The 57671-nt window shown below is 65.4% G+C and carries 48 protein-coding genes (1 of these 48 running past the window's edge); 27 read left to right on the top strand and 21 right to left on the bottom strand.

The genetic code is table 11. The features are described 5' to 3' along the window. The 4 genes from EG850_RS10205 to EG850_RS10190 form a co-directional block, all read left to right on the top strand. Positions 1-71: the end of a phosphatidate cytidylyltransferase gene (locus EG850_RS10205; RefSeq protein ID WP_124973116.1), read on the top strand. It extends 979 nt beyond the left edge of the window; 71 of the gene's 1050 nt are visible here — the last part of the coding sequence; its start codon lies beyond the left edge, outside the window; it ends in the stop codon at positions 69-71. A 28-nt stretch (positions 72-99) separates the two neighbouring features. Beyond that, complete coding sequence (locus EG850_RS10200) at positions 100-663, top strand: DivIVA domain-containing protein (RefSeq protein ID WP_235829289.1); 564 nt, start codon at positions 100-102, stop codon at positions 661-663. A gap of 163 nt (positions 664-826) precedes the next feature. Beyond that, a complete protein-coding gene (locus EG850_RS10195) occupies positions 827-1540 on the top strand; it encodes an aggregation-promoting factor C-terminal-like domain-containing protein (RefSeq protein WP_235829288.1) in 714 nt (237 codons plus the stop codon). Positions 1541-1588: 48 nt separating this feature from the next. Then, a complete protein-coding gene (locus EG850_RS10190) occupies positions 1589-1888 on the top strand; it encodes a hypothetical protein (protein ID WP_124973112.1) in 300 nt (99 codons plus the stop codon). A 23-nt stretch (positions 1889-1911) separates the two neighbouring features. Here EG850_RS10190 and EG850_RS10185 read toward each other — a convergent pair whose 3' ends face one another. Then, positions 1912-2958 carry an AI-2E family transporter gene (locus tag EG850_RS10185; RefSeq protein ID WP_124973110.1) on the bottom strand — a complete coding sequence of 349 codons (1047 nt, stop codon included), beginning with the start codon at positions 2956-2958 and terminating at the stop codon, positions 1912-1914. Between the two features lie 6 nt (positions 2959-2964). Beyond that, positions 2965-4677 carry a DivIVA domain-containing protein gene (locus EG850_RS10180; RefSeq protein ID WP_185715028.1) on the bottom strand — a complete coding sequence of 571 codons (1713 nt, stop codon included), beginning with the start codon at positions 4675-4677 and terminating at the stop codon, positions 2965-2967. Between the two features lie 251 nt (positions 4678-4928). On the opposite strand from EG850_RS10180, the gene EG850_RS10175 reads away from it, so the two are divergent. Continuing rightward, on the top strand, positions 4929-7205 hold the full coding sequence (locus EG850_RS10175; protein ID WP_124973106.1) for a hypothetical protein: 2277 nt from the start codon (positions 4929-4931) through the stop codon (positions 7203-7205). Then, on the top strand, positions 7198-8136 hold the full coding sequence (locus tag EG850_RS10170; protein ID WP_124973104.1) for a tetratricopeptide repeat protein: 939 nt from the start codon (positions 7198-7200) through the stop codon (positions 8134-8136). The genes EG850_RS10175 and EG850_RS10170 overlap by 8 nt, the downstream gene beginning before the upstream one ends. 84 nt (positions 8137-8220) lie before the next feature. Here EG850_RS10170 and glgB read toward each other — a convergent pair whose 3' ends face one another. The 3 genes from glgB to glgX (EG850_RS10155) form a co-directional block, all read right to left on the bottom strand. Beyond that, positions 8221-10497 carry a 1,4-alpha-glucan branching protein GlgB gene (gene glgB / locus EG850_RS10165; RefSeq protein WP_124973102.1) on the bottom strand — a complete coding sequence of 759 codons (2277 nt, stop codon included), beginning with the start codon at positions 10495-10497 and terminating at the stop codon, positions 8221-8223. 39 nt (positions 10498-10536) lie between these two features. Then, positions 10537-12591, bottom strand: coding sequence for an alpha-1,4-glucan--maltose-1-phosphate maltosyltransferase (locus EG850_RS10160; RefSeq protein WP_407920590.1), 2055 nt, complete (start codon positions 12589-12591; stop codon positions 10537-10539). 140 nt (positions 12592-12731) lie between these two features. Then, entirely contained in the window at positions 12732-14795 is a 2064-nt protein-coding gene (gene glgX / locus EG850_RS10155; protein WP_124973100.1) for a glycogen debranching protein GlgX, read from the bottom strand. A gap of 143 nt (positions 14796-14938) precedes the next feature. On the opposite strand from glgX (EG850_RS10155), the gene EG850_RS10150 reads away from it, so the two are divergent. Genes EG850_RS10150 through ligA form a run of 5 tightly spaced genes read left to right on the top strand, consistent with a single transcriptional unit; the run spans position 14939 to position 22072 of the window. Further along, positions 14939-16159, top strand: coding sequence for a cysteine desulfurase family protein (locus tag EG850_RS10150; protein WP_124973098.1), 1221 nt, complete (start codon positions 14939-14941; stop codon positions 16157-16159). A 2-nt stretch (positions 16160-16161) separates the two neighbouring features. Then, positions 16162-18036: an ABC transporter ATP-binding protein gene (locus tag EG850_RS10145; protein ID WP_124973214.1), complete on the top strand. Its 1875-nt coding sequence runs from the start codon at positions 16162-16164 to the stop codon at positions 18034-18036. A gap of 43 nt (positions 18037-18079) precedes the next feature. Further along, positions 18080-19255 (top strand): tRNA 2-thiouridine(34) synthase MnmA, encoded by a 1176-nt coding sequence (gene mnmA, locus EG850_RS10140; RefSeq protein WP_124973096.1) that lies wholly within the window; start codon positions 18080-18082, stop codon positions 19253-19255. Between the two features lies 1 nt (position 19256). Continuing rightward, positions 19257-19739 carry a hypothetical protein gene (locus EG850_RS10135; RefSeq protein WP_124973094.1) on the top strand — a complete coding sequence of 161 codons (483 nt, stop codon included), beginning with the start codon at positions 19257-19259 and terminating at the stop codon, positions 19737-19739. Then, positions 19736-22072: an NAD-dependent DNA ligase LigA gene (gene ligA / locus EG850_RS10130; protein WP_124973092.1), complete on the top strand. Its 2337-nt coding sequence runs from the start codon at positions 19736-19738 to the stop codon at positions 22070-22072. Before EG850_RS10135 ends, ligA begins: the two co-directional genes overlap by 4 nt. 59 nt (positions 22073-22131) lie before the next feature. On the opposite strand, the gene EG850_RS10125 is transcribed toward ligA, so the two are convergent. Beyond that, the gene (locus tag EG850_RS10125; protein WP_124973090.1) at positions 22132-23076 is read right to left on the bottom strand and encodes an acyl-CoA thioesterase; all 945 of its coding nucleotides are present in this window, start codon (positions 23074-23076) and stop codon (positions 22132-22134) included. A 163-nt stretch (positions 23077-23239) separates the two neighbouring features. Here EG850_RS10125 and EG850_RS10120 point away from each other — a divergent pair, with 163 nt between their 5' ends. The 4 genes from EG850_RS10120 to gatB all read left to right on the top strand — a co-directional run bounded on the left by EG850_RS10120 (position 23240) and on the right by gatB (position 29105). Continuing rightward, positions 23240-25687 (top strand): DUF6882 domain-containing protein, encoded by a 2448-nt coding sequence (locus EG850_RS10120; RefSeq protein WP_124973088.1) that lies wholly within the window; start codon positions 23240-23242, stop codon positions 25685-25687. Between the two features lie 87 nt (positions 25688-25774). Then, positions 25775-26074: an Asp-tRNA(Asn)/Glu-tRNA(Gln) amidotransferase subunit GatC gene (gatC, locus tag EG850_RS10115; protein ID WP_124973086.1), complete on the top strand. Its 300-nt coding sequence runs from the start codon at positions 25775-25777 to the stop codon at positions 26072-26074. Beyond that, positions 26074-27594: an Asp-tRNA(Asn)/Glu-tRNA(Gln) amidotransferase subunit GatA gene (gene gatA, locus EG850_RS10110; protein ID WP_124973084.1), complete on the top strand. Its 1521-nt coding sequence runs from the start codon at positions 26074-26076 to the stop codon at positions 27592-27594. The genes gatC and gatA overlap by 1 nt, the downstream gene beginning before the upstream one ends. Next, positions 27594-29105, top strand: a complete 1512-nt coding sequence (gene gatB / locus EG850_RS10105; protein WP_124973082.1) for an Asp-tRNA(Asn)/Glu-tRNA(Gln) amidotransferase subunit GatB — start codon at positions 27594-27596, stop codon at positions 29103-29105. Before gatA ends, gatB begins: the two co-directional genes overlap by 1 nt. Before the next feature lie 103 nt (positions 29106-29208). Here the strand turns inward: gatB and EG850_RS10100 are convergent, their stop codons facing one another. Further along, the gene (locus EG850_RS10100; RefSeq protein WP_124973080.1) at positions 29209-29976 is read right to left on the bottom strand and encodes an MBL fold metallo-hydrolase; all 768 of its coding nucleotides are present in this window, start codon (positions 29974-29976) and stop codon (positions 29209-29211) included. Positions 29977-30091: 115 nt separating this feature from the next. Between EG850_RS10100 and EG850_RS10095 the strand changes: the two genes are divergently transcribed. Then, complete coding sequence (locus tag EG850_RS10095; RefSeq protein WP_185715027.1) at positions 30092-30772, top strand: NUDIX domain-containing protein; 681 nt, start codon at positions 30092-30094, stop codon at positions 30770-30772. Between the two features lie 201 nt (positions 30773-30973). Here EG850_RS10095 and EG850_RS10090 read toward each other — a convergent pair whose 3' ends face one another. Beyond that, the gene (locus tag EG850_RS10090) at positions 30974-31843 is read right to left on the bottom strand and encodes an acyl-CoA thioesterase (protein WP_124973212.1); all 870 of its coding nucleotides are present in this window, start codon (positions 31841-31843) and stop codon (positions 30974-30976) included. Positions 31844-32088: 245 nt separating this feature from the next. Here EG850_RS10090 and EG850_RS10085 point away from each other — a divergent pair, with 245 nt between their 5' ends. Together EG850_RS10085 and EG850_RS10080 are read left to right on the top strand one after the other, a co-directional pair. Further along, positions 32089-33195, top strand: coding sequence for a hypothetical protein (locus EG850_RS10085; protein ID WP_124973076.1), 1107 nt, complete (start codon positions 32089-32091; stop codon positions 33193-33195). Between the two features lie 11 nt (positions 33196-33206). Next, positions 33207-34007: a GNAT family N-acetyltransferase gene (locus tag EG850_RS10080; protein ID WP_235829294.1), complete on the top strand. Its 801-nt coding sequence runs from the start codon at positions 33207-33209 to the stop codon at positions 34005-34007. A gap of 59 nt (positions 34008-34066) precedes the next feature. Here EG850_RS10080 and EG850_RS10075 read toward each other — a convergent pair whose 3' ends face one another. After that, positions 34067-35803 carry an AMP-binding protein gene (locus EG850_RS10075; RefSeq protein ID WP_124973072.1) on the bottom strand — a complete coding sequence of 579 codons (1737 nt, stop codon included), beginning with the start codon at positions 35801-35803 and terminating at the stop codon, positions 34067-34069. A 69-nt stretch (positions 35804-35872) separates the two neighbouring features. Between EG850_RS10075 and dinB the strand changes: the two genes are divergently transcribed. Further along, positions 35873-37156 carry a DNA polymerase IV gene (gene dinB / locus EG850_RS10070; RefSeq protein ID WP_268878160.1) on the top strand — a complete coding sequence of 428 codons (1284 nt, stop codon included), beginning with the start codon at positions 35873-35875 and terminating at the stop codon, positions 37154-37156. Here dinB and treZ read toward each other — a convergent pair. The 3 genes from treZ to glgX (EG850_RS10055) are packed head-to-tail and all read right to left on the bottom strand — an operon-like array spanning position 37153 to position 43553. Beyond that, positions 37153-38958 carry a malto-oligosyltrehalose trehalohydrolase gene (treZ, locus tag EG850_RS10065; protein WP_124973070.1) on the bottom strand — a complete coding sequence of 602 codons (1806 nt, stop codon included), beginning with the start codon at positions 38956-38958 and terminating at the stop codon, positions 37153-37155. The genes dinB and treZ overlap by 4 nt on opposite strands. Before the next feature lie 12 nt (positions 38959-38970). After that, entirely contained in the window at positions 38971-41292 is a 2322-nt protein-coding gene (gene treY, locus EG850_RS10060) for a malto-oligosyltrehalose synthase (protein WP_124973208.1), read from the bottom strand. Between the two features lie 29 nt (positions 41293-41321). Continuing rightward, on the bottom strand, positions 41322-43553 hold the full coding sequence (glgX, locus tag EG850_RS10055) for a glycogen debranching protein GlgX (RefSeq protein WP_124973206.1): 2232 nt from the start codon (positions 43551-43553) through the stop codon (positions 41322-41324). Positions 43554-43740: 187 nt separating this feature from the next. Here glgX (EG850_RS10055) and EG850_RS10050 point away from each other — a divergent pair, with 187 nt between their 5' ends. Both EG850_RS10050 and EG850_RS10045 read left to right on the top strand, forming a co-directional pair. Then, the gene (locus EG850_RS10050; RefSeq protein ID WP_124973068.1) at positions 43741-44061 is read left to right on the top strand and encodes a hypothetical protein; all 321 of its coding nucleotides are present in this window, start codon (positions 43741-43743) and stop codon (positions 44059-44061) included. Continuing rightward, positions 44061-44618: a nucleoside/nucleotide kinase family protein gene (locus EG850_RS10045; RefSeq protein ID WP_124973066.1), complete on the top strand. Its 558-nt coding sequence runs from the start codon at positions 44061-44063 to the stop codon at positions 44616-44618. The genes EG850_RS10050 and EG850_RS10045 overlap by 1 nt, the downstream gene beginning before the upstream one ends. On the opposite strand, the gene EG850_RS10040 is transcribed toward EG850_RS10045, so the two are convergent. From EG850_RS10040 to EG850_RS10015, 6 genes are all read right to left on the bottom strand, one after another. Continuing rightward, positions 44615-44953: a hypothetical protein gene (locus EG850_RS10040; protein ID WP_214609549.1), complete on the bottom strand. Its 339-nt coding sequence runs from the start codon at positions 44951-44953 to the stop codon at positions 44615-44617. The two genes, EG850_RS10045 and EG850_RS10040, sit on opposite strands and share 4 nt — an antisense overlap. A 68-nt stretch (positions 44954-45021) precedes the next feature. Then, positions 45022-45369, bottom strand: coding sequence for a metallopeptidase family protein (locus tag EG850_RS10035; RefSeq protein ID WP_124973064.1), 348 nt, complete (start codon positions 45367-45369; stop codon positions 45022-45024). Positions 45370-45525: 156 nt separating this feature from the next. After that, positions 45526-46905, bottom strand: a complete 1380-nt coding sequence (locus EG850_RS10030; RefSeq protein ID WP_124973062.1) for a prealbumin-like fold domain-containing protein — start codon at positions 46903-46905, stop codon at positions 45526-45528. Positions 46906-47030: 125 nt separating this feature from the next. Next, positions 47031-47360 (bottom strand): carboxymuconolactone decarboxylase family protein, encoded by a 330-nt coding sequence (locus tag EG850_RS10025; RefSeq protein ID WP_124973060.1) that lies wholly within the window; start codon positions 47358-47360, stop codon positions 47031-47033. Continuing rightward, entirely contained in the window at positions 47357-47632 is a 276-nt protein-coding gene (locus EG850_RS13770) for a thioredoxin family protein (protein ID WP_214609550.1), read from the bottom strand. The genes EG850_RS10025 and EG850_RS13770 overlap by 4 nt, the downstream gene beginning before the upstream one ends. Positions 47633-47858: 226 nt before the next feature. Next, positions 47859-48308, bottom strand: coding sequence for a GNAT family N-acetyltransferase (locus EG850_RS10015; protein WP_124973058.1), 450 nt, complete (start codon positions 48306-48308; stop codon positions 47859-47861). Between the two features lie 719 nt (positions 48309-49027). Here EG850_RS10015 and EG850_RS10010 point away from each other — a divergent pair. The 5 genes from EG850_RS10010 to EG850_RS09995 all read left to right on the top strand — a co-directional run bounded on the left by EG850_RS10010 (position 49028) and on the right by EG850_RS09995 (position 51872). Then, positions 49028-49315: a hypothetical protein gene (locus tag EG850_RS10010; RefSeq protein WP_185715026.1), complete on the top strand. Its 288-nt coding sequence runs from the start codon at positions 49028-49030 to the stop codon at positions 49313-49315. 120 nt (positions 49316-49435) lie between these two features. Then, on the top strand, positions 49436-49921 hold the full coding sequence (locus EG850_RS10005) for a TIR domain-containing protein (RefSeq protein WP_124973056.1): 486 nt from the start codon (positions 49436-49438) through the stop codon (positions 49919-49921). Continuing rightward, positions 49902-50348 (top strand): HIT family protein, encoded by a 447-nt coding sequence (locus tag EG850_RS13295; RefSeq protein ID WP_047692334.1) that lies wholly within the window; start codon positions 49902-49904, stop codon positions 50346-50348. Before EG850_RS10005 ends, EG850_RS13295 begins: the two co-directional genes overlap by 20 nt. Then, positions 50345-50824 carry a hypothetical protein gene (locus EG850_RS13290; protein WP_185715025.1) on the top strand — a complete coding sequence of 160 codons (480 nt, stop codon included), beginning with the start codon at positions 50345-50347 and terminating at the stop codon, positions 50822-50824. Before EG850_RS13295 ends, EG850_RS13290 begins: the two co-directional genes overlap by 4 nt. Before the next feature lie 64 nt (positions 50825-50888). After that, positions 50889-51872, top strand: a complete 984-nt coding sequence (locus tag EG850_RS09995) for a DNA-processing protein DprA (protein ID WP_124973054.1) — start codon at positions 50889-50891, stop codon at positions 51870-51872. A gap of 34 nt (positions 51873-51906) precedes the next feature. Here EG850_RS09995 and EG850_RS09990 read toward each other — a convergent pair whose 3' ends face one another. Both EG850_RS09990 and mobF read right to left on the bottom strand, forming a co-directional pair. Next, complete coding sequence (locus EG850_RS09990; protein ID WP_124973052.1) at positions 51907-52281, bottom strand: sulfate permease; 375 nt, start codon at positions 52279-52281, stop codon at positions 51907-51909. 139 nt (positions 52282-52420) lie between these two features. Then, positions 52421-56044, bottom strand: coding sequence for a MobF family relaxase (gene mobF, locus EG850_RS09985; protein ID WP_235829287.1), 3624 nt, complete (start codon positions 56042-56044; stop codon positions 52421-52423). 238 nt (positions 56045-56282) lie between these two features. On the opposite strand from mobF, the gene EG850_RS09980 reads away from it, so the two are divergent. After that, positions 56283-57410, top strand: a complete 1128-nt coding sequence (locus EG850_RS09980; protein ID WP_235829286.1) for a DNA cytosine methyltransferase — start codon at positions 56283-56285, stop codon at positions 57408-57410. Here EG850_RS09980 and EG850_RS09975 read toward each other — a convergent pair. Next, on the bottom strand, positions 57344-57671 hold a 328-nt coding region (locus EG850_RS09975; RefSeq protein WP_148097118.1), incomplete at its 5' end, for a transposase. The two genes, EG850_RS09980 and EG850_RS09975, sit on opposite strands and share 67 nt — an antisense overlap.

The raw sequence follows: 57671 nt of genomic DNA, 5'->3' as shown, positions 1-57671 counted from the left end.
CGGGCGCGATGGCCTTCGCGCTCTATTTCTGGTCGACGCCCCTGCAACACTTGGCCGAACGACTCGGCTGAATCGCGTCACATGGGGCAGAATGAACAGGTGACTGCTCCAGCTCCCTTCCCCAAGGCACCGCGTGGTGAGTTCGGTTATGACCCCGAAGAGGTCGACCGGGCGCTTCGTGTCGCTCGTGAACGCTACGAGAACTTCGACAACGGGTCGGGTGGTAAGCGTCTGACGGCGAAGAGCATCCGCCACACCGCGTTCACGATGCGTAAGAGCGGCTATTCGGCACCTCACGTCGACGCCGCCCTCGAACGGCTCGAGGATGCAGTCGCCGTGCGCGAGCGCGAGGAGCGGGTCGCTCAGCTTGGCCAAGACGCCTATCTCGCCGAAACCAAGGATGCTGCTCGCGCAGTGCTCAAGCGCATCCAGCGTCCTGCTGGCGATCGTTTTCAGCGCGTGACGGCATTCCAGCGCGGTTATTCAGTTGCTGAGGTCGATGAGTTCTGCGATCGCGTCGATGCGTTCTTGCGCGGCAAAGCGTCGATGACACTTCGGGAGGCACGCGGTGTCGCGTTCGCGCCGAAGCGTCGCGGCTACGAAGAGGGTCAGGTTGACCTCCTCATCGATGCGCTCGTCGATGTGATGCTGGCTATTCGCTAGTTAGTCACGACGGTCGTTTGGTAACGGTCGAGACGCGACGAAGACCCGCCCAGGAACGGCCATTCCTGGCCGTTCTCTGAAAACTTATAACCTGTTCGTTGCTGTTCTGTGACCATTCCGTTATCGTTAGTGACGTTGTTCACCGACGAGAGGCGACATCCGAATGACTCAGCAGCTCCGCACCGGCGCCACCCGCGCATCGAAGCCGGCCGCTTTGGCGACGGCTCGTCGTAACCGGGCAATTGGCGCTTCGGTCGCGACCTGCATGGTCGCCGGTCTTGCTATCGCCGCCATCGTGCAGCCCACGATCTCGGGCGGAGCCACGGCTGCGGCGGCCGAGCTCCCTTCGGTCGCAGAGATCAGTGCGGCTCAGCCGCAGAGCTACCAGGCCAACCTCGCTTCCGCGGTCAACTCGAGCCGCGATGAGAGCGTTGAGCTCGAACTCGAGCCCGAGCCGACTCCGGAGCCGGCCCCGGCTACCACGAGCTCGTCAGACAGCAGCGGCGAGTCAAGCTCAGATTCGTCAGGCGGCGGTGGCGGCTACAGCTACCCGGCCGGTGGCAGCTACGACCCGGGCTCGATCCAGGGCATTGCTCAGCAGATGCTCGCCGACCGCGGCATGGGCGACCAGTGGGGTTGCTTCGAAGCGATCATCGGTCAGGAATCGGGCTGGAACCCGTACGCCCAGAACCCCTCTTCGGGCGCCTACGGCATTCCGCAGGCCCTCCCCGGCAGCAAGATGGCCTCGCACGGTTCCGACTGGGCGACGAACCCGGCCACGCAGCTCGCCTGGGCGATTGACTACATGAACGGTCGCTACGGCTCGCCCTGCGGTGCCTACGACTTCAAGTTCAACCAGGGCAACGGCTGGTACTAGGCAGTCACTTGGCTGGCAGGGAACACCGGCCTAGCTAGACTGGCCGGCATGCCTAGGTCGAATCGACGCCGTGGTGGCGGCAAGCGCGACGGCGAGTGGGAGCCGCTCGACATCGCCCGCATCCGCGCCGGTTCGCGACGAACCGAGACGCGACGCGGCGTCGAGTGGACTGTGCAGCCCATCCGACCCGAACGCGCACTCAAGCCCTACACCTGCCCCGGCTGCGGCCGTGAGGTGGGCGTCGGCGTCGCCCACGTGGCCGTGTGGCGGGCTGACAGCATCATGGGTGAAGACTCAGCGCTTGCCGATCGTCGGCACTGGCACACGCCCTGCTGGCGCACGTTCTAGCGGGGCGCCGTGCATCCGAGCCGCTAGCGCTCGTTCTGGTGCGGAATGACGACTTCCTTGACGATGATGAGCAAGCTCGCGGCGACCGGAATCGCGATGAGTGCGCCGAGGAGCCCAAGGAGCGTGCCGCCCGTGAGTGCGGCGATCACGACGATTGCGCCCGGCACCTTGACCGCGCTCGCCATAATGCGCGGCGAAAGGATGTACGACTCGATCTGCATGTAGACGACGTAGTAGATCGCACAGATCCACCAGGTCGGCGTGCCCGGATCGGTGAGGAGCAGTTGCGCGAGCACGATGATCGCCGAGGCGCTGATGGTACCGACGAGCGGGAGCATCGAGCCGATGAAAGCGATGACGGCGAACACGGCGGGCATTGATGCGCCGACGAGCGAGAGAAAAATGAACGAGAGGATGCCGTTCATCGCGGCGAGCGCGATCTGGCCGACGACGTACTTGCCGACCGAACCGGTCACCTGCTCGGTGAGTCCGGCGATCACTTCGCGCTTCGAACCCGGGGTGAGCTGGTAGAAGGCGCGCTTGATCGAATTCATGCTCGTGACGAAGTAGATCATCAGGATGAAGACGATCAGCGTGCCGAACAGGCCGTTCACGATGCCGACGCCCACCTGCAACACACCGCCGGTGATCGTGCCGACATTGCCCTGCAACCAGGCCGAAGCCTGGGCGATCATCGTCGGCACATCGAGTGCCGGGAAGGTGGTTTGCAACCACTCCACGATGTTGGAGTTGAGGAGTTCACCGATGATCGAGCCGTAGCGAATCGTGAGTTCGTTGATCTGCGCGGTTACTGACGGCACGATGGCCCAGACCGTGAGCGCGCAGAGGCCGAGCACGACGACGAGCGCCGTGAGCATGGCGACTGAGCGAGGCCAGCGGCGGCGTTCGAGCCAGGCAATCACCGGTTCAAAGCCGAGGGCGAGGAAGAGCGCCGCACCGATATAGGTGAGCACCGTCGACAGCGAGGTGATCATGCTCGCGAGCATGATCGCGAGCAGCACACCGATGGCGCCGACAAAGCCGACGCGGAATGGGTGCTGAACGTTCATGGGCGGCTACGCCTTGGCACGTTCTTCAGCGGCACCGCCGTCAACGGCGCCCTCGTCATCGCTGACGAGCTGCTCGTCGGCGTCGTCCTGCGCCGCGACGCCGTTGCGAGTGGTGGCGTCGCTTGCGTCGGCCTCGATGGCTTCGGATGCAGTGGCATCCGATTCCTCTGCGTCGCTCGACGCTGTCGCGGCACTCGGTTCGGTGAACGCGGGGGCCGGAAGATTGAGCTGCTGGAACACCGTGCGCATCTGCTCGAGGTAGCCCGCGATCTGATCGCGCTCATCCCGAATCTCAACGAGGCGGCGCTCGGCCTGCGCTGTCTCATTGCGCGCGCGGTCCTCAAGCTCGCGGGCTCGCTCGCGCGCCTGGCGGTTCGAGTTTTCCAAGAGGTTCGCGGCCTGACGCTCGGCGGCCTGGATGGTCTCCTGCGCGCGCTTGCGCGCATCGGCGGCCACCCGGCCCGACTCACGGCGAACCTGTTCGCTGCGCTGGTTGAGGTCGGCGAGTTGCTCGGTGGCCTCGTCAATCATGCGCTTCGCGGCAGCCTCGGCGTTCCGGCCGGCCGACACGAGCTGCTGCTCAAACTCATTGCGCTTGGCCGTGAGTTCAACCTCTTGACCGCTGCGGGCCTCGGCAAGCTCACGCAGCGTGCGCTCGCGCAGTTCGGCAAGCTCGGCTGAGACGCGCTGGCGAGTGCTCGTGAGGTCGCGATCCTCGCTCCCGCGAAGCTCGGCGAGTTCGATCTCGGTCGTGGCGCGAAGTTCTGCAACCTCACGCTCCGCGGCCTCGCGAGCGGAAGTGATGTCGCGCTCGTGCTGGGCGCGAGCAGCGGCAAGCTCGGTCTCGAGCTCACTGCGGCGGCGCGCGACCTCGGCATTGAGCGCCTCGCGAGCGTCGTTGGTTTCACGGTCGAATTTCGTCGACGCCAGCCCGAGCGCCTGCTCCTGCTCGGTGCGGCGTTCACCCATATCGCGTTCGAGGTCGGCACGACGCTCGACGATCTCGCGCTCGAACTTCTCCCGGTCTTCAGCGAGCTGACGGGTGATGTCGAGGCGCTCCGCCTCAAATACGCGCTGCTGCTCGGTAAGCGCGGCCAGCGCATCCGCAAGCTCTTGCTCGTGGGTCTGACGGGCGCGGGCAAGGTCTTCGTTGGTCGAAGCGCGCAGAGCGGCGATTTCGCGATCGGTGGCGTGCCGCTTTTCCCGCAACTCGGCGGTGATCTGGTCCTTGACCGAATCGATCTCACGCTCTTGGTTGAGACGGGTGAGTTCCGCCTCCTGCTGGGCGTTTTCGACAAGCTGATCGGCGGTTGACTGCGCCTCGCTGGCGATGCGGCGGGCTGAAAGGTCTGCCTCTGAGGTGACGCGTTCGGCGTAGTCGTTCGCATCTTCGCGCACCTTGAGCGCATCCTGTTGCGCTTCGGCGAGGATGGCGTCAGCTTCACGCTTTGCGTCGCTCACAAGCCGGGCGGCCTGCTCCTCGGCGGTCGCGAGGGTCCCGGCAAGCTTCGTGCCAAGGCCGGCGTAGGTGGGGGAGTCGGACTCACCAAGCTCGCGCTCAAGCTGCAACACCCGATCGCGCTGCTTTTCGGCTTCGCGCCGAGCTTCATCCCGCCCCTGCAGCGCCTCGTGCTCTCGTCGACGCAGCTGCGCAATCGCTTCGTCGACTTCTTCACGGCTGTAACCGCGCATGGTCGTGGTGAAGTTGAAGTTGTCCACGGGTGTGGGGACCTCCGGTGCGATGAAACGGCACGCATAAGCGCATGGCTCTTGGCAGTCTAAGCCCGGCCAGCCGAGCATTCCCGGCTGACTGGCGGGAGTCGCATCCAGATGCCGACAAGGTTATGAAAGTGACGCTGGGGTAAACTCTCGTGTCCGAGACTTTCCCGATTTTCGTAGGGGTAACCCCGCGCCTGAGCCAAGACCCCTCGGTGTCGTTGTCTCGGCGGGCCCAGCCACAAGGAGAATTCGTGCGACTCATCCTCTCCGTGCTCGCAGCAGTCGCTGGCATCGTCATGCTCGTTGTTGGCGGAGTGCAATTCGCCGAGGCAAGCAAGGTGACCACGATCACCGCTTCGGGCACCACGACCTCCGGCGCACCGCTGCTCGTCGCAAGCGACTCGGTGCTCGCGGCACACGCCGGTTCGCAGCGAGTACGTATCGAGGGCGATGGCCCGATCGTCGCCGTAGTTGGTCGCACCGGTGACGTCACTGCGTGGGTTGGTGACACGAAGCACGATGTGGTCGCCGTCGAAACTGCCGAACGCCAGGGTGGTAGCACCGAACCGCTGAGCTTCACCACGGCCGGCACCGAAGACACGGCACCAGCGCTCGAAAGCGGCGACCTCTGGCTCGAGGTGCAGCGCGGCGAAGGCTCCCTCGAATTCGACGCCGTCGTGGCGCCCGGCTACTCCATGCTGATCGGTAGCGATGGCACCCAGCCAGCCCCGACAAGCCTTGCAATCACCTGGCCCCACGGTGGCTATGCGCCGTGGTCAGGCCCACTGCTTGTTGGCGGCGGGCTCATGCTCGTGATTGCCGCACTCCTCATGGCCTGGTCGATCGTGCACCGGCGCCGTCTACGCCGCGACGCCGAGCTGCTGCCGCCGGAACTGCCGAAGGTTGCCGAACCGCTCGACGCGGATGTGGTGGCCGCGGCCGACGCGAACGTTGCCGAGGGCGAGACTGCCCAGTGGTCGGTTGTGAATTGGACGCCGGCGGAAGAAACCGAACCCGCGATTGATATTGAGGCGCTTGAGCGCGAGCTTGAGCAGGCCAACGAACTCGATGTCACGACGCCGTTCGAGCCGGTGTCCGACGACGATGAGCCGCTGCACACCGACACGATCACGCTGCCGCCACTGGTTGGTTCGCAGGCAGTGACGAGCGCACCGGTGCCGGAACAGGCTGAATTCGCAGAGCCCGAGTTTGCGGAGCCCGAGCTTGCCGAGCCCGACCACGAAGAAGCTGCACCAGCCGCATCCGAAGCAGCCTTCGCCGAGCTTGCAGAAGCCCAGCCAGTGCCAGCCGAGCCCGTGGAGGCACCCGTGCCAGCGACGCCTGAATCGCAAGAACCCGAGCACGCCGCCAGCGACGCTGACGACGACTCGAAGTGGCGCCGCCCACGCGGACGCAACCGCTCGAGCGCACCACGACAATCGTTCTTTGTCGCCCCCATCGCCTTGGTGGCGGCGCTCACCCTCGCCGGCTGTGCTCCGCAATACTGGCCTTCGGCCTGGACCGGTGCCGATGTCGCCCCGACCGGCACCCCAACATCGACCGCCGATGCCGCCATCCTCGAAGAAGGCGGCTCGCTTCCGGTGCTCAGTGCCGACAAAATCAACGAGATTCTTGCCGACGCCGGGCAGCTCGCGGGTGAGGCAGACGCGGCCCTCGATGCATCCTTGCTCGAACCACGCTTTGGTGGTGACGCGCTCGCCGAACGCACCGCAATGTACGCCGCGACGAAGGCTGACGCGGCGCTCCCCGGGGCCGTGCCTTTCCCAGCCGGTGAGGCTGTCTATGTCGTGCCAGAGGCGACCGATGGTTGGCCGCGCACAGTGTTCACGGTCGTCAACGCCTCGACCGATGCCTCCGCGTCGACCGCGCCGTTTGCCGTGACGCTCGAGCAGACCGGGCCACGCGACCCCTACCTCGTCGTTTCGCTCGTGCAACTCAGCCCTGGCGTGAGCCTGCCCGACGCACCGCCTGCCGAAATCGGTGCCGGGAGCCTCGAGTCGGTCGCAGCCAACCTCGCCATGAGCCCCGATGAGGTCGCGGCGGCCTACGCCGACATCATCGCGAAGGGTGCGACGTCGGAGTTCGCCGACAAGTTCAGTGCCGAAAATGACACCCTGCGCGAGCAGGTGAATCAGGCCTATCGCGATGCCGAGGCGGCGAAGCTCGACCCGCAGGTCGCGACGCTCGCATTTGCCTACGCGGCTTCCGACACCGCGGCCACGGGTGTTGCCTCGCTCGAGGGCGGCGCGATCATCGCGGTGTCGATTACCGAGTCCGAGATGCTCAAGGCGGTCAGCGACCGCTCGCGCATCTCGGTGGCGGGTCGCACCGCCGCACTGTCGGGTCTCAGCACCTCGCAGTACGGTTTCGAGCGGGTCTACACCGACCAGGTGCTGTTCTACGTGCCGCCGGCATCGTCGGGGGCGAAGATCCAATTTCTTGGCGCATCCCAGGCAATGACCTCGGCGCGCGAACTGACTAAGGAAGAGGCGGGCGTTAATGGCTGACGAAACGACGAACTATCCGGCAGCGCAGGGCGGCGCGGTTGACCTGAGCGGTCTCGCCGCGAACCAACCGGATGCGGCCGGCGCCGCTCCCGGTGCCCCGGCAACGAACGCGGCGCCGCTCGCGCAGGTCGATGATGTGGTCATCAGCGGCGGCGAGCAGGAGCTCGACGAGTTTGCGCGGCTTTCTACTCGGATGCCCGTGCTCGTTGAGATGCACGCCTCGTGGTCGCACGAATCGCGCGAACTCTCACCGGTGCTCGAGAGCATCGTGCGCGAGGCAGGCGGGCGCCTGTTGCTCCTGCGCCTTGACCTCGACGCGCACTCGCAGCTCGGCAGCCAGCCGCAGGTCATTGCGCTCTTCGGCGGTCAGCCAATGCCGCTGTTCAGCGGTAACCCACCGCGGGAGCAGATCGTTCAGGTGATCAATGAGTTGCTCCAAGCCGCGGCTTCCCGGGGGCTCGACGGCTTTGTTGAGGTGGGTGGAGCCGAGGCCGAAGCGCCGAGCGAACCCCCGCTGCCGCCGCTGCACCAGGCCGCGCAGGAAGCGCTCGCCCTTGGCGACTACGCCGCGGCAAAGAAGTACTACGAGCAGGCGCTCACCGAGGCACCCGCTGACGACCTCGCCAAGGTTGGCCTCGCGCAGGTCAACCTGCTCGGCCGACTCCAGGGCAAGACGCTTGCCGAAGTGCGCGAGCGTGGCGCTGAGGCACCCGACGACCTCGACGCCCAATTCGATGTTGCCGACCTCGACCTCTCGGGTGGCCATGTCGACGACGCCTTCTCGCGCCTGCTGAACCTCTACCCGAAGCTCGACGACGAGGGGAAGAGCGCCGTGCGTGACCGTCTGCTCGAACTCTTCGATGTTGTCGGCGCCGAGGATGCACGAGTCAAGCGCGCGCGCCAGCGCCTCACGAGCTTGCTGTTCGCGTAGTCAGTCCAGAGACCAGCCGCACGCCCTGAGGTTCTCGTCGCACCACCTTCGGTGCTTCGAGAACCTCAGCGAGCGTTACGCGAACTAGTTCGCGCGGCGCAGGAAGACCGCACCGAGCGGCGGCACCCGCAGGGTCACCGATTGCGCGAAGCCATGCATCGGCTCGCCATCGGCAGTGACCTGGCCGTTCATGATGCCCGAACCGCCAAACCAGAGGTCGTCGGAGTTGAGCGCCTCGACCCATTCGCCCCCGGCCGGCAGGCCAATGCGGTAACCCTCGAGCGCCTGATTCGAGAAATTGAAGATGCAGGCAAGCTCGCCACCGGAGCGATCGCGGCGGAGGAACGCGAGGAGGCTATTGTCTGCATCCTCGCCCGAGATCCACTGCATCCCGCCGGGTTCGTGATCGAGCTCCCAAAGCGCGGGATGCTCACGGTAGAGCTTGTTGAGCTCAGCCACGTAGCGTTGCACGCCCGAGAACGTCGGGTTCTCAAGCAGCCACCAGTCGAGCCCCTTGTTTTCGTTCCATTCGGAGGGCTGACCGAATTCTTGGCCCATGAACAGCAGTTGCTTGCCCGGGTGGCCCCATTGGTAGCTGTAGAACAGGCGCAGGTTGGCGGCCTTCTGCCAGTCGTCGCCCGGCATCTTGTCGAACATCGACCCCTTGCCGTGCACGACCTCATCGTGCGAAATCGGCAGCATGAACTGCTCGCTCCACACGTAGACGAACGAGAAGGTGAGTTCGCCGTGGTGGTAGCGGCGGTAGATCGGGTCCTTCGCGAAGTAGCGCAGGTTGTCGTTCATCCAACCCATGTTCCACTTCAAACCGAAGCCCATGCCGCCCCAATCGGTGGGGCGCGTGATGCCGGGGAAGCTCGTTGATTCCTCCGCGATCATGACGATGCCGGGGTAGAGCTTGTAGGCGGTGCCGTTGACCTCTTTGAGGAAGTCGATGGCCTCGTAGTACTCGCGGCCACCGTCGCGGTTCGGAATCCACTCATCGCGCGAGTAGTCGCGGTAGATCATCGAGGCAACCGCGTCGACGCGCAGCCCGTCAATGTGGAACTCTTCGAGCCAGTAGAGCGCGTTCGCCACGAGGAAGTTGCGCACCTGCGAGTTGCCGAAATCGAAGACGAGCGTGCCCCAATCCGACTGTTCGCCGAGGCGCGGGTCGGGGTGTTCGTAGAGGGCCTGACCGTCGAACTTCGCGAGGCCGAAAGAGTCTTTCGGGAAGTGACCCGGCACCCAGTCCATGATCACGCCGTAGCCGGCCTGATGCAGCCGGTCGATGAGGTAACGCAGGTCATCGGGCGAGCCGAGGCGCGAGGTGGGCGCGTAGTAGCCGGTCACCTGGTAGCCCCACGAACCGCCGAAGGGATGCTCGGCCAGCGGCATGAACTCGACGTGCGTGAAGCCCATCTCGTCGAGATAGGGGATGAGTTCATCCGCGAGTTCGCGGTAGCCGAGCCCCGGACGCCACGACATGGCGTGCAACTCGTACACGCTCATCGGGCCGTTGTGCGGATCTGACGAAGCACGCTTGGCGAGCCACTCGTCGTCGCCCCACTCGTGGGCAGACGGCGCCGGCACCACCGAGGCAGTGTGCGGCGGACGCTCGGCGTGACGGGCCATTGGGTCGGCCTTGTCGAGCCATTCGTTGCCCCAGGTGAAGATCTGGAACTTGTAGGTCTCGTGCGCGCCGACGCCGGGGATGAACAGCTCCCAGACGCCGAGGTCGCCGAGTTTGCGCATGGCGTGCTGCGACCCATCCCAGTTATTGAATGAGCCGGTCACGCGCACGGCCTGAGCGTGCGGTGCCCACACCGCGAACGAGGTGCCGTTGGCGAGCTGCTTCGTGCCCCAGTGCTCACGCACATGGGCACCGAGAACATCCCACAGCCGCTCGTGGCGACCCTCACCGATGAGGTAGAGGTCCATCTCGCCAATCGAGGGCGTGAACCGGTAGGGGTCATCGGCGAGGTGCGGCACGCCGTCGTCGTACGTGGTTTCGATCTGGTAGTCGTCGAGCCCGAACTCGTGCTCGGCCTCCCAGACACCGAAGCCCACGTGCTCAAGTTCGACGCGGCGTCCGGTCGAGCCGAGCACTACGGCCACGGACTTCGCGAGCGGACGACGCGCGCGCACGGTGACAAGATCGATGCGCGTGGGGTCAGGATGCTGTCCGAGCACGCCGTGCGGATTTCCGTGGCGGCCTTCGGCGATGGCAAGCAATTCGCCATCGGGGATGAGCGAAATCCGGCGCTCGGGAACCTGTGCGGCAGGCTCAGTCGGCTGGATCGGCTCGCCCGATTGGCTCGGCCCGCCTGGTTCGTTCGGCGCGGTGGCGTCATGCGCAAACATGGGCATCCTCTCTTCGTGGTCTCGCGAGGCTACTCGGAACTAGCTGTGTCGCACGCTGACGACGTGAGACTGCCCAGGTGCGAGTCGAACGTAGTTCGATCCCGACCAATCCCAGATCTCGCCGGTGAGCAACTCTTCTACCTGGAAACCGGCGCCCGGTTGCATCCCGAACTTGGTGACGTCGAGGTGCAGAGTCGCCTCGTGCGTGTTGACTGGGTCGAGATTGACGACGACGACGATGGTGTCGGTGATGCCAGTCGAGGTGTAGTCAGCGGCGAGATGCTTCGAGAACGCGAGCAGGTTCGGGTTATCGGCCGATTGCACTTCGAAGTTGCGCAATTGTGCGAGCGCTGGGTGCGCCCGGCGAATCTCATTGAGACGGCGGATGAGCGGGGCAATCGAGGTGCCAGCGGCTTCTTCACCTGCCCAATCGCGCTGCTTGTACTCGTACTTTTCGTTGTCGATGTTCTCCTCTGATCCCGGCCGGGCGACGTTCTCGATGAGCTCGAACCCGGCGTACATGCCCCAGAGCGGGCTCGCCATCGCGGCGATCACGGCGCGCGCCTCATAGGCGGGGCGGCCACCGTGCTGCAGGTATTCGGTGAGGATGTCGGGGGTGTTCACGAAGAGGTTCGGGCGCATGAAATCGCTCGTGTCGTGCGAGATCGAAGTGAGGAACTCTTCGAGCTCTTCGCGGGTGTTGCGCCAGGTGAAGTACGAGTACGACTGGTGGAAGCCAGCCTTCGCGAGCGATTGCATCACGGCCGGGCGCGTGAACGCTTCGGCAAGGAAGATCACCTCGGGGTGCTTCGCGTTGACCTCATGAATGAGCCACTCCCAGAACTGCAGGGGCTTTGTGTGCGGGTTGTCGACGCGGAAAATCTTTACGCCGAGACCAACCCAGTATTCGACGACCTCGAGCACCTCGCTGTAGAAGCCATTGCGGTCGTTGTCGAAGTTGACCGGGTAGATGTCCTGGTATTTCTTTGGCGGGTTCTCGGCATAGGCGATGGTGCCGTCGGCGAGCGTGGTGAACCACTCGGGATGCTCTGCCACCCACGGGTGGTCAGGCGTCGCCTGGAGGGCGAGGTCGAGCGCGATCTCGAGGCCGAGTTCTGCGGCGCGAGTGCGGAAGGCTTGGAAGTCCTCGACCGTACCAAGGTCGGGGTGCACATCCTGGTGACCGCCGCCCTCGCCACCGATGGCCCAGGGCGAACCCGGGTCGGTGTCGCTGGCCACGAGCGTGTTGTTCGGACCCTTGCGGTTGGTGACACCGATGGGGTGAATCGGCGGCAGGTAGAGCACATCGAAGCCCATGCCGGCGACGCCTTCGAGGCGCTCGGTCGCGGTGCGGAAGTTGCCTGAAGTCCAGGTGCCGTCGGCGCCGCGCACAGCACCTTCCGAGCGGGGGAAGAACTCGTACCAAGCGCCGTACCCGGCGCGCTGGCGCTCGACTCGGATGGTGCGATCCTGCGAGCGGGTAATGATCGAACGCACCGGACGTGCGGCGAGTTCATCACGCACGCGCGGGGCGAGTAGGGCGTTGAGTCGTTCTCGGGTCGAACTCGCGGAGTTGCGGGCGTTCTCGGCTGCGGTGACGAGCAGGGTGCGGGCGGCGTCGCGAGCATTGGCGGCGGCGCGGTCGAGTACACGGGCGCCCTCTTCGAGCATGAGTTCGACATCGATGCCGGCGGGCACTTTGATCTCGGCGTTGTGGCGCCAGGTCGCGAAGTCATCGCCGAAGGCCTCGACATGCCAGGTCCACTCACCGTCGATGGCGAGTTGCGCGGTCGCGCGCCACTCATCGAGGCCGGGGCGACCGGGCTTCATTCGGATGCGCTGGGCAATGCGCTCGGGCGACGAGAGCACGAGATCGACGGCAATCTTGTCGTGGCCTTCGCGGAAAGCGACGCACGAGAACGGCACAACTTCGCCGACATAGGCCTTCGTCTGGAAGAGCTGATCGGCGATCTGGGGACGCAGATCCATGATCGGGATGCGGCCGTAGACGGGCGCATAGCCGGACCCGGGGAAGCCGGTCTCGGCGGTCTCGGCGGGGACTGGGGCGTTCGAGGCGGGAGTCGTCGTCGTCACTCTTCAGACGCTACCAACTCGCAGTGACGAAGTGCTGGTTGGTCCAGTTGCGACGACTGGTCTCGATCCGTCGCTGCGCTCCTACTCGACCACCCATACTTTGGCTGGTCGAGTAGCGAAGCGGATCGAGACCCGCCCACCTAGTCCGAGCCAATGACCTCGTAGACGCGCATCGACGGTCCGGTCACCCGCATCCGCTGGCCGGGTACGACGAGCGACATGGCATCGGTGTCGATTTCAGCGATGTGCTCCACCGCCGAGTCCCACAGCAGGCGGTAGTACTCGATGCCATCGACCTTCGGCAACCGGAACGGCGCCGGGTCTTCCACTCCGTGGACGACAACGAGCACGCGGATGATGTCGCCTTCTTCGGTGCGGGTCGAAGCCAGGTATTGCACCGACCGAGTGGCGGGGGAGTTCCACTCCCACTCATCCATCGAGCCGCCGAGCGCGTCGAACCAATCGAGCCGCGAGGCCCCTTCGATGATCTCGGTGGTGTGGTTGTAGCGCACCGGTCGCAACACGGGATAGTTGTGGCGAATCTCGAGCAAGCGTCGCACGTGATGGAAATGCGCCGTCTGGTATTCGAAGGTGCTCCAGTCCACCCAGCCGGTTTCGTTGTCCTGGTTATACGGGTTGTTATTGCCGTCTTGAGTACGAGCGATCTCATCGCCCGCGACGAGCATCGGCACCCCGGCTGAAAGCAGGAGCGTGCCCACAAGGTTGCGCGTTGAGAGTCGACGCAACGCATTGATGCGGTCGTCGCTCGTTTCACCCTCGAAGCCGAAGTTGTACGAGTGGTTCTCGCCGGTGCCGTCGCGATTGAGTTCGCCGTTGAGCAGGTTGTGCTTCACGTTGTACGACACGAGGTCGCGCATCGTGAAGCCATCGTGGGCGGTGACGAAGTTCACCGAGGCGATCGGACCACGAGCATCCGAGAATCGGTTCGACGAGCCCGCCATCGCGGTCGTGAGTTTGCCGACGCCCTCGCGGTGCTGTCCGGTAATGCGGGCCTGCGCGAAGCTTTCGACCCAGAAGCGGCGCACACGGTCGCGGTATTCGTCGTTCCATTCCGACCAGCCGGGCGGAAAGTGGCCGGTCTGCCAACCACCAACTCCGACGTCCCACGGCTCAGCAATCATCTTGACGCCCTCGAGGCGTTCGTCGTTGGCGATGGCCGTGAGTAACGGGTGGTGCGTTGAGAAGCTGTGATGTGCATCCCGACCGAGCGTCACAGCGAGATCGAAGCGGAAGCCGTCGATGCCGAACTCTTCGTGCCAATACCGCAGCGAGTCAATAATGAGCTGCTGCACGATCGGCTTCGATGCATCCACCGAGTTACCGCAACCGGTCACATCGAGCAGGCGTCCGCTGAGGTCGTGGCGATAGTAGCTCGCGTTATCGAGGCCGCGGAAAAGTCGTGGCGGCGCGTCGATGCCCTCATCGGCAGTGTGGTTGTAGACCACATCGAGATAGACCTCGATGCCGGCTTCGTGCAGGAGGCGCACCATGCCCTTGAACTCGCGGGCGACGGCTTCCGGGCCCTCGGCGCGGGCAGCCTCGGTCGCGTAGGCGGCGTGCGGAGCGAAGAAACCGAGGGTGTTGTAGCCCCAGTAGTTCGTCATGTCTTGCGCGCGCAGGTGACGCTCGCTGTCAAAGGCGTGCACGGGGAGCAATTCAATGGCCGTGATGCCGAGGCGCTTGAGGTGCGCGATCATCTCGGTCGAAGCGAGGCCGGCGTAGGTGCCGCGCAGATGCTCAGGCACGAAGGGTGCGAGCTGTGTGAGGCCTTTGACATGCGCCTCATAAATGACGGTGTCGCGCAGCGGCGTCTCGGGCGCGCTCACTGTGCCCCAATCAAACTGCTCGTCGGCTACCACGACCGAAAGCCAGTGCGGTGAGGCCGCCGTGCCGACGTTCTCAATGTGCCGGGCGTACGGGTCGAGGCTGTCGAGCGTCGGATCAAAGCGGTGCGGGCCACCCTGCGGGCCGTCAACGCGCAGGGCGTAGCGGCGGCCGGGGTGCAACTCGGGCGTCGCCACCTCCCACACATCGCCATCGCGGCCCATCGGCAGCGTGGCAACCGGGGCATCATCGTCGAAAAGAACGAGCGTCATGCTCGTGGCATGACGGCTCCACACGCGCAGACGCGGACCTTCAGGCGTGGCGATGACGCCGAGGTCGAGAGTCGTGGATGCGGTCATGAAGTTGCTCCGTTGGCGGCGAATGGCGACGCAACGAGTCTACTGAGGGTATGAGTCAGACCATGCGGATTGTGCTGTGAACGAATTACGCCAAGAACGATAGTGAACTCTAGCGCCGAGGTGCCGGTGGGACAATGTGAGTCATGCCTGCCTACTTCGATCACGCTGCCACCGCGCCCCTGCATCCGGCCGCTCGCGCGGCGCTGGTTGACGCGCTCGATCGGCTCGGCAATCCCTCATCGATCCACGCGCACGGCCAGCGCGCCCGGCGCGCGCTCGAAGACGCACGTGCGCGCATTGGCGCATCACTCGGCGCCGAGGCAATCGAAACGGTGCTCACCTCGGGTGGCACCGAATCAATCAATCTTGCGATTAAGGGACTGTGGTGGGCGCGAAATCGCGACGCCGCCCGCCCCCGCATCCTTACCACGCGCGCCGAACACCACTCGACGCTCGATGCGGTGGCTTGGCTTGTTGACCGGCAGGGTGCGCAGGTGACATGGCTCCCAGTGGATGCGGTGGGTCGCGTCGATCTCGCGGCTCTGGAGCAGGAGCTTGCTGGCGACGGCGGGGCCGATGTGGCGCTCGTGACGCTCTTGCATGCGAACAATGAGATCGGCACGGTGCAACCGGTGCGCGCGGTGGCGCAACTCGCGGCGGCAGCGGGTGTGCCGGTGCACATTGACGCGGTGGCGAGTTACGGCCAGCTGCCGGTTTCGTTGCACGACCTTGGCGTCGCCGCCCTCAGCGTTTCGGCGCATAAGGTGGGCGGGCCGGTGGGCGTCGGGGCGCTCGCGGTGGCTCGTGGCACCTCGCCCGAGGCGCTCTTGCACGGCGGCGGCCAGCAACTCGGTTTCCGTTCCGGCACCCAGGATGTGGTCGGTGCGCTCGCCTTCGCGGCCGTCGCTGATGAGCTGGTCGCTCACGCCGAAGAAGCAGCCGCGAGCCAACGCCGTGCTCGCGATGAGGTGTTGTGGCTCGTACGCCACCACGCACCCGAGGCGGAGCTGCGCGGTGACGATCCCGACGCCATCCTCGATGACGCCGGTACCGAGGTGCCCGCGCGGCTTCCCGGCAACGCCCACTTCACCTTCCCCGGGAGCCAGGGCGACTCGCTGCTGTTCCTCCTCGATATGGCGGGCGTTTCGGCGTCGACCGGCTCGGCTTGCCAGGCCGGCATTCCCGAACCGAGCCACGTACTGCTCGCCACCGGACTCGACGAAGCCACGGCGCGCGGCGCCCTGCGCTTTACGGTGGGCGCCGAAACGACGGCGGAAGAACTTGCTGCGCTTGATGCATCCTTGCCCGGGGTGGTCGCGCAGGCGCGGAAGGCCGGGCTATCAAATCGGGAGGTGCGCCTTTGAGTATGGGCATGGGTCGCGGTGGCGGCGCTGGTGGCGGCCGCGGTGGAGCGGGCATCTATCAGGATGAACAGGCCGTGCGCGATGCGAACGCCGATGCTCCCGAGATCCCGGGCCTGTGGCGTCGAGTCGCCAGCCTCTTTGGTGCCTACAAGGGCCTCCTCGCGGTGGCGGGCCTGCTCGTCGTCATCACCTCGGCACTCGGGGTCGCGCCAGCGCTCCTTACGCAACAGATCTTCGACCGTGGGCTCTTCCCCGTGGATGGCTCGGGCCCGAATCTTGAGGTGCTCTGGTGGCTCGCGATCGCCATGCTCGCGGTCAGCGTCATCGTCGCCTCGATTGACCTCTTGCAAACGTGGATCACCGCGAAGATCGGTAACTCGGTCGCGAACGATCTGCGCGTACAGATGTTCGAGCGCCTCCTCGCCATGGACCTCGCCTTCTTCACTGCGACCAAGACTGGCGAATTGCAATCGCGTCTGCAGAACGACGTGGGTGGCATTGCGACGACGCTGCGCTCAACGTTTACCGCGATCCTCGGCAATATCGTGACGGCGGCCGCATCCATTGCCGCGATGTTCGTGCTCGATTGGCGACTCGCGATTCTCTCGGTGGTGTTCTTGCCGCCGCTACTCGTCTTGCAACGCCGAGTTGGCCAGGTGCGGGCTCGCGTCGCTACCCGTGCCCAGCGCTCGCTGGCTGATCTCACCGCAATCACCCAAGAGAGCCTGTCGGTGTCGGGAGTGTTGCTCACGAAGACGATTGGCCGTGAGGGTGCCGAAACTGAGCGCTATCGCGCGGCCAACCTCACCCAGCTGCGCTTGCAGCTCGAACTCGCGATGCGCGGCCAGTGGTTCTTCTCAGCCGTGGGCGTGCTCATGGGGCTCGTGCCGATCATCGTCTACGTGATCGCCGGCTACCTCATTACCGGTGGCGTCGAGGTCACCGCCGGCACGATCGTCGCGTTCACCTCGATGAACATGCAGGTGCGCAGGCCGCTGCTCGGTCTCATGCGCACCGGCCTCGACATTCAGACCTCGAAAGCACTGTTCGCGCGCATCTTTGAATACCTCGACCTGCGCCCGACCATCGTGGATGCACCTGACGCCCGCGAAGTGAACACCGCTCGCCTCGGCGAGGTCGAGTTCGACGACGTCGTCTTCCGCTATGCCACCGCGCAGGAATCGGCGGCGCCAACGCTCAACGGCGTTGACTTCCGGGTTGCCCCTGGTGAGTTTGTCGCGTTCGTCGGGCCCTCGGGTGCGGGCAAGACCACGGTCGGTTATCTCGCGACTCGGCTTTACGACGTCACCGGCGGTGCCGTGCGTTTTGCCGGCGATGATGTGCGGGAGCTGCGTCGCGATGCGATCGTTGCGCACACCGGCGTCGTGAGCCAGGAGTCGTATCTCGTGCACGACACTGTGGCCGCGAACTTGCGGCTCGCGAAGCCTGAGGCGACGGCGGAAGAGCTCGAAGTGGCGTGCCGGGCAGCGAACCTCCACGAACGCATCCTTGCGTTGCCGCAGGGCTATGACACTGTCGTGGGCGAGCGCGGTACGCGGCTTTCGGGCGGTGAGCGTCAGCGGCTCGCGATTGCGCGCGTGCTCCTGCGCGACCCGGCCGTGCTCATCCTCGACGAAGCGACGAGCGCCCTCGACACCGTGAGTGAACGCCACGTGCAGCGAGCTATCGAGGCGGCCCGTGAGGGGCGCACGGTTATTGCCATTGCGCACCGGCTCTCGACGATTCGGGGTGCCGATCGGATCTACGTGCTTGACCGCGGACACATCGTTGAGCAGGGCAGTCACGACGAACTTGTCGCCGCCGGCGGCACCTACGCGGCGCTCTATCGCGAGCAGGATGCGCTGACGGCGGAATGAGGCGCGGCCCCGATGTCGGAGGCACCTCGTAGAATCGATTCCTATGAAGGTGCTGGCAGCAATGAGCGGCGGCGTCGACTCTTCGGTCGCCGCGGCCCGCGCCGTCGACGCCGGACACGAAGTTGTTGGCGTTCATCTGGCGCTCTCGCGAGCGGGCGGCACCCTGCGCGAGGGCTCGCGCGGATGTTGCACGATCGAAGACGCCATTGACGCGCGCCGGGTCTGCGACACGCTCGACATTCCGTTCTATGTGTGGGACTTTTCGGAGCGCTTCCGCGATGACGTCGTCGACGACTTCATCAGCGAATACGCCCAGGGCCGCACACCGAACCCCTGCCTGCGTTGCAACGAGAAGATCAAGTTCGCGGCGCTGCTCGATAAGGCGCTTGACCTCGGCTTCGACGCGGTCGTCACCGGCCACTACGCGGCAACTATCGATCGCCCCGACGGCACTCGCGAACTTCACCGCGGTGCTGAAGCGGCGAAGGACCAGTCGTACGTGCTCGGGGTGCTCACCGGCGAACAGCTCAAGCACTGCTGGTTCCCGCTCGGTGCTGACGCCGACAAGGCCGAGGTGCGCGCTGAGGCCGAGCGACGTGGCTTCGTGACTGCGGCAAAGCCCGATAGCTACGACATCTGCTTCATCCCCGATGGCGACACGCGCACCTGGCTCGGCGACCGCATCCCGATGCGCCCGGGCCCCATCGTCGACCGTGCGGGCGAAGTGCTCGGCGAACACGACGGCGCCACTGCCTTCACAGTCGGCCAGCGCAAGGGTCTGCGACTTGGGCGACCTGCGGCCGACGGGGAACCGCGATTCGTGCTTGAGGTCAACGCGGCCGAGAACCGTGTTGTGGTGGGGCCGAAGTCGGCGCTCGCGATTGGCGAGCTCGTCGGCCAGCGCTTTACCTGGGCCGGGCCTCGTCCCGACAGCGACTCATTCGACTGCCTCGTGCAGGTGCGCGCGCACGGCGAGCCGGTGCTGGGGCGCTGCGAGATTCGCGCGGCCAAGTCGTCGACCCGCCCTGACGCGAGCGAGCCCGGCATTGAGGTTGCGGTGACCGTGTACGAGCCGCTCGTTGGCGTTGCCACCGGTCAGACGGCAGTTGTCTACGACGGCACCCGCGTCGTCGGCGCTTTCACTATTGATCGCACGGTTGCCGCCGATGAGGTCGCCGAGGTCATTGGCGCCGCATCCGCAGCACAGAACGGAGTCTGAGTTGGCACGGTCCCGCAGCGAGCGCCCGAATGCGCCCGCACTCAAAGACGGCGAAGCGCTCGACCGCATGCTTGATCGCACTGAACGGTGGGCGAAGTCCTATGCGCATCCGGCTGATCTTGACCGTGCCGCGACCGACTTTGATGCGAAGTTCCGCCGCGAGGCCGAACAGCTCGCCGAGCAATCGACAACCCGGGCGCGCAAGTTCGGCCTCGCCGACTGGCTCATGGCCGTCATGCTCTGGCTCATCATCGCGGGCATCGTGCTCGGTGGCTCGGTCTTGCTGATGCAGCCCGATATGGGGCAGTTCTGGATCTTCGTTGCCGCGGCAGTGGTCATTTTCGTCGTCGGTCTCGCCTACGTCTATTTCGACACCACGAGTCCAAAGCGGGCCGAGCGCAAGCTTGCCGACAAGGTGGAGTGGCTCCTTGGCGCGGCGAAGAAGCGCTCGTTCGCGACCCTCGCGGAGCGAGCCGCGAAGTGAGCGAACTCAGCTTTGGCGAGGCCCGCGGTCGCGTTGATGCGCTGCGTGAGCAGCTCGCCGCCTGGTCTGACGCCTATTACCAGCAAGACACGCAGCTCGTTCCCGATGCCGAGTACGACGCTGCGATGGCCGAGTTGCAGGCGCTTGAGCGGATGCATCCCGAGCTCGAATCGCAAGACTCGCCAACCCAGCGGGTCGGCGGCGAAGTCTCGGAAATGTTCGCGCCGGTCGTGCACGGCGAGCGGATGCTCTCACTCGACAACGTCTTTTCGCTCGAGGAGTTGCGCGAGTGGCTGGCAAAGACCGAGACGGCAGTTGGCCGCGAGGTCGATTGGCTCACCGAACTCAAGATTGACGGGCTCGCGATCAACCTGCGCTACGAGCGCGGTCGTCTCGTGCGTGCGGCAACCCGGGGTGATGGCCGCACGGGTGAAGACGTCACCCAGAACGCGATTCGCGTCGCAGGCATCCCGACGCAATTGCAGGGGAGCGGGCACCCGGATGCGTTTGAAGTTCGCGGCGAGGTGTTCATCCCCGTCGCTGAGTTTGAAGCGCTCAATGCCCTGCAGGCTGACCTGCGCGAACGCGTCATTGCCGAGCGCGGTGCGCTGGATCTCGCCACGGCGACGACCCGCGCCGAGCGGCGGTTCCCGCCGTTTGCGAACCCGCGCAATGCCGCGAGTGGCGGGCTGCGCCAGCAACTCGACAAGAAGACCGGGCTCGAACACGAAGCTGGACTTGCCCGCCTGAATTCGCTGCGGCTCTACGTCCATGGCATCGGTGACTGGGCAGATCCGCCGGTTGCCGCGCAATCAGAGGTCTACGAACTGCTCGCCGGCTGGGACTTGCCGACAAGTCCGCATGTCGAGGTGCGTCGCGGCACCGAGTCGGTGCTCGAGTTCATTGAGGAGTATCGCGAGCGTCGCGCATCGATCGAACACGAGATCGACGGCATCGTCGTCAAAGTCGACAACCTTGCCGACCACGCCGAACTTGGCACTACCTCGCGGGCCCCGCGCTGGGCGATCGCCTACAAATACCCGCCCGAAGAGGTGCACACAAAGCTGCTCGATATTCGCGTGGGCGTCGGTCGCACTGGCCGCGCCACCCCGTACGCGGTCATGGAACCCGTGCGGGTTGCGGGCAGCGTCGTACGCCAAGCGACGCTGCACAATCAGGATGTGGTGCGTGCGAAGGGCGTAAAGATCGGCGACACCGTCGTGTTGCGCAAGGCTGGCGATGTCATTCCCGAGGTGCTCGGGCCGGTCGTAGCCGACCGCGATGGCACCGAACGTGAATTCGTCATGCCGAGCGTGTGCCCCGAATGCGGTGCCGAGCTGCGCGCGATGAAAGAGGGCGATATCGACCTTCGTTGCCCGAACGCACGCTCATGCCCGGCGCAGGTGCGCGGCCGAGTCGAGCACATCGGCTCGCGCGGTGGGCTCGACATCGAAGTGCTCGGTGAGGTGACGGCGGCCGCATTGACGCAACCAGAAGTGCCGGCCGAACCGCCGTTGGAAACCGAGGCGCGCCTGTTCGAGTTGACGCTCGACGAGCTCGTGCCGATTGTCGTCGTGGTGCGCGATGGCGAAACCGGTGAAGAGAAGCGGGATGAGGCGGGCGAGCTCGTGCGTCGAGCGCCATTCCAAAAGGTGCGCCTCGACTACGCGCCCGAGGCCGCTGGACTCACCGCGGCCGAGCGGCGCAAAGCCGGGTTCCGCAAGAACTTCCGAGTCATTGAGCCCTCAGCACAGGCGTACAAGCTGCTGGAAGAGCTTGAGAAGGCGAAGACGAAGGAACTCTGGCGTCAGCTCGTCGCGCTCAACATTCGTCATGTCGGGCCGGTGGCCGCACGTGCACTCGCCGATTGGTTCGGCTCACTCGACGCGATTCGCGCGGCAACACCCGAGGAACTGTCATCGGTTGAGGGTGTGGGCACGATCATCGCCGAGTCGATCACGGAGTGGCTCGCGGTCGACTGGCACCTCGAGATCATTGAGCGCTGGAGAGCCGCTGGAGTTGCCTTCGCCACACCAGGGCATCCGGGGCCAGGCGCGGCGGTGACGGTTGAGGGGCCGCTGAGTGGACTCACAGTCGTGGCCACGGGCACGCTTGAGGGATTCACGCGCGACGGCGCGAAAGAAGCGATCATTGCCGCCGGTGGCAAGGCGGCAAGTTCAGTCTCGAAGAAGACCGACTTTGTGGCGGCCGGGCCGGGTGCCGGGTCGAAGCTCACGAAGGCTGAGGAACTCGGCATCCCGGTGCTTGATGCTGATGGCTTCCGACTCCTGCTCGAAGGCGGCCCCGACGCCGTCGCTGGCCTCCCGAGTTGATCGAGTAGCGCGGCATCCTGGTTGATCGAGTAGGTCGCAGGCCGTATCGAGATCCCGACCTAACGGCGGGGCGTTTCGAGCGGCGGCAGTGAGCCGCGGCGGCGGATGATGTCGCGCGCGTGCTCGTTGAGCCGGAAATCCTCGTCGCTCACCAGTTCAAGCTGCGGCACCGGAGCGGCGTGACCATCCTCATCCACGTGCACAAACACGGTCATGCAGCGAGTTGTGAGCTGAAAGTTCATATCGCGCGGGTTCGTCGCACTCACGCGCACCGGCATGTGAATCGAGTGGTCACCGGTGTGAATGATCCGCGCCGTCACCTCAACGACATCACCGATGTGCACCGGGTGGTGGAAGTGAATACCACCGGTGTAGACGCACACCGTTTCATCGCCGAAGTAGCTCGTTGAGAGCGCCTGCGCGGTCTCAGTAATCCATCGCATCACAATGCCACCGTGGGCGTTGCCGCCCCAGTTCACATCGGTCGGGTTCGCGAGGAACCGGAACGTGAGTACCGGCGTCGTACCTGCGTCGGTGTACTCCTGGGCGAGCATAAGGTCGTGAATCTCGCGCCGCGCCTCGGTGCGTTCCACGGCGCCGGTCGACAGGCGCTCGTCTTCCTTCGTGCGCGGACGCCAGGGCGGCACGGGCACCGGCTTGCGGTTCTCATCCATGGCTACGAACACGAGCAAGCAGTGCGTGGCGAGCGAAAACTCGCCCGAGCGCGGGTTCGCCGACTCCACCGAAACGAGCACGTGCATGCTCGAGCGCCCCGTGTGGATGATCTGCGCGGTCGCTTCGACGAGCGCGCCCGGGCGAATCGGCTGCGAAAAGTGCACATTGCCGACGTAGGCGGTCACACAGTATTGACCGCTGTAGCCGGCCGCGCAGGCATAACCCGCCTTGTCGATCCACTCGAGTACGCGACCGGCCTGGATGCTCGTGCCATCGCGTGTTTCATCGGTCGGCGCGGCAAGAAATCTGAGCGTAATTCGATCGTGCACGGCGTCCCCTTCGACTCAGTCGGCGAGCACACGTGGCGCTCGTATCCATTGTGTCACGGGGCGAGTGCACCAATGTTGGTGGTAACGCGGCTCGGGTAGCCTGTCCGAGGTATCTGGTGCGGTGCGAAGAAGGCGCGCGACCAGTGGAATTCAGGAGGCGCACGTGGCAACCACGAAGCTTGTCGAGTTGGCCGGACAATCGCTGTTCTCACACGTGCAGGCCGAATCTGATCTCGCCGATCGCACCGGCGGCGCCGGTTGCTCGGTCGACATGTCGGTGCCGGCAATCACCTTTCACGCACCCGAGGGCGATTCAACGTTCCCGGTGCAGCTCATCGGTTCGATTTCCAAGTCGGCCGGCACCTGGATGTGGGGCTGGCACAACGTCAACCAGTTCCCGGCCGAAGCCCTCGCCCTTGCCGAGCGCGTGCGCAGCGTTGGCAGCGACCTCGGCGTGAGCGAACTCACAACTCCGGTGGTGACGCTCAGCGAAACACCGTCGCTGCTCTTGCAGCTCGCCGCGGAGTCGATTGGCTCGGCGAACCACTGGATTTCGGTGGATGCGGGCAACGGGCTCACCGTGGTGCTCGCCGTCGACGCCGGGCAACTGCCCGCGCCCGACGCAGATCGACTCATCAGCACGGTGATGCGCGGCATCGACCTGCAGGTGGTGGAAGACCACCGCAGTGCACTCGTGGCGTATGCCGAGCGCATCGGGCTCGTCATTGAACCGGTCGAGGGCTCTGAGCGCGGCATGCGTCTGCGCAACAACCACGGCGGCATCGACGTTGATTTCGACACGGAGGGTCGGATGACGTCGATCTCGGGCGTCACGCACGATGTGGTCGCGGCAGGCGATGTGGATGCAACGGAGCCGCTCGGCGAGGACCCCGAGTCGTCGGAATGGTTTCGCTCGGCGATGAGCGACGACCAGAGCTCGAATGAGGAGCCCGCGGGCGAGGCGTCGTCGTCGGAACCAACTGTCGCTGAGGAGCCGACCTCAGTGGAGGAGGCCGCAGTGGAGCCGACCGCTGAAGAGCAGTCCGCAGTGGAGCCGACTGCAGACGAGCCTGTAGCCGAAGCGCAGACCCTTGACGTGGACGTCGCGGATGAGTCGACAGCCGAAGGGTTCAACGCTGACGAGCAGACCGCTAACGTCGACGAGCAGACCGCTAACGTCGACGAGCAGGCCGCTACCTCTGACGAGCAGGACGCTGTCGCCACCGAGCAGGCCGCTGGCACCGACGACTCGGATGAGCTCGAACCGGTCGAGCCGAGCGCCGAGCAGGTGCAGGCAGCCGAAGATGCCGTGGCGAACGTCGATCTCGATGATGATGAGTCGCCCTTTGGCGCGTCACCTTTCGTGGCTGACCCTGCGGCTGCGGTCGAACAAGAGCCCGCGCCGCCAGCACCTTCGGCACCGACTAGCGACCCGTTCGCCTCGCCGTTCGATAACGTGTCGCCGTTCAACGGCACCGAGCACCCCGCGAGTTTCGGGCAACCCGGATCGACGATGCAACCGGGTCCGGCACCGCTCCCATTCCCATCGGAGCAGCCCGCGCAACCGGGCTTCCCGCAGCAGCCCGCCGCATCATTCCCGGGGCAACCGGCATCCCCGGCAAGTGCGCCTGATGCATCCGGGATGCCCGGACCCTTCGGCTACGACCAGCCGCGCAGTTACGGTCAGCAGCCCGGCAGTAACCCGGCTCCCGCTCAGCCGGGCCACCCCGTCCAGCCGTTCCCGCCGCAACCGCCGCAGGGTCCGCAAGCCCCCGCGCCGTTCGGACAGCCAGGCACTCTGCCGTGGCAACAACCCGGTTATGGCACGCCTCAGGCGCCGCAACAGCAGCCTCAAGGACAGTTCTTCCCGCCACAACAACAGGGATTCGGACAACCACAGGGATTCCCCGCGCAACCGCCGGTCAACCCTACGTACCCGGCGAACCCGACGTATCCGGTGAACCCGACCTATCCGGCAACTCCCGGGTATCAGGGCGGTCCGGCTCAGCCGGTCAACCCGACCTACGGCGCTCCCGCGCAGGGCGGGTTCCAGGCTCCCGCTCAACCCGGATTCGGGCAGCAGCAAAACTTCCCGGGTGGCCAGCAAGGAATGCCGCAGCAGGGATTCGGACAGCCAGGTTTCGGTCAGCAAGGGTTCGGGCAGCCTGCACAGCAGGGCTTCGGGCAACAGGCACCCGGCTCTCAGGGCTTTGGCCAGCCGGGCCAGCAGGGATTCGGTCAGCCCGGTCAGCCCGCGTTCGGCCAGCCTGCGCCGCAGGGGTTCGGGCAACAGGGCTATGGGCAGCAGGGCCCCGGCCAACCGACTCCCGGCCCGCAAGGTCCTGGTGCGCAGGATTTTGGCCAGCAAGGATTCGGTCAGCCGGCCCCGGGTCAGCCGACGCCACAACAAGGTTTCGGACAACAGCACGGCGGTCCCGGTGCTGGCCAGGGCGTCCACGCACCGGGCCAGGGTGTGCCCGGCGGTCAGCCGTGGGGACAACCCACCGCACCCCCGCCCGGTCAAGGTCAGCCAATGAACGACCAACAGCCGTGGCAAGACCCGCGCCAGCAGCAGAACAACCCAGGTTGGCGACCTCCCGCGCCCCAGTAGCTCGGCGAGCATCCTGGTCACCGCCCGGCATCTCGTGGCGGTGACTAGACTTGCCTCCGTTGTACTCGCACCTGAAGACGGAGCCGCATGTCCGACATCACCGCCGCCGACGTGAAACACCTCGCCGGCCTCGCGCGGATCGACCTCACGACCGATGAGGTTGCCCGCATGACCGAACAACTCGTGTCGATCCAGCACCTCATTGCCACCGTGCAAGAAGTCGCGACGCCCGATGTGCCCCCGGCGAGCCACCCGCTCGTCATGCACAACGTGACGCGTGACGACGTGCCGGGCCAGGTGCTCGACCGCGAGGCGGCGCTCTCCGGCGCCCCCGATCGCGATGAAACGCGTTTCCGCGTGACCGCAATCCTGGGGGAGGAGCAGTAATGACTGAGCAGCTCATCCACGTCACCGCAGCCGAGCTTGCCGAGCAGCTACGCACCGGTGCCACGACCGCAGTCGCGGCCACTGAAGCGCACCTTGACCGCATCCGCGCTGTGGAAGGCGATGTGCACGCCTACCTTGCCGTCGACGCCGAGGGCGCACTCGAGCAAGCCGCCGAAGTTGACCGCCGCCGCGCCGCTGGAGGGGTGCTCTCGCCGCTCGCCGGTGTGCCGATCGCGGTCAAGGACAACATCGCCACCAAGGGCGTCACGACCACAGCCGCCAGCCGCATCCTCGAGGGCTGGGTGCCGCCGTACGACGCGCACGTCGTCGAGCGCCTGCGCGAAGCGGGCATGCCCATCCTGGGCAAGACCAACCTTGATGAGTTCGCGATGGGTTCATCGACCGAGCACTCGGCCTACGGCCCGACGCGCAACCCCTGGGACCTCGACCGCATCCCCGGCGGCTCGGGGGGTGGCTCCTCGGCCGCCGTCGCCGCCTACGAGGCACCGCTCGCGCTCGGCACCGACACCGGTGGCTCGATTCGCCAGCCCGCGGCCGTCACCGGCACGGTCGGCATGAAGCCGACCTACGGTGGCGTGAGCCGCTACGGTGCGCTCGCGATGGGATCGTCGCTTGACCAGATTGGGCCCGCGGCCCGCACCGTGCTCGACACGGCGCTCCTGCACGACGTCATCGGTGGCCACGACACTCGCGACCAGACCTCGATCAACCAGAGCTGGCCAAGCTTCGCCGACGCCGCTCGCGCCGGCCAGGTCGACGGTGCCCTCAAGGGCGTGCGCGTGGGTCTGCCCCGGCAGATCTGCGAGGGCGAGGGTTTCGAGCCGGGCGTCCTTGAGAACTTCAGCACCACGGTTGACCGCCTGCGCGACCTCGGCGCCGAAATCACCTGGATCGACACCGAAACCTTCGGCTACGCAGTTGCCGCCTACTACCTGCTTATGCCGGCCGAAGTGTCGAGCAACCTCGCGCGCTACGACTCGGTGCGCTACGGCCTGCGCGTCACGCCCGAGGGCACGCCGAACGTCGAGCGCGTCATGAGCGCCACCCGCGCGGCTGGCTTCGGCGACGAAGTGAAGCGACGCATCCTGCTCGGTACTTACGCGCTTTCGTCGGGCTACTACGACGCCTACTACGGCTCAGCGCAGAAGGTGCGCACGCTCGTGCAGAACGATTTCGCGGATGCATTCGCTAGCGTTGACGTGCTCGCGACGCCGACCTCGCCCACCGTGGCGTGGGCGTTCGGTGAGCGCACCGAAGACCCAACCGCGATGTACGTCGCCGACCTCACGACCATCCCCGCGAACCTCGCGGGTGTGCCCGCCATCTCGCTGCCCTCGGGGCTCAGCGACGGCCTGCCCGTCGGCATCCAGTTCATGGCGCCAGCTCGCGAGGATGCGCGCCTCTACACCGTGAGCGCAGCGCTCGAGCGCGCGCTCGAACAAGACTGGGGTCAGCCGCTGCTGGCTTCCGCGCCCGAGCTCAAGGAGGCGACTCGCTAATGGCGAAGCCCGAACTCATGGACTACGACGAGGCGCTCGCACGCTTTGAGCCGGTGATCGGTCTCGAGGTGCACGTCGAACTCTCGACGGCGACGAAGATGTTCTCGCCGACGCCGAACCCGGCCGCCGGCCACCACGACGCCGAGCCGAACACCTTCGTTGGCCCGGTCGACCTTGGCCTCCCCGGCACGCTGCCGGTGGTCAACGCTGAAGCCGTCAAGTTCTCGATGCAGCTCGGCCTCGCGCTCGGCTGCGAGATCGCCGAAGAGTCTGGCTTCGCGCGCAAGAACTACTTCTATCCCGACAACCCGAAGAACTATCAGATCTCGCAGTACGACGATCCGATTGCCTTCGACGGTTCGGTTGAGGTTGAACTCGGTGACGGCACCGTCTTCCACGTGCCGATCGAGCGCGCCCATATGGAAGAGGATGCGGGCAAGCTCACGCACATGGGTGGCTCGACCGGCCGCATCCAGGGTGCAGAAGCCTCACTCGTCGACTACAACCGCGCGGGTGTGCCGCTCGTTGAGATCGTCACCCGCCCCATCTTCGGTGGCGAGGAACGCACTCCCGAGCTGGCCGCCGCCTATGTGTCGACGATTCGCGATATCGTGCGCGCGCTCGGCGTCTCGGAAGCACGCATGGAGCGCGGCAACCTGCGCTGTGACGCGAACGTCTCGCTACGTCCACGCGGCGAAGAGAAGCTCGGCATCCGCACCGAGACGAAGAACGTCAACTCGTTCCGCGCGATTGAGCGCGCGGTGCGCTACGAGATTCAGCGTCAGGCGGCGATTCTCGCCGGTGGCGGCACGGTGACGCAGGAGACGCGTCACTGGCACGAAGACACCGGCCGCACCTCGCCGGGGCGTCCGAAGTCGGATGCGGACGACTACCGCTACTTCCCGGAACCCGACCTCATGCCGCTGCGCCCCGACCGGGCGTTCGTGGATGAGCTACGCGCGGCACTGCCGGAGCAGCCGGTGTTGCGTCGTCGCCGACTCAAGGCCGAGTGGGGGTTCACCGACCTCGAGTTCCAGGACATCGTCAACGGTGGCCTCCTCGACGCGGTGGATGAGACCGTTGCGCTTGGCGCCTCGGCTGCCGGTGCCAAGAAGTGGTGGATGGGGGAGCTCAGCCGCATCGCGAACGAGCGTCAGCTGCAGCCCACCGACCTCGCCACGCCGGCGCAGGTCGCCGAGATTGAGCAGCTCATCAGCGAGGGCGTCGTGAACGACAAGCTCGCCCGTCAGGTGCTCGAAGGTGTACTCGCCGGTGAGGGTACCCCCCGCGAGGTGGTCGAATCGCGCGGTCTCGCGGTGGTCTCAGACGATGGCCCGCTCATCGAGGCGATCGATGCGGCGCTCGCGGCACAGCCCGATGTGCTCGAGAAGATTCGGGATGGCAAGGTGCAGGCAGCCGGTGCGGTGATCGGTGCCGTGATGAAGGCGATGGCCGGCAAGGCTGACGCTGGCCGCGTGCGTGAACTCATCCTCGAGCGCGCCGCGCAGTAGCACCTCGACGCAGGCGCGGCCCGCGATTTGCAATCTAGAGGCTCATCCCGCTCCCGGAGCGGCATGAGGCCCTGAAATGCAAATCGCGGGCCGCCTTTCCTCGCTAGGCGCGCAAATGCGCGAGCTGAGCCTCAATCGAGTGGCGCGCGGCAGGAATGACGCCCGCCGGCGCATCCGGGTAGACCTGCGTGACGATGTCGTCAGCAGTGGCCTCCTCGCCGAGGTGCGCGAGCGCCGCCACCACCTGCTCGAGTCGCCGCAAGCGGTGAGCATGCAGGCGCTGCGCCTCAGCATCGAGCGCCGCAATCGGCTCACCGTGCCCTGGCAGGATGCTCGCCCCGGTGCGGTCACCGAGTGCCGAGAGCGCCTCAAGCGTCGCGAGATAGTCCGCAAGGGTGCCATCGGGGTGATCAAGCACGGTCGTTGAGCCGCCGAGGATCGTGTCGCCGCTGAGGAGCATCCGGGCACCCGGCACGAAAAACGAGAGCGAATCTGAGGTGTGCCCGGGGGTCGCGACCACATCAAGCGGCACCCCCGCGGCATCAATGCGCTCGCCGTCAACGAGGGGTTCGGCGCCGCGGCAGTGCTCGGGCAAGAGCGCGCGCACGGGGGCACCGGTGCGCTCGACAAGGCCGTCAATACCGGCGGTGTGGTCGCGGTGTCGATGGGTGATGAGCACGAGCTCGACGCGGCCCGCGACGGCGACCAGCGCATCCAGATGCTCGTCGTCGGCGGGACCAGGATCGATCACGACGGCGCCACGGCGCCCAATGAGATAGCTATTTGTTCCGGTGAGGGTCATCGGGCCCGGGTTCGGGGCGCGCAGGCGGCGCACGCCGTCGGAAAGCTCAAGCGCAAGTGCATCCACCATGCCGTCAGCGTAGTCGGCTCCACGAATTCTTCGTGATACTGACCTCATCTCCGGTAATCTGCCGTCACGGCAGCCGTGGTCGGTCAACGTCGACTGGCCGGGTGAGGAGAACAAGGTGACGGGCGAGCACGCAGACAAATTTCGGCTTTCGGCGACGACGTTGCTCGTGCGCGACCGGCCGGGTGGTTTTGAAACGCTCATGATTCAGCGGCCGCAGGCGGCGTCGTTTGGTGGGGCCTGGGTGTGGCCCGGGGGAGCGGTTGACGCGGCGGATGCGCCGGTGGGTAGCTTCGCCGATGAAGCCGAAGAGCTTTCGGCGCGAGCGGCTGGGCGGCGCGAGCTGCACGAGGAGACGGGGCTCGACACCGATGCTGATCGACTCGTGCCACTGGCGATTTGGACTCCGCCCGCACAGACGAAGCCGAAGTTTCGCAGCTGGTTCTTCGTCGCCGATGAGCACTCGGGAGAACTTAACCCTCAGCCCGAAGAGGTTGCGGCGGTCGAGTGGGTGACGCCCCGCGAGATGCTCGAGGCGCACACCGCAGGCGAGCTGGAACTGGTCGTTCCGACCTGGGTGACGCTGCACCAGCTCGCCGAACATCGTTCCGCGGCCGAGGTGGTTGAGCATGCGGCGGCCGGGCCGGTCGATCACTACGCCACCCGGTTCCGTAAGGCAGAGCAGTTCTTTTGTTGGTTTGGCGATGCGGCGTTTGAGGATGAACTCGGCAATGGCCAGGGCCGCCACCGGCTCGAGACCGCGGCGTTGCCCTGGCGCTACCTGCGCGACGCGGGCTAGCGCGACTGGGCGTTCCGAATGGAACTCATTGCGTTGCATTTGGAACTGTGGGCACGCATCCTCGCCAAGAAATGCCTGGTCACGTGATCGAGCCACCCACGGATGGATCTGAATGGCACACCTTGGGTTCCATTCGGCACGCCACAGGTTCCATTTGGAACGCAGTAGCGCGCTGTGTCGGCGAAATTCTGGCGACGCGGGCTAGCGCAACTCTTTGAGTCGCAGCATGGCCTCTTGCGAGACGCTCGCGACGAGTCGGCCTTCACGATCGTAGAAGTAGCCCTGCGAGAGCACCCGCCCACCGTGTGTGTTCGGCGTCTTGAGGGTGAACAGTAGCCACTCGTCGGCCCGAGCGAAGCGGTGCCACCAGACGCCGTGGTCAAGGCTCGCAACACGGATGCGCGGGTCGGTCCAGGCGAGCCCGTGCCGACGCAGCGCCGGGTCGAGCATGACGTAGTCACTCACATAGGCGAGCGCGGCGCGGTGCACGAGCGGGTCATCTGGCAACGGCCCCATCGCCTTCACCCAGACATGATCGATGGCCTCGCGGCCTTCGCCGGGCTCAAGGTAGATTGGCCCGCCCACATGCCGCATGGCAAAGGGGCGGCGGCGCACCCAGTAGTTCGCAAGTGACTCACCCGCGCGCTCGACATGCGAGGCCTCCGACTCCAGCGTTTCCGGGTCGGGTAGGCCTACTGGCATCGGTTCAAAATGCTCGAGCCCGGTCTCTTCGATCTGGAAGCTTGCGATCATCGACCAAATCGGCTCGCCCTGCTGGTAAGCCTGCACGTGCCGGGTCGAGAACGAACCGCCGTCGTGGATGCGGTCAACCGAGAAGGTAATCGGCGTGCGGATGTCTCCGGGGCGCAGAAAGTAGCCGCGCATGGAGTGAATCGGGCGATCTGCCGGCACGGTGCGACTTGCGGCAACAATCGATTGCGCGGCGACCTGGCCGCCGAAGATGCGCCCGTGGGGCATCCACTGGCTCTGTCCGATGAAGAGATCGTCGTTGGTGCGAGCGCCAGTGTTGACAAGATTGAGGGTCGCGAGGAACGAGTCGAGCGGGGGCATCTGCTCGAGCTCGTTGAATGCTTCGGGAGAGAACGCTGCGCCACCCGAGCCGATCCACCCCATCGGGGCATTGCGGCTGTGCTTGGCTTGATCGCGGGCGCTGGCGTTCTCAGTGGTCACCGGGCAAGTCTATGTCGGGGCCGCGCCGCAGCTGGTTGGCGCACGAACCGTCTGCTTGCCCCTAATCTTGGGGCATCGGCCCCTAGCCTTAGGGAATTGGTCGAATCGCGCGAGAGGATGCGGACATGGCTAAGCCAAAGAAGGACGCTGCCGCTACCAAGGTTGGCAAGTCGAAGCGAGAACCGCTCGATGAGTCGTTGCTGACGTGGGAATCGGCACCCGCAACTGACGCGAAGCTCGATAAGCCGAAGAAACCGAAGAAGTCGAAGACAGACAAGAAGGCGGAGAAGCCGGCCAAGGAATCGAAGCCAGCGAAGGGTGACAAGGCGGCAAAGCCCGAAAAGGCAGCCAAGGCCGAGAAGCCGAGCAAGTCCGACAAGTCGGCCAAGAACGACAAGTCGGCGAAGCGCAAGAAGCCAAGCAAGTCGAAGGAAGCGACCGTCGCTGACTCGGCACCGGCTGAGCGCGCTGCCTCCGCCGAAGGTTTCGGCCGCCTCGTGCCGGTGATTTCGCAACTCGTCACCCTGGTCGATCTGCACGAACCCGCAGTGCGCCGCAGCGTCTTCGACACCTACGTCTCGGCGATTGTGATTGGCGGCGCCGCCATCGATGATCTCGACGTGCTTGACGTGCGCGCTGGTCGTCCTGATGAGGTCGAAGAGGATGCGGTCGACGCTGTCAGCGAGACCGACACGGACTCAGCGACTGCTTCGACTGCTGATGCTGATGCTGATGCTGACGCAGACGCAGACGCAGACGCAGACACGAAAACCGACGCCGGCCCCGATGCAGCTGGCACCAGCGACGACGATGACGAGGCTGGCGATGCCGCCGCGCTCGCGGGCGCTGGTATCGGCGATGCCGACGACGTCCTCCCCGCCGATGACCCGCGGCCACATCGTCGCCAGCCCGCCTTCGAAAGCGAAGTGATCGCTGCGCGCGGTTCGACTGCCGCATCCGAGTTGCCGACCCATCGCACGCTGCGCGGGCTCGCCAACCAGGCCCCACCGTCGAACAACGACCAGCGCAATGTCGTCATCACCACCTGGCTTATTACCCGTGGCCACGAAGTGACGCCACGCGCGGTCGCTGCCGGGTACGAGCGGATGAGTTGGCGAGTGCCGGTGAACATCGGGTCGTCGCTGCGGCAAACAATTCGCAAGGGACTCCTTGCCGTTGGTGACGATGACACGATTTTCGTGACGCGCGCCGGTGCCGCCCACTTTGGCTGAATTGCTGTGTGATGGACCTGCTCGAACGCTGCGCTCGCGGCGAGAGTGAACTACAGCGCGCGGTGCACGCTGGCCTGCAGAGTCGCTGGCGCCTCGAACAGGATGTGGCATGGGCTCCCACCGGGAGTCCGCACCGAATTCTGCTCGGTGGCATGGCGGTAACTTCCTCGGCGGATGCGGCACAATTGGCTACCGTTGCAGGTAGCGTTGGCGATCCGTTTGGCCTATTTGACCCGGAAGATCTGCCGGGACGCACCCTCACCGGCACGACGGCGTGGATGCATCGAGATCCGCAACCGCCGCCCACTATTCCCATGCATCCGGACCTCGTGGTGCGCCGGATCGTGCGTTCGGCCGATGTGGCGACCTGGGAGCGGACCGTGTTTGAGGCCAATGGTGACCTCACGCGGGAGCCCGGCGAATTGCATCCGGCTGCCAGTGTGCACGTGCCCGGGCTTGCGCTCTATCTTGCCGAACTCGATGGCAAGCCGGTGGGTACGAGCTTGCGGGTTGTGGGTCGGCACGGGGTGACGGTGAGTGCCGTTGCGGTGTTGCCCGAAGTGCGCGGCCAGGGCATTGGCCTCGCGCTGACGCACCGGGCGGTCGCGGCGGCACCGGAACTGCCCGCGACGCTGAGCGCGAGCGCGATGGGCGAGGGACTCTACGAGCGCCTTGGGTTCCGCAAGGTCGGGCTCGGCGTCACCTGGTCGCCGCTCGCGGAAGCTCTCGGCGGATCCGCTCGCGGAAGCTCTCGGCGGATCCGCTCGCTGAGGCTCTCGACAAATCCGCTCGCTAAGGCTCTCGAAGCGTGAGGAACTGGTGCTTCGAGTGCCTCAGCACACGCCTTCCCCGGCCAGCGATATAGTGCTGACTACTCCTCGTCGTCGGCCACTTCGGCGCGGGTGGCTTTCGGGTTGGCCGTGAGCGTCTCTTTCACGCGGCGACGGAGCACCTTGCCGAGGAGCGACTTCGGCAACTCCTCCCAAACGACGTAGCTGCGCGGCACCTTGTGCTCGGCGAGGTGCTCGCGGGCATAGGCACGTACAGCAGCCTCATCGAAGGTCGCGCCCTCGGCGAGCACAACAGCCGCCGTGATCGACTCCACCCCGCTTGAGCCGCGCTGAATGCCAACAACGGCCGCCTCAGCAATGCCCAGTGCCCCGGCCAAGACCTTCTCGACCTCAGTGGGTGCCACGTTGAAGCCACCGGTGATGATGATTTCCTTCTTGCGGTCGACGACCGTGATGAAGCCATCGGCATCCTGGGTGACGAGGTCACCGGTGCGCAGCCACTGGCCAGGCAATAGCACCTTCGCGGTCTCTTCGGGATTGTTCCAATAGCCCTGGAAGACCTGCGGCCCGTGCACAACGAGCTCGCCAACCTCGCCCAAGGCGACTTCAACATCGATATTGTCGGGGTCGACCACCTTCACCGTCGTTGACGGAGCGGGCAGGCCGATCGTGCCGATCTTGCGGTTCGGGGCGAACGGATTGACGCAGCAGAACGGCGACGCCTCGGTCAGGCCATAGCCCTCGGTGAGGCGGCCACCAGCCACCGATTCCCAGCGCTTCACCGTGGCATCGGTGAGCGTCATTGCGCCACTCATCGCGTAGTGCGCGGCCGAGAGATCAAGCTCACCTTCGGCCGCAACGCGCGCCAAACGGTCATACATTGGCGGTACGCCCGGTACAAAGGTGGCCGGGTGACGCTTCGAGGCCGCCACCACGAGATCGGGGTCAAACGATGGGAAGAGCACGACGCGCGAGGCCGAAGTGACCCCGTAAATGATGCCGAGCAGTAGCCCGAACGAGTGGAAGAGCGGCAGGAAGAGGTAGATCGTTTCGCGACCGGGCGTGAAGTCAGGCATCCACGCGGCACCCTGGCGACCGTTTGACACGAGGTTCGCATGCGAAAGCATTGCGCCCTTCGGCGTGCCGGTGGTGCCCGAGGTGTACGAGAACGCGGCGATGTCGTTGGGCCCCGGCTTCGGCACTGACGCCGGAATCGGCTGCTGACCGAGCAGCTTCTCGAACGGCACCGTGCCGGGCGCAGCTGCCGTGAGCTTCTCGCGACCCTCGCGCGCCTTCTTCACCGGCAGCTTGAGCATGAGGCGCATCTTCAGGGGCATCATCTTGGTCATGTTCACCGAGATGACGTGCTTGACCTCAACCTCACCGCGAAGCGATTGCACGAGGGGCGCGATCTTGTCCCAGGCGACGGTGATCGAGGCGCCGTGATCGAGGTACTGCGTGCGCAACTCGTCACGGGTGTACAGCGGGTTGTGCTCGACGCAGATCGCGCCGAGTCGCAGCACCGCGTAGTAGGCGATGACGTGCTGCGGGCAGTTCGGCATGACAAGCGCCACGCGATCGCCAGCCTTGACGCCGATACGACGTAGCCCATTCGCAAAGCGAAGCACGTGCTCGTGCAATTGGCTGAAGGTGAGTTCGGCGCCGAAAAACTCGATGGCGGGGGCATCCGGAAACTTCTCGGTGGTGCGTTCGAGTACGTCGTAGAGCGAGCAATCCGCCGGTTCGATATCGGCAGGAACCCCCTCTGCGTAGTTGCTCAGCCAGGCACGGGTCTCGTTGAGTTCCTTCGCATCCATGTCGAAAAGCTTACGGTGACCCTCCGACACGACCTGCGAATGTCGTTGGCTCGGTGTGAAATAGGTGGTGTGAGTCGTAAGGATCTTGGTGATCGCGTTACCGGAGCATTCGGTGACGATTCGAGCGCCACGATTTTGCACGTCGATATGGATGCATTCTTCGTCGCGGTCGAACTCCTCGATCGGCCCGATCTGCGCGGCGAGCCGGTCATCGTCGGTGGTGCAGGAGGCCGCGGTGTCGTTTCGTCGGCGAGCTACGAGGCCCGCGCCTTTGGCGTGCACGCCGCGATGCCCATCGGTCGGGCGCTGCAGCTGTGCCCGAAAGCGACCGTGCTGCCGGGAAATATGCAGAAGTACCGCGATGCATCTGCCCGAGTGATGGCAGTGTTCCGCGACATCACACCGCTCGTCGAACCGCTGTCGATTGATGAGGCCTTCCTCGACGTCGCCGGGGCAACGAAACTCTTTGGTTCACCGACCGAGATTGCTCAGCTCATTCGTCGGCGCGTGCTCGAGATCACCGGGCTTACCTGCTCGGTTGGCGCCGCATCCACGAAGTTCGTGGCGAAGCTCGCGAGCGGTAAATGCAAACCAAACGGGATGCTCGTGATTCCTGCCGAAGACACCATTCCGTTCCTGCACGCTCTGCCGGTCGGCGCGCTCTGGGGCGTCGGTGCGACGACCGAGCAGAAGCTGCGCAGTCGCGGCATCAGCACGGTATTTGAACTCGCGCACACCCCGAGGGCGGCGCTCGACCGCATGATTGGCAAGGCCATGGGGGAGCGGCTGGCCGATCTCGCTTGGGGCCGCGACCCGCGCGGGGTTGAAATCGAGCGGCGCGAGAAGTCGGTGTCGCATGAGCAGACCTTTGATGTCGATGTCACCTCGCATGCCGAGCTCGAGCGGGAGGTGCGTGCGCAGGCTGATGCCGTCGGTGCCCGCTTGCGACGTGCGGGGCTCGTGGCCGGCACGGTGGCGATCAAGTTGCGATGGGCGAACTTCGAGACGCTCTCGCGTCAGGTGCGACTCGAGCGGCCCTCGAATACTGGCCTCGTGCTCTTTCGCGCGGCGGCAAAGCTTTTGGATGAGGCCCACGGCGAGGGGCGCGCGGTGCGGCTCATTGGTGTGCGAGCCGATCACCTTAGTGACGCCGACGACGCGACCTCGTTGACGCTTTGGGACGAGGGAGACGACGAAGAGTGGGAGGCCGCCGAGCGGGCCGTTGATACGGCTACGGCACGATTCGGCAAGGATGCACTGCGCCCGGCTTCGCTTCTCGGTCGCCATGAGCGCCGAGATCGGGGTACCGGGTTGAGCGAGCGGCCAAACCGCCCGAGCCAGGGCCTCGACTAGGGCGCCTGCGGGCCAAACACGGCAGCCGAGTGCGGCGGCATGGTCGCGAGTTCGCCCTCCACCGCCACATCGTCGCAGGTTGCGAAGAGCAGCTCCGGTTGCTCCCGATACTTCGTCCAGCGCACATCGACATCGAGCGCGACTTCGCGCACCGCATCCGAGAAGTTGAGCACCACCTGCAGATCGCCGCGCCAGAACGAGAACGTACGCTGCGCCGCATCCGCGGTTACCGTGACATCGCGCAACCACGGTGACGAAAGCTCGGGATGCGCGTGGCGCAGCCGGATAAGGCGACGGTAGACGTCGAGCAGGCCGGAACGCTCAGGTCGATCCAGCTCCATCCAATCGAGCATCGACCGGCGATAGGTGTCGGGATCCTGCGGATTCGGCACCTCGGTCGCATCCCAACCCATGCGTGCGAACTCGGCAATGCGGCCCTCTGAGGTGGCCTGGGCGAGCTCGGGTTCGGGATGCGATGAGAAGAATTGGAACGGTGTGAGCGCGCCCCACTCCTCGCCCATGAAGAGCATCGGGGTGAAGGGCGAGCACATGAGGAGCGTCGCGCCAACGGCGAGCTGTTCGGGACTCAGCGACTCCGACAGTCGGTCACCGCGTGCGCGATTGCCGATCTGGTCGTGATTCTGGGTCGAGACGACCAGCCGCCACGCGCGGGTATTAGCGCTGAGGGGGCGGCCGTGGTGGCGACGGCGGAAAGTCGACACCGAACCATCGTGGTAGAAGCCCTTGGTGAGCACCTTTTCGAGCGCCGAAAAGCCGCCGCGCGACTCCGCGAAGTCTTCGTAGTAGCCATCGTCTTCGCCGGTGAGACAGACGTGGGCGGCGTGATGAAAGTCATCTGACCACTGGGCAGTGAGCCCGTAGCCGCCGGCGTCGCGGGTGGCGATCGTGCGCGGGGCATTGAGATCAGATTCGGCGATGAGTGAGAGCGGGCGACGAAGATGCGCCGAAGCCGCGTCGATCTCGTTCGCGAGCTGTTCGAGGATGTGGGTGGCCGCGGTGTCGACGAGTGCGTGCACGGCGTCGAGACGCAGACCATCAACGTGGAAGTCGGTGACCCACATGAGCGCATTGTCAATGAGGTAGCGGCGTACCTGGTCGGAGTCGAACCCATCGAGGTTGACGGCGTCACCCCAGGCGGTCGTGTGTTGGCCAGACAAGTACGGGCCGTACATGCCGAGGTAGTTCCCGGAGGGCCCGAGGTGGTTGTAGACGACGTCTTGGATCACGCCGAGGCCGCGCTGGTGGCAGGCATCGACGAAGCGCTGATAGGCGAGCGGGCCGCCATAGGGCTCGTGCACGGCGTACCAATAGACGCCGTCGTAGCCCCAGCCGTGGTCACCGTTGAAGGCATTCACCGGCATGAGTTCAACGAAATCGACGCCGAGGTCGACAAGGTGATCGAGCTTGTCGATGGCAGCGTCGAGGGTGCCGTCGACGGTGAAGGTGCCGACGTGCAGCTCATAGATGATGCCGCCGGCGAGTTGTCGGCCGGTCCAGGCGTCGTCGTGCCACTGGTAGCTACTCGCATCGAAGGTGCGCGAGAGGCCGTGCACACCGGCCGGCTGGCGCCGCGAGCGGGGATCGGGGCGCGGGGTGTCGTCATTGTCGATGAGATACCCGTAGTCGTGCTCACCGAGCGGGGCTTCGGGGTCGAGCGGCGCGAGACCGACCGGCTGCCACCACGACTCGTCGGTGCGCACCATGTCGTAGGTTTCGCCGTCGATGAGCACCCGCATCCGGCTGGCGCGGGGCGCCCAAATGTCAAAACGTGAATCGCGCACGGGCGGCCCTTTCTATCGACGTACGAGCATCGCGACCGGCAGGTCGGCAAGGAGTGCTGCAACTGGGGTGACGCCCGAGAATTCACGGCCGCTGAGCTGGTCGAGCCAGACTCCGGCAGGCAGGTCCACCCGGGTGTCGTGCCAACCGCCGCCCTCGGCAAGCTGTCGTGGCAAGCGCGTACCGACGAGGGCAACGCCGCCGCGGTCGAAGGCGATGACGTGGTCAGCCGCGACACCCGCCGCGGTGATTGGTTCGTAGCCCTTGAAATATTCGGGCAGCACCTTCCGCATGCGCAGCGCCGCGGTCACGATCATGAGTTTGACCGCGCCGGTGTCGTCGATAGGCGGGCGTGCCCCGTGCGTGACGGCATCGAGCGCCGCCGCGCGCGACATCCAGTCAACCGGGCGGCGATTGTCGGGGTCGACGAGCGAGCGATCCCACAGCTCGGTGCCCTGGTACACATCGGGGACGCCCGGCGCGAGCAGTTGCATCGCCTTGAGCACGAGCGAGTTCGAGCGCCCGGGTTCGGTGATGAGGTCATCAAGCCGGGTGACGATCGCTCGGGCCGCCGGGTGGTCAAACGCCGCATCCACGGCACGATGCAATGAGTCTTCGAACTCGGTGTCGACCGCCGTCCAGGTCGTCACATCGCCCGCTTCACGAGCGGCCTTGATGGCGTAGTCGTGCACGCGCTGACGCGAAGCTGGCCACACTCCGAGCACCGCCTGCCAGAGCAGATTGCCGAACCCACGGTTCGCGAGCGGGGCAATATCGAGTAGCTCGCGCAGCGCCTCGGCCCACTCATCCGGAATCTCGCTGATCGCGGTGATGCGGGCCCGCACGTCTTCCGAGCGCTTGGTGTCATGAGTCGACAGTGCCGTTTGCGCGAGCGGCCAGGAGTTGAGCCGGCGGCGCTGCGCCTCGTGAAACTCATCAACCGTGAGCGAAAACACCGACGGGTCGCCGCCGACCTCGTTGAGCGAGGTGAGGCGCGAGTAACGATAGAAGGCGCGGTCTTCCACCGCCTTCGCCATGATCATCCCGGTCGTCTGCTGAAAGCGCAGGGCAGCCGGATGCTCGGGGTCAAGGAGCGCTGGCAGCACCGCCTCGATTGCCGGGCCGAGATCAGGGCGCCAATCCGCCGCATCCTCGGCGGCCTGGCGCAGCAGCTCTTCGCCGTGCGGCAAGTACGTGCGGTAGACCGGGAACGAGGCGGCGATCTCGGCGACCGCGTCAACCGCATCCGGCCGGTCAATACCCGCCGCCGCAAGCTCGCCGCCAATGCGCAAAAGCTCCGCCTGCAGCGGTTCATCGGTGACGAAGCGCTTCATGTGATGCACGAGCGTCGGCCAATCGTCGGTGTCACGCGTCGACAGGCGCGCGGCGAGCTGTTCGAGGTCGGCGCGACTGTCGGCATCGACGAGCACGCGTTCGAACTCGCCGAGCGCGTCGTAGCCGGTGGTGCCCTCGCAGGCCCAATCGCCGGGGAGCTGTTCGCCCGGTTCGAGAATCTTCTCGACCGAGATGTAGATGCCGCCGGTTGCCTCACGCAGCCGCTCGAGGTAGCCGCGCGGGTCGCGCAGCCCATCCGGGTGATCGATGCGCAGACCGTCGACGAGCCCCTCGCGCACCCACGAGAGAATCTCGGCGTGGGCCGCATCCCACACTTCGGGCACCTCAACGCGCAACCCGGCGAGCGAAGTCACGACGAAAAAGCGGCGGTAGTTGAGTTGCCAATCGCCAACCCGCCAGTGCACGAGCCGATAGTGCTGGGCACGCAAGACGGTGCGCACATCCGCATCTTCGGGGGCGGTGCCGTCGGCAAGCGGCAGTTCGAGATCCCAATAGCGCAGGATGCCCGCCTCGCGGTCGATCGTGACATGGCCGATGGGCTCGCCCGGGGCCGACGGCATGTCGTCGTCGCCAACGATCGGCAACAGCACCCGCCCGCCGCCCGCATCCCAATCAATGTCGAAGTACTCGGCGAATTTCGAGTCGCGACCGTGTGCGAGCACATCCCACCACCACGCGTTCTCGCGCGGGGTACCGACGCCCATGTGGTTCGGCACGATGTCGACGAGCACGCCGAGGCCCGCCTCATGCGCGGCAGTTGCGAGGCGTTCAAAGCCCGCACGCCCGCCACGCGCCTCGTCGACGCGGGTGACGTCGACGACGTCGTAGCCGTGCATCGACCCCTCCGACGATTGGAGAATCGGCGAGAGGTAGATGAAGTCGACACCGAGCCGCGCGAGATACGGAATCTGCGCGGCGGCGTCGTCAAAGGTGAACTCGGGTGTGAGTTGTAAACGGTAGGTGCTGTGGGGCATGCGAATGGTCACGCGGGGTCCTCTCAGCAGGGCGACTAGGTCGCGGTGACGTCCGAAGTGTTGGTCACAATCGGAATGGCTGCGGTCATCGTGGCGATGGATGCGGCAACAGAGTGGTCGGGCTCAGCTTCGGGCTCGAGGTACTCGCGCAACACGACGAGCGAGCGCGGTTCGAGCTGGAATTCTTCGCCCTTGTGGAACGGCACGTGCGAGGTGAGTTCGCCCGCCGTATCGATCACGACTTCCCACGACATGGTGATTTCGCGCGAGGGGAGCGTGACCGGGATATCGGTCTCGGAGGCGTTGAAATAGATGATGAAGCTGCGGTCGGTGATGCGTTCACCGTGCTCATCGCGGCCGGCGATGGCGTCACCGTTGAGGAAGTAGCCGGTCGCCCTGACGAACGCCTCATTCCAGTCTTCATCGACCATCTGGCTGCCATCGGTCGAGAGCCAGACGACATCGGGCAGGCCCTCACCCTCGCCGCGCTTGGCCACCTTGCCGTTGAAGAAGTGGCGGCGGCGGAAGGTCGGATGCTCGCGGCGCAACGTCGACAGCGCCCGCACGAACTCGGTGAGTGGCTGGTCGCCGCTCGACCAATCAATCCACGAGAGCTCGTTGTCTTGCGCGTAGGTGTTGTTGTTGCCGCGCTGGGTGCGCCCGAGCTCATCACCGTGCAGCATCATCGGCACACCCTGCGAGAGCATGAGCGTGGCAATGAAGTTGCGCTGCTGGCGGGCGCGCAGGGCGTTGATCTCAGGGTCGGCGGTCGGTCCCTCGGCGCCGCTATTCCACGAGCGGTTGTGTGACTCGCCGTCGCGGCCGTCTTCGCCGTTCGCTTCGTTGTGCTTCTCGTTGTACGACACGAGGTCGTGCAGGGTGAAGCCGTCGTGCGCGGTGACGAAGTTGATCGAAGCGACCGGGCGGCGACCCGAGCGCTCGTAGAGGTCGGCCGAGCCGGTGATGCGCGTGGCGAACTCGCCAAGCGTCGAAGGCTCACCGCGCCAGAAGTCGCGCACGGTGTCGCGGTACTTGCCGTTCCACTCAGTCCACAGCGGCGGGAAGTTGCCGACCTGGTAGCCGCCGGGGCCCACATCCCACGGCTCGGCAATGAGCTTCACCTGCGAGACGATCGGGTCTTGTTGCACGAGATCGAAGAACGCCGACAGCTTGTCGACATCGTGTAGTTCGCGCGCGAGGGTCGAGGCGAGGTCGAAGCGGAAGCCGTCGACGTGCATCTCGGTGACCCAATAGCGCAGCGAGTCCATGATGAGCTGCAGTGAGTGCGGGTGGCGCATATTGAGCGAGTTACCGGTGCCGGTGTAGTCGGTGTAGTAGCGCGCATCCGGTTCGAGCTTGTAGTACGCGGCGTTGTCGAGCCCGCGGAACGAGAGCGTCGGGCCGAGGTGATTGCCCTCGGCGGTGTGGTTGTAGACCACATCGAGAATGACCTCGATGCCGTTTGCGTGGAGGGCGCGCACCATGCTCTTGAACTCCTGCACCTGCTGGCCGGCGTCACCGGTCGAGGAGTAGTCGCCGTGCGGCGAGAAGAAGTTGAGCGTGTTGTAGCCCCAATAGTTGCGCAGGCCCTGCTCGACGAGCGTGGAGTCGTGCACGAACTCGTGCACCGGCATGAGCTCGATGGCAGTCACGCCAAGCTTCTTGAGGTGCTCGATGATGGCCGGATGCGAGACGCCCGCGTAGGTGCCGCGCATGTGCTCGGGCACATCGGGATGCAACATCGTGAGGCCCTTGACGTGGGCCTCGTAGATGAACGAGTCGGCGTAGGGAGTGCGCGGGTGGCGGTCGCCGGCCCAGTCGAAGAACGGGTTGATCACCACGCCCTTCGGCATGTAGTGCGCTGAGTCTTCGTCGTTGCGCGACTCGGGGTCGCCGAAGTTGTACGAGAAGACCGCCTGGTTCCAGTCGATATTGCCGGTGACGGCCTTCGCATAGGGGTCGATCACGAGCTTGTTTGGGTTGTACCGCTGACCGCTCGCGGGGTCGTAGGGGCCGTGGATGCGGTACCCGTAGCGCTGGCCAGGCTGCACGAGCGGCAGGTAGCAGTGCCAGACGTAAGCATCCTGTTCAAAGAGTTGCACGCGGGTCTCGTTGCCCTCGTCATCGAAGAGGCAGAGTTCTACCTTTTCGGCGCCACCAGAGAAGATGGCAAAGTTCGTGCCCGAGCCGTCATAGGTGGCTCCGAGCGGGTACGCGGTTCCTGGCCAGCTCTTGAGTGGAGCATCCTGGATCGTCGCCGGCGTCATCCCATCGCGTGGCGGTGCCGCGCGGTTCTGGTTGGGAGCTTCGGCGTTCGCGTTCTCAATCTGCGTCATGCGTGGTCCCTTTCATCAGGTGCCTACCTTAGGGCGGCTCGGGGAGAGATCCCTGAACTGGGGCCGGTGTTGTTTACTTCCCAGCCCGCACGCACCGCTGCGCCGTAGCGTTGAGGGCATGAGCGAAGGCATCAAGGGAATCCCAGCAGCCACCGACGGACTCGGCGTGAAGCTCGCCTATGGCGAGCGCATTGAGCTTGGCAATGAGCAAGTTGTGCCGGTCGCGATGTGGGCCGGTGGCGGCGGCCAGGGTGTCGACGACCACAACCAGAGCGGATCTGGCTTCGGTGGTGTGTCGGTTCCGGTTGGTGTCTACGTAAGCGACGCTTATGGCGTGCGCTTTCGCCCGAACCTCATCGCGCTGGTTTGCGCCGTGACGCCGCTCGTCTGGGTCACGAGCCGCGCGGTGATTCGCCTCATCAAGACGCTCAAGCGCTAGTGTCGGCTTCTCCGAGCCGGGCGGCCGGCTCGGGCGCCGTCGTGCTCATCGATGGCCGGTCTGGTGCTGGCAAGACTTCGCTTGCCGGTGCACTTGCTGCTCGCACTGGCGCCGCGCTCGTGCACGTTGAGGATTACTACCCGGGCTGGAACGGCCTGGCTGCCGGTGCCGAGGCCATCGTCTCGGAGGTGCTTGAGCCGTGGCTTCGCGGCGAGAGCGTCGCGCTTCGCCGCTGGAATTGGCACGAGGATCGCTTTGAGCCGGCCGGTGCACTCGCGGCCGGCGGCAATCTCATCATTGAGGGATGCGGTGCCATCTCGCGGCGCTCGCGTCCACTGGCCGACCTCGCCATTTGGCTCGAGGGCGAGGAATCGTTGCGCCGCACGCGAGCGCGGGCGCGCGACGGCGACGATGCCTGGTGGTCGCCCTGGCGCGAGCAAGAGGATGCGTTCTACGCGGCCGAGGGGTCACCGACGCTCGCCGACCTCATCCTGGGGCCGGCGACCGGTGTCGACGAACTGATGGCGCTGCTGAGTGAGCGCGGATTCGCGTTTTAGAGCGAGCTCGACGGGCTCGACGAGCCGACGTAGAAATTGAAGAACGCCGCACCCGACGCGAGCATGATCACGAGGATGATGGTTGAAATCACGATGCCAATGGCCATCCAGATGAGGGTCGCGCGGGCGTAGTTCTTCTTGGCGCCAGTGTCAGCGCCGAAGGCGAGGATGAGCACGTAGATGAAGCCGACCACCGGGATGCCGAGCAAGAAGATCGTGAGCATCCAGCTGCCGACCGAGTCTTCGGTGCGCTGCGGCGGTGCGTAGCCACCCTGAACGGGGTACGGCTGCTGGTACTGGTACTGCGGTTGCATCGACACGTAGGTGCCCTTCACTGGCCTGGGAATAGTGCAAACGACAGTCTAGGAGCGACGAACCACCGGCAGGTACCGCTTGAGACGCGTTAGGCCCAACCGAGTTCGTGAAGCTGATGGTCGTCAATGCCGTAGTAGTGGGCAATCTCGTGCACGAGGGTGATGTGCACTTCTTCGCGCAGTGCATCCTCGTTCTCGCAGATCGCAAGTAGCGGTTCGCGAAACAGGATGATGCGGTCGGGGAGTTCGCCGTAGCCGTAGTTGCCGCGTTCGGTGAGATCAAAGCCCTCGTAGATGCCGAGGAGGTCGAGGGAGCCGTCGGCGGGCCGATCTTCAACGAGGAAGACGACGTTGTCGAGTCCGTCAACCATCTCGTCGGGCAGGGCATCGAGCTCATCTACGACCAGGCGCTCGAAGTCGTCCGCATCCATCTCCATGCCGCCCACCATACTTACCTAACCAATCTGGCTGGTCGAGCGGTGCCTCACCCCTGGTTGGTCGAGTAGCGCACCCCTCCCTTGGCTGGTCGGGTAGCGCATCCCTCCCTTGGTTGGTCGAGTAGCGAAGCGTATCGAGACCCCCACCGACCCCCACTACCCAAACTTCCGCGGCGCCACCGGCTCAGCCACACTCCCGATCTCGCCAAGATCCACGGTCGGGTTCTTGAAATCGACCGTGAACTCATGTGCGTCACTGCGAGGCAAATAGCCACTTGGCGCCGACACCTCGCGCAGCGACCAGGTGCCAGGCGTGAAGCCACCGGGCTCGTCAGGTGCCAAGGGCACGTCATTGCGGATGGCGAAACTGCCCGTATCGCTCGTTGCCTCGGCTGAGCCCGTGACTTGCGCGGTATCTGCGATTGGTTCAAGCGCCCACTGTCCGCCGGTAAGCGCCGCACCAGTGTCGCTGTCAACGTTGTTCCACGTCACCTCAACCGGATAGCAGACCGTGTTCGTTGCATCCAGTCCGACATAGTCACCCGTGAAGTTCGCGGTCACGCCAAACGTCTCATTCGTGCGCGACTTGTCGTAACCGTTTGCCGACAGGCCCGGCACCTCGATCACGATCATCGCGCCAGCCGGCTGGTCGCCGAGATCGAAGGTAAGGGTTTGGGTGGCCGGGTCATAGGAGGCGGCGTTCGCAAACGAGTGCGGATCATCGGGGTCGAGATTCGGCACGTATTGATCGGCGACTGGATAGTAGGGGTCGTCAAACGAAGTCTGTAGCGGGCGGCTTGAGTCGTACGCCCAGTTTGTTGTCTTGACCGTCGGGTTGAGGCTGAAGAGGTGTTCGCTCACACCTGGGTATGGGCCCGGTAGGTACGTCTCCGTCGAGTTGTACGGTGTCGTGTTGTGCAGTCCCAAGGTCGAGGTTGCCCAGTCATAGGTGCGGTACTTGCTTGCCCCCGACCAGATCTCCAACTCTTGCGCGAGACTGGCGCCATCGGTCGAATACTCCTTGACCTTGCCGTTCTTCAACGTTCCGGGCACCCACGTGCCATCTGATTTGATCGTGAGCGTCGAGTTCGTCGTTGCAAAGTCGGTCGCCCACACGACGCGGAAATAGGGATTGGTCTGCGTGTCGTTGAACCATTGGTTGAGGTAGAGCAGGCCGTTGTTGCCCGTGAATGCAGGTTCGGTCGACATGCCGGCCACCGCCATCGTCGAGCCGGTCGGCGTCGTAGCCGTGCCGCCCGAGACCTGTGTCTGCGCCTGCCAATTCGCCTTGCAGTAGTGGTCGTAATCCTGCCCGTTGGTGACCGTGCGCGTCGAACCCGGAACAGTGTGCGTTGCCGCGCGATCGGTCTCATAGGTAGGAGTCTCAGAGAACGATGCTTCCGAAGGCAGGTAGTAGGTCGGCGCGGTAGCACCAGGATGCGCTTGCGCGCTCAACGCACCACCAACGAACACCGTCAGGGCGAGGCCAAGCCCCGCGATGCCCTTTGCAATGGTTCGTTCGGTTCTACGTGCCAAGTGCTTGTTTTCCTCCAACTCGGAATGCTCGAACGGTTGATTCTGCACGGTCTCGCTGTGGTGAAGTGATGAGTTCACCGTCAATCACGTGAGCGTCCACAAGTGATCGAGAGTATCCGGCGACGTTACGCGGCTGGCGGCTTCCGTGTCGACACCGCAATGCGGTTGTACGCGTTGATCATGGCGATCGCGGCCATCTCGGCTTCGCTGAAGAGGATGGGCGCTTCGCGCCAGCCAGCGAGCACGTCGAGTCGGCGCTGTTCCTCGCCGAGCTTGCGGGCATCGGCGATGTGCATATCGAGGCAGAAGGCGCAGCCATTGAGCTGTGAGGCTCGAATTTTCACGAGTTCGTGGATGAGCGGATCGACGCCAGTATTGCCCACTGCGGCGTTGGCGCGGCCGAGCGCCTGATAGAAGTCGGGGACGAGTTCGCCGAGTTCGAATCGTTGGGTCATTCGTTGCTTCCTTCAGCCGATGCTTGCTGGAGTGCGGCCGTGACGTCGGCCGCGCTGCCTGGGCGGATGGTGCGGGCGACTTCGACGCCGTCTTTGAGCACGACGACGGTCGGCCAGAGCTTGATGCCGAATGAGCGGCCGAGCGGGATGCCCTTGCCGTCGGCGGCTTGGATGTGCGTAAGCTCGCCGGCCGACGCAAGTGCCTCGTCAATCTTTGGTCGCGCTGCGCGACAATACCCGCACCAATTCGCGCCGAACTCGAGCGCGACGATGCCGGTATGGCGTCAACTTCGGCGCGCGTGGGCTGGTCCTCCAAGTATCCGAGAGTCATTCGGGCACCCTATTCGCGAACCCTGCACGTGGTCTGCGCTTTCGGTGGCAGACACCGCCCATCCGGTGCAGAAACGGAGGTCATGCGGCGCAGATGTCCTCGTGACTCCTCCACCCGCAGGGGGAGCATCCATCGGACTCGGGCGCCGTCAGATCATGCCGCAGTTCCTATAGCTCGCGGAGGTAGCAGAGCATCCGTTCGCCGTTCTCGTGGTTTGTGAAGCCACGTTCTTCGTAGAATCTTCGCGTGTCAAGGTCGTCCTCGTCGACGTTGATCTGGACCTCGCCAATGTTGCGCGCTCGGGCTTCGCGTATGAGGTGGTCGATCAGTTCGGTGCCAAGGCCTTGGTCGCGTCGAGCCGGGGTGACGTATAGCTCGTCCAGTGTGGCGACCGGTCCGTCATAGTACGGGGAGGGGCGCGTGGTCACGAGTGCGAATCCGACAGGTTCGGGGTCATCCGCGAGGAGCACCAGGACGTCGGCTCGCTGCAACAGCAGGGTGAAGCGCCCCTCGAGAACGTCGATCGGAGGCACCCATGTATCGAACTCTTGGTTGAACGCGAAGAGGAGGGACGCGACGACCGTGGCATCCTCAGGGATAGCCATTCGTGTGCTCATGGCCCTCATTATCCGTGAATAGGCCAACTTCCGCTGTGCATTCCATCGGGCTTCGACGCCCCCGGCGAGTGGCGCTCCCGGATCCTGTGGGTGCTTGCGGAGACCGAGTCTAGACCGACCCCGACGGCCGCTCCCGACTGCTCACGTTCACGGTCGTTGGTGCCGGGGCCACCGGCGTTGAGATGGACGGCCAGTTCCGCGAGGTGGGGTCCGCACGCTGCGGATTAGGCTTCCGCGCCATCGACCCGCCGCGCGCACGCGTGATCCTTGCGGGCGCCCCCGCCCGCACGTCCTGCCCCTTAGGGCCCATGTCTTCGGCACAGGGACCCAGGAGGCGCATGAGTGGTTGGCGTCGAGATGCGCCTCGTGCAAGTCAGAATGCGCTCAAAACAAGCCCGGTCGAGCACGCCGCGATAGGCTTGGACCGGTCGACGTGACAGCCACCCCATAAGCGCTCAAGACGCGCTCAAAGCGCCATTCGAGCCAACGAGTAAGGCCCCAACTTCCGCCTATTTGCAGGGAAGTCGGGGCCAAAAAACTTGGGGTGCCTGAGTAGCACGTTCGGCAACTCCACCCCCAAGACAAAAACCCTGGTCAACCGCCTCGACCGTGGGGTCTACGAGGTCTCTCGACGCCCCCAGGATAGCGCTCCGAAGGACGATCGTGGCCCTGTTGTAAGGACTGTCGAGACGGCTCAAACTTTTCTCACCGCCTCCGAAGTGGACGGGCTCGTCGGCGACTACCTGGCCGGGATGAGCGTCAAGGCACTCGTCGAGAGGTACGGCATCCACCGCGCCACCGTGTTCGCTCGCCTCCGTCGCCGCAACGTGCCAAGCCGCCGACCGGGGTTGGGGATCGACGAGAAGGCCGAGGCCGTTCGCCTCGCCCGTGCGGGTGTCTCGATGCGCGCGATCGGTCGCCGTATGGGCGTGGACCGCAAGGCAGTGCGCGCAGCACTGGTCGAGGCTGGCCTCATCGCGGACAAGATCATCGACGGCGTGTCGTGAAGCAGGATGGTGGTCTGGCTCCGCGCGAGGGCGCATCAAAGTTCGAATGTCAGTGGTCCACCGTAGGCTTGGATTGACGGTACGAGAGCGGCTCGACCGCAGGTGACGGGAGAGTCAAGCATGGCCAAGTCAGTCTTCTACAGCTTCCACTACGACCGCGACGCATGGCGGGTGCAGCAGATCATCCAGATGGGCGCGTTGGAGGGACAGCCCATCCTCAACGCGCAGCAGTGGGAGGAAGTCAAGCGCAAGGGTGACGCGGCCATCAAGAAGTGGATCGCCGATCAGATGGCCTACAAGTCGGCAGTCGTAGTCTTGATTGGCGCTCAGACTGCCAGCCGTCCGTGGGTGCGCCACGAGATCGCGCACGCCTGGGACAACCACAAGCCGCTGGTTGGCATCCGAATCCATGGGCTGGCCGACCGCAACGGCAACACCGACTCATACGGAGAGAACCCGTTCAGCAAGGTGTCGCTCAAGGGCGGCGGCACCGTCGGCGACTACGTGCCGGTCTACAGCCCCAGCGGATCGAACAGCCAGGCCGTCTACGCGGACATCAAGGCGAACATCGCTACTTGGGTCAACAATGCCTACAAACGATCCTGACTGCCCCTTCTGCGAGATCGTCCAGAGAGACGACCCCGATGCCCGCGAGGTCTATCGCGATCAGCATGTCGTCGCGTTCTTCCCCCACAACCCGGCAACCCTCGGACACACCCTGGTCATCCCTCGCATCCACGTTCCCGACATCTGGACGCTTGACCGAAGCACTGCAGAACAGCTCGCTGACGCAACAACCCGGCTCGCCGCAGCGGTCAAACGTGCAGTCAATCCGGACGGGCTCAATGTCATCCAGTCCAACGGCAGTGCGGCGAGCCAGACTGTCTTCCACCTGCACATTCATCTTGTGCCTCGCTGGGAAGGCGACCCCATCGGCCACATCTGGCCGCCCGAAAGCAACTACAGCGAGAAGGAGAAGGACGACGCGTGGGAAGCGCTGAGAGTCGAGTGTCGGAAGGCGAGCAACAGTTGAGCACGTCGAGCGCACCCTCTGAAGAAGATCGGCGGAAGCACCTCGACTTCATCCAGGCAGTCGTCACTCGCATGTCCGCTGCGTCATCAAGCGCGAAGGGGTGGCTGCTGCCAGTTGCGACGGCCACCTATGGGTTCGCGCTGATCCAGCACTCCCGGGCGGTAGCTCTGCTCGGACTCGCTGCGGTCGTGCTCTTCATGTTCCTCGACGCCAACTACTTGCGACAAGAACGCGCCTATCGGCGCCTGTACGACACAGTTGCACGGGGCACGCGGGCCGTCCCGCAGTTCTCACTCGACCCATCCGAAGCTGACGATCCGATACCGGCGTCGGCCGGATGGCGTGAGCGAGTCAAGACTGTTGTTGGCCGATGGGTCCCGACCTGGAGCGTTTGGTCTTCGTGGTCGATTCTGCCCTTCTACGGCGCGCTCTTGCTCATAGGAGTCGGCATCTATATCCGCGCCGTCCTCTCCTAGCTGCGGCCCAACCGGGGCCGACCGTGTACCTCGTCGGTAAGTGAAACGCCGAGAGGAACCGATGATGGCCAACTTGAGCGATGTTGCGAGCGACGAGCGCACCGCGAGGATGGTGCTGTCCATGCTCGTCGAGCCCAATGACCCGGTGACAGGACGCATCTTGTCCAGGCTCAGAGCAGTCGAGACGCTTTGGCTCGCTGAGCACGACCGCGAAGTAGTCGGTCTGAGCCCAGTGGACGCGCAGGTCTGGCGCGAACGCCTCAGGGTGCCAGATGCAAGGGAGCTCGCCGGGCGAATCGACCAGGTGCACCAATCGGGGGTTCGAGCACTCATCCCAGGCGATAACGACTGGCCTACCGCTTTCGACGATCTTGGTGAAGTTGCGCCCTACGTGCTGTGGACTCGCGGCACGTCGTCCTTCCTCTCACGTCCGATGAGCGATCTCGTCACGATCACCGGGGCTCGGGCATGCACCTCCTACGGTGAATACGTGGCTCGGGAACTCGCCAGTTCCGTTGCCGCAGAGGAACGAGTTGTCGTCGCGGGAGGTGCCTACGGGATCGAAGGCGCGTCGCACCAGGCCGCCCTCGCTGCAGGTGGCGACACGATCGCCATTCTCGCCAACGGAGTCGATCGCCCGTACCCTGTCGGCCATCGCGATCTGCTTGATCGCGTCGCTGATGTCGGCCTTCTCGTCAGTGAGGTTCCGCCGGGTGCCGTTCCGACCCGACACCGGGTCATCGCCCGAGCCCGGCTGATGGCTGCGCTGTCCTACGCGTCGGTGATCGTCGAAGCGGGTGCTCGATCTGGCTCACTGCTGGTTGCCCAGCGAGCCGACGAGCTCGGCCGACGTGTCGGTGCCGTTCCCGGACCAGTCACGAGCGCCGCCAGCATAGGACCGCACCGCTTGTTGCGCGACGGCATCGCGACCTTGGTGGCGGACACTTCGGACCTCGCCAAGCTCGTGGAGCGGGGCCAGGTGTCACGAGAGCGACTCGACATGGAGCAGGTCGGCCCACCTTCGCCTGCTCCGACGCGCACGCTGTAGCGCGCCGGTCAGCGGTGGACGCCGGAGCCTGAACTCAGCGAGAGCTTCGAGTGAGCTCACCCAGTGGCACATCCTCGGAGAGCTCCTGCCGCTGCTGCCGCTGCTCGCGGTATTCACGGGCGCGAGCCCTTACGAGGAGAACGACGCTCACTGGGCCGATGGCTATCATCTTGAGAGCGTTCCAGAGGCAGACCAGCACGACGAGGTGGAGCCATCCTGGGCCGCCGTTCTCAATGAGTGTGGTGCACCAGAAGGCGATGACCAGGTAGGGACCGGCCAGGAGCATCGCGGGGACGCCCCACTTCAGTCCCTTCCTCGCGCGGATCAGATCGAGCAGGATGTTGCTCGGCATGTAGCAACGCAGGAAGTAGCGAACCTCGGCGCTGGCTGTCCACAGTAGGCGGATCATGATGGGCTCCTCTCAACACGCGAGTCGTTGTCGAGACGGTGCGTGGCGAGTGACCCGAAGGTCTGCCGCGAGCGGCCCAAAGGTAAGGAGAAATCCGCCTCACCTCAAGGCTACGCCCCAGTCATGACATTGGGAAGGGTCAGATGCTGCGCCCAGGCCCGGGCTGGTCGCGCCTGACGGCCTGGAGATCGACCTCTGTCTGACGGCTCTCATCAGCGACCAGCTGACGTACCTTGTCGAGCGCGGAGCGCGCTCGGGCGGCGTCGATCTTCTGCGCGGCCGACTCGGGCGGGGCACCGATGGGCGCGTCGTCGGTGATGCGGTACCGGTCTCGGTAGGCCGCGACCACACGTGCGGACTTGCGCCAGGCCGCGGCTCGTCGTCGATCGGCGAGCGGTGTTCCGAGTGCCTTCGTCCACGCTGCGTTCTCGGTGAGCGCGGCTTCGAATGTGGCGTCGGCGCGTGCCTCGATCAGTTCCTCTCGCTCGTCGAGAGCTGCTCGCATCTCGGCGTCGATGACTCCATGCGCCCGTGGGAGCAGGCCGGCGATGAGTCGTGCTGGCTTGCGGGTTCGGCCTGATCCTGCGGGCCGGGCGGTCGCCCGCTCGACTCGGTAGTGGAGGACGGCGGCGATGTCGTCCGCGTCACCGAACCCGCGCACGGCCACGAGGCGCGGCAGGAGGGCATCGACATTGTGATGGTTCGCTTCAGCGCGTCGGAGTTCAGCCGCGAGCGGGCCGAACGCCTCGGACTCGATGGCACTCTCGGCCTGTTCCTCGGTGAGCCCGGAGCCCCGAACGAGAGTGGCCCAGCGGTCGCGTTGGGCTGCGGCGGCGATGGTCTCGTACTCGGCGGCGAGCTGGGCGATCGAGCCCCACTGTTCCTGTTCGGCGACGATGGTCTCGTGCGCCGAGAGCTCAGCACCACTGTGCTGCAGAACTCCGTAGAGCACGCTTCGCGCGGTGGCATGTGGGTCGTCACCGGGGTGTGGTTGCGCGTGGTCGTCGGCGCGGTCGAGCGTCACATAGGCATGGTTCGCGTGCCGCCCTCGGGTCATCGCAACGTAGAAGGTCTCCCTCGTCGAGGTCGGTTCGACCAGCACGTGCGCGGTGTCGGTCGTGATGCCTTGGGCGCGGTAGGCCGTGACTGCGTAGCCGAGATCGACATGCTCGGCCACGTACGACGCTGGAAGCACGATGCTGCCGCCGAACCTGCGCCCACGCCTGCGAGCCCTGATAGTTCCGTCGTCGCGGACAGTGGTGCCGGTCCCGTAGTCGCGCGCGATGGTGATGGTCCCGTCGTCGCCGACTGCGGTTATGGTCCAGATGTCGCCGTTGCGCACCCAGTCCCGCCCGGCCAGGGTGCGGAGGTTCCGGTTGTTTTGTCGCGTGATGATGGTGTCGCCAACCCCGGCGGCGGTGCCGTCGCGCAGCTCGACCTCACGGTCGGGATTCAGCGTCTTGTTGAGGATCAGGTCGGCGCGCGCGCGACCGTTCAGCACGGTTACGTCGTCGTGGGTTTCGGCGATCAGTACCGATACCAGTCCCGCGTCGCGGTCGGCGCGCCATGCGTTGTAGGCGGCATCGGTCATGGCCTCGCCGTCGCCCCCCGTGATGCGCTCGTGGGCGAGGTAGGTGTCGATAGCCGCCGTGCGCCCGTGACGCAGTTCGAGCGAGGCGGTCTTCTCCCAGGTGTGGGTGAAGCGGTGAACGTCGACCAGTTCGGGGGTGTCGGCGCGGTCTCGGGCGATCATCGCGAACGCACCGCCGGCGTCTACGGATTGCAGTTGGGCGTAGTCGCCGACCAGCAGCACCTTCGCGCCAGCGTCCTGGGCGAGGTGGGTGATGCGGTCCAGTGACAGGGTGCCGGCGAGGGAGGCTTCGTCGATGATGACGAGCTGTCCCGCCTCGAATGTGGTGCCGTGGAGAAGGTGGTTCTGCCACCACTTCGCCGTGTTCTCAGTCTCGATCCCGAGATCGTCGGCGAGGACTTGAGCGGCAACCGCTGACGGCGCGAGCCCGACGACCGAACCGGAGCCGTGCTCGGCTTCCCACGCGCGGCGGAGCGAGTTCATGGCGGTGGTCTTACCCGCCCCGGCAGGACCGACCAGTACATCGAGCGTTCGTCCTGACACCGCGATGCGGGTCAAGGCGTCGGCTTGGTCGTCGCCGAGCATCCGGCCGTCGCTGTCGGGTCTGCGCGTGATCTTCTCGACCGTCGCGAGCTGCACCGTCGGACCGGTCAGCTTGGCGGCTCGTTCGAGGAGTCTGTCCTCGGCAGCGAGCTGGGACTCTGAGGTGAACACTGTCGAGCTCTTCGGTCGGAACACCGAGGTGCCGTCGGGGCGGTGGAACACGACTGGTGAGGCCGCGAGTTCAGGTGGCGTCAGCCGGAGCGAGACGTGTTCGGCGGCGTCGGCGATCATCGCGACGATCGCTTCTCGGTCCTGCATGGTGGCGAACCGCCAGCCCATAGTCTGCCGCGATGCCTCGGCCATGAGATTCCATCGCCGCCAGGTCGACCGCTTCTCACCGACCACCTCGACGACCGTACGCCCCAGTTCGCCGATCACGTCGAGCGGCACGTCGTCGGCACGCAGGAGCATCGGCTTGTCGTTGTCTGTGATCTCGCGTGCCCATGACGTCGCGTCCTGGCCCAGGGTCTTGCTCGCTCGCGTTCGCCACTCGGCAGTCAGGTCAGCAAGGGATCGGACCTGCTTCTCGGGGCGGGTCGCGAGTGTGGCTTGGGCTCGCAGTTTGAGGATCGTCGCGTTCGATGGTTGGCGTCCGTGCTGGGCAACGTACTCGTCGATGAGCCGGTTCTTCTCCGCGTCGATGTGGCGGGCGCGGGTGGAGAACTCCGCGACCAGCTCCTCCGGCACGCCGGTGATCGCCCACGCTGGGTTCCGGTCCCGGCCCATCTCGCGCGCCTCCCAGGAGACGCCGAAGGTGCGGGTCATGTGGTCGGCGAACACCGCTTCGTGTAGCTCGGAGAGCGCGACGACGGCGGCGTGCATCGGTCGGCCGTCGAGCGAGCGCCACTTCCCATCGAGGACGGTCTTGGCCTTGTTGCTGATGACGATGTGCGTGTGGAGGTGAGGGTCGCCGGCGCGAGAGTCGAAGTGATCGAACGCGGTCGCGATGAGCCCGGTGACATCGACCTGCGCAACCGCGCCGTCCCCGGCGGTTGCGCCCGTGCGGGTGGCTGCAACCTCACGTTCCATGAACGCAACCACCTCCGCAACCGCTCGATGATGCGCCTCGCCGATCAGTGCCTGCACTCCGGCATCGGCGACTGCCCACAACACGCTCGCGGACTTCGGGATGGAGAAGGTGAAGTCGAAGCCCGCGACCGCGCGTCGCGTGCTCCGGGCAGTCTCCTCGGCAACGATCTGCGCGACGGCCTCGCCCTTGGCCCCAGGCGTCATCGTCGGGTCGAGGTCGGCGATCCGCGCCTCGATCCGCTCTTCCTGGCTCTTGTAGGTCGCGAAGGCACGACCGAGCGGCTCGTCGGTGATCGGATCATGGCCAGTTCCCATCAGGAGCTGGAGCTGGTGCTCCGATACTCGGTCGCCCACCTGAATCTCGCCCTTGCCGAGGGCCGCTACGCCCGCGCCGAGCCAACGACCAGGCGGGGTGCCTTCCTCCATGTAGTAGCGCGTGAGCGGCGTGGAGAGTGGTCTGTTCCCGTCGGCTGCCGCAACCGTCTTGAGCAGGTACTTGTAGCCATCACCCGCCGACATCACGCGCATCGAAACCGTCATGCTCACCTCCGCTCCTGCCGAGCAGGTGAGCACCCGCACCCGGTGACTTCTGCTGCGGTTCTGCCTGACTCACCCTCGACCTGCAAGAGGCGTGTGACCTCGAAGAGGGCGCGAGCAGAGATCGGCGGCATTGGCGCGACTCGCGGAGTCGCTCAAGGCTCGGTTGAGCAGCGGGCGTGTGGCGGAGTCGTGCACCTGACAGGTGACCAGCTCGGCATCAGTTCTCGGTGAGCGACGGATGCCGGGGACGACCGTCACCGGAGCAGACTTCATGCACGACCTCGACGCCAGCGGCGACTCAGAACTCAAGATCGGATCGCTCTTCAGCGGCTACGGCGGACTCGACCTCGCCGTCGAGCACGTCTTCAACGCCAAGACCGTGTGGTTCTCCGAACTCAACGAGCCCGTCGCCCGTGTCTTCTCCCGCCACTGGCCCGTGGCCCCGAACCTCGGTGACATTACGGCCATCGACTGGAGCCAGGTCGAGCCCGTGGACATCCTCATCGGCGGGTTCCCGTGCCAAGACGTTTCCACCGTCGGCAAGCGCGCCGGCCTCGCGCCTGGCACGCGCTCGGGTCTGTGGGCGCACATGGCCGCGGCCATCGACGTGCTCCAGCCCGAATGGGTCGTCATCGAGAACGTCCGCGGGCTGCTGTCCTCACCCGCGACACGGCCACCCGCACAAGGAGACGACCATGGACAACGCAACCCCGACGATGCAACCCCCGACGGCGCAACCCATCCCGGCATGGAATCCGACCCGTGGCACCTGGGAGACAACGCAGCTCGACCTCTACGGGCTCTCGGCGCCGTTCTCGGCGATCTGGCCGACCTGCGGCTGGATGCACGATGGATCGGCCTACCGGCTTCCCTTGTCGGCGCTCCTCACCAACGCTTCCGCATCTTCGCACCCGCGCGGCGCACTGTTCCGCACCCCACTGGCGACGGACTCATCGCGCGGCGGGGAAACACTCGACCAAGTGCGAGCAAGACGAGGGACGATCGCACTGTCGCACCAGATCATCGACTTCGCACTCCACGGGCCAGCTGGCTCACCGAGCAGGAGAAGCGAATCGGAGACGCTGTGGTCCCTGATCGACGGACTGTTCAGCGCTGGGGACGCTACGCCGACGCCATCACCCGCTGGGAACACATCACCGGACGGTCAGCGCCCGCACCGGCCCTCCTGAACGACACCGACGGCCCCCGCCCGGCACCTGACTCGTGCCACCGGGGTGTGTCAGTGAAAGGGCAGGTCGAGGGCGTCCAGGAAATGTGTGCCGGTCGGGGTAAAGAGGCTCATCCCAATCGAGGGTGTAGGTGGGGTCTGAATCCTCCGGTCTCGAGCAGCGATCTGGCGATGTAGTTGGTCAGGTTGCGGAAGCCGAGAGCGGAGCCTCGCAGGTGTTCGAGCCGGCCGTTGATGGCCTCGGTGGGGCCGTTGGAGGTGCCGGGCCGGTCGAAGTAGGCCAGCACGTCCTCGGCCCGCTTCTTCAACGTCCGGCCGAGCTTGGTGATCTCGACCAGCGCCCTCGGGACGCCGGCGCTGACGTCGGCGATCAACTTGACCATCAGCTCGCGGCCCCGGCCGCGGTCCTCGTGGCGGTAGGCGGCGATCATCCGCTGG

The sequence above is a fragment of the Gulosibacter macacae genome, assembly GCF_003865375.1.
In the GTDB taxonomy this organism is placed as follows: Bacteria; Actinomycetota; Actinomycetes; order Actinomycetales; family Microbacteriaceae; genus Gulosibacter; species Gulosibacter macacae.
Note: the sequence above shows the minus strand (reverse complement) of the source record. Positions and strands in the feature narration are given on the sequence as shown.

What these genes read in the sequence shown, in the direction of transcription:
- EG850_RS10195 (WP_235829288.1), top strand. Translation starts at nt 827, where the DNA reads ATGACTCAGCAGCTCCGCACCGGCGCCACCCGCGCATCGAAGCCGGCC.
- EG850_RS10190 (WP_124973112.1), top strand. Translation starts at nt 1,589, where the DNA reads ATGCCTAGGTCGAATCGACGCCGTGGTGGCGGCAAGCGCGACGGCGAG.
- EG850_RS10185 (WP_124973110.1), bottom strand. Translation starts at nt 2,958, where the DNA reads ATGAACGTTCAGCACCCATTCCGCGTCGGCTTTGTCGGCGCCATCGGT.
- EG850_RS10170 (WP_124973104.1), top strand. Translation starts at nt 7,198, where the DNA reads ATGGCTGACGAAACGACGAACTATCCGGCAGCGCAGGGCGGCGCGGTT.
- glgB (WP_124973102.1), bottom strand. Translation starts at nt 10,497, where the DNA reads ATGTTTGCGCATGACGCCACCGCGCCGAACGAACCAGGCGGGCCGAGC.
- glgX (WP_124973100.1), bottom strand. Translation starts at nt 14,795, where the DNA reads ATGACCGCATCCACGACTCTCGACCTCGGCGTCATCGCCACGCCTGAA.
- EG850_RS10150 (WP_124973098.1), top strand. Translation starts at nt 14,939, where the DNA reads ATGCCTGCCTACTTCGATCACGCTGCCACCGCGCCCCTGCATCCGGCC.
- EG850_RS10145 (WP_124973214.1), top strand. Translation starts at nt 16,162, where the DNA reads ATGGGCATGGGTCGCGGTGGCGGCGCTGGTGGCGGCCGCGGTGGAGCG.
- mnmA (WP_124973096.1), top strand. Translation starts at nt 18,080, where the DNA reads ATGAAGGTGCTGGCAGCAATGAGCGGCGGCGTCGACTCTTCGGTCGCC.
- gatC (WP_124973086.1), top strand. Translation starts at nt 25,775, where the DNA reads ATGTCCGACATCACCGCCGCCGACGTGAAACACCTCGCCGGCCTCGCG.
- gatA (WP_124973084.1), top strand. Translation starts at nt 26,074, where the DNA reads ATGACTGAGCAGCTCATCCACGTCACCGCAGCCGAGCTTGCCGAGCAG.
- gatB (WP_124973082.1), top strand. Translation starts at nt 27,594, where the DNA reads ATGGCGAAGCCCGAACTCATGGACTACGACGAGGCGCTCGCACGCTTT.
- EG850_RS10100 (WP_124973080.1), bottom strand. Translation starts at nt 29,976, where the DNA reads ATGGTGGATGCACTTGCGCTTGAGCTTTCCGACGGCGTGCGCCGCCTG.
- EG850_RS10090 (WP_124973212.1), bottom strand. Translation starts at nt 31,843, where the DNA reads ATGCCCCCGCTCGACTCGTTCCTCGCGACCCTCAATCTTGTCAACACT.
- EG850_RS10085 (WP_124973076.1), top strand. Translation starts at nt 32,089, where the DNA reads ATGGCTAAGCCAAAGAAGGACGCTGCCGCTACCAAGGTTGGCAAGTCG.
- EG850_RS10080 (WP_235829294.1), top strand. Translation starts at nt 33,207, where the DNA reads ATGGACCTGCTCGAACGCTGCGCTCGCGGCGAGAGTGAACTACAGCGC.
- EG850_RS10075 (WP_124973072.1), bottom strand. Translation starts at nt 35,803, where the DNA reads ATGGATGCGAAGGAACTCAACGAGACCCGTGCCTGGCTGAGCAACTAC.
- glgX (WP_124973206.1), bottom strand. Translation starts at nt 43,553, where the DNA reads ATGACGCCGGCGACGATCCAGGATGCTCCACTCAAGAGCTGGCCAGGA.
- EG850_RS10050 (WP_124973068.1), top strand. Translation starts at nt 43,741, where the DNA reads ATGAGCGAAGGCATCAAGGGAATCCCAGCAGCCACCGACGGACTCGGC.
- EG850_RS10035 (WP_124973064.1), bottom strand. Translation starts at nt 45,369, where the DNA reads ATGGAGATGGATGCGGACGACTTCGAGCGCCTGGTCGTAGATGAGCTC.
- EG850_RS10025 (WP_124973060.1), bottom strand. Translation starts at nt 47,360, where the DNA reads ATGACCCAACGATTCGAACTCGGCGAACTCGTCCCCGACTTCTATCAG.
- EG850_RS10015 (WP_124973058.1), bottom strand. Translation starts at nt 48,308, where the DNA reads ATGAGCACACGAATGGCTATCCCTGAGGATGCCACGGTCGTCGCGTCC.
- EG850_RS10005 (WP_124973056.1), top strand. Translation starts at nt 49,436, where the DNA reads ATGGCCAAGTCAGTCTTCTACAGCTTCCACTACGACCGCGACGCATGG.
- EG850_RS13295 (WP_047692334.1), top strand. Translation starts at nt 49,902, where the DNA reads ATGCCTACAAACGATCCTGACTGCCCCTTCTGCGAGATCGTCCAGAGA.
- EG850_RS09995 (WP_124973054.1), top strand. Translation starts at nt 50,889, where the DNA reads ATGGCCAACTTGAGCGATGTTGCGAGCGACGAGCGCACCGCGAGGATG.
- EG850_RS09990 (WP_124973052.1), bottom strand. Translation starts at nt 52,281, where the DNA reads ATGATCCGCCTACTGTGGACAGCCAGCGCCGAGGTTCGCTACTTCCTG.
- mobF (WP_235829287.1), bottom strand. Translation starts at nt 56,044, where the DNA reads ATGACGGTTTCGATGCGCGTGATGTCGGCGGGTGATGGCTACAAGTAC.
- EG850_RS09980 (WP_235829286.1), top strand. Translation starts at nt 56,283, where the DNA reads ATGCCGGGGACGACCGTCACCGGAGCAGACTTCATGCACGACCTCGAC.